Annotated in this window: 49 protein-coding genes, 1 tRNA gene and 1 pseudogene (2 of these 51 running past the window's edge); 29 read left to right on the top strand and 22 right to left on the bottom strand. The window is 71.8% G+C overall.

Going from position 1 to position 57,671, the window contains the following annotated elements:
• Positions 1-19, top strand: the final stretch of a protein-coding gene (locus AB0D66_RS03010; RefSeq protein ID WP_362295703.1) for a hypothetical protein. It extends 104 nt beyond the left edge of the window; only the last 19 of its 123 coding nucleotides appear in the window; its start codon lies beyond the left edge, outside the window; the stop codon is at positions 17-19.
• Between the two features lie 163 nt (positions 20-182).
• Here AB0D66_RS03010 and AB0D66_RS03005 read toward each other — a convergent pair.
• From AB0D66_RS03005 to AB0D66_RS02980, 6 genes are all read right to left on the bottom strand, one after another.
• Positions 183-269 (bottom strand) — tRNA-Ser (locus tag AB0D66_RS03005).
• A gap of 49 nt (positions 270-318) precedes the next feature.
• Positions 319-1,275 (bottom strand): peptidase, encoded by a 957-nt coding sequence (locus AB0D66_RS03000; protein WP_362295700.1) that lies wholly within the window; start codon positions 1,273-1,275, stop codon positions 319-321.
• Between the two features lie 301 nt (positions 1,276-1,576).
• On the bottom strand, positions 1,577-2,623 hold the full coding sequence (locus AB0D66_RS02995) for a putative sulfate exporter family transporter (protein ID WP_362295697.1): 1,047 nt from the start codon (positions 2,621-2,623) through the stop codon (positions 1,577-1,579).
• Positions 2,623-3,171 carry a cysteine dioxygenase family protein gene (locus AB0D66_RS02990; RefSeq protein ID WP_362295694.1) on the bottom strand — a complete coding sequence of 183 codons (549 nt, stop codon included), beginning with the start codon at positions 3,169-3,171 and terminating at the stop codon, positions 2,623-2,625. The genes AB0D66_RS02995 and AB0D66_RS02990 overlap by 1 nt, the downstream gene beginning before the upstream one ends.
• Before the next feature lie 79 nt (positions 3,172-3,250).
• On the bottom strand, positions 3,251-4,156 hold the full coding sequence (locus tag AB0D66_RS02985; protein ID WP_362295691.1) for a LysR substrate-binding domain-containing protein: 906 nt from the start codon (positions 4,154-4,156) through the stop codon (positions 3,251-3,253).
• Between the two features lie 92 nt (positions 4,157-4,248).
• Entirely contained in the window at positions 4,249-5,808 is a 1,560-nt protein-coding gene (locus tag AB0D66_RS02980; protein ID WP_362295688.1) for a trypsin-like peptidase domain-containing protein, read from the bottom strand.
• 227 nt (positions 5,809-6,035) lie between these two features.
• On the opposite strand from AB0D66_RS02980, the gene AB0D66_RS02975 reads away from it, so the two are divergent.
• The 3 genes and pseudogenes from AB0D66_RS02975 (at position 6,036) to AB0D66_RS02965 (ending at position 8,756) form a co-directional block, all read left to right on the top strand.
• Positions 6,036-6,836: a glycerophosphodiester phosphodiesterase gene (locus AB0D66_RS02975; protein ID WP_362295686.1), complete on the top strand. Its 801-nt coding sequence runs from the start codon at positions 6,036-6,038 to the stop codon at positions 6,834-6,836.
• A gap of 85 nt (positions 6,837-6,921) precedes the next feature.
• A pseudogene (locus AB0D66_RS02970) lies at positions 6,922-7,523 on the top strand (ATP-binding protein).
• Positions 7,524-7,781: 258 nt separating this feature from the next.
• Positions 7,782-8,756 carry a DUF5926 family protein gene (locus tag AB0D66_RS02965; protein WP_362295683.1) on the top strand — a complete coding sequence of 325 codons (975 nt, stop codon included), beginning with the start codon at positions 7,782-7,784 and terminating at the stop codon, positions 8,754-8,756.
• 180 nt (positions 8,757-8,936) lie between these two features.
• On the opposite strand, the gene AB0D66_RS02960 is transcribed toward AB0D66_RS02965, so the two are convergent.
• Positions 8,937-9,521, bottom strand: a complete 585-nt coding sequence (locus AB0D66_RS02960) for a hypothetical protein (RefSeq protein WP_362295680.1) — start codon at positions 9,519-9,521, stop codon at positions 8,937-8,939.
• A gap of 135 nt (positions 9,522-9,656) precedes the next feature.
• A complete protein-coding gene (locus AB0D66_RS02955; RefSeq protein ID WP_362295677.1) occupies positions 9,657-10,379 on the bottom strand; it encodes a bifunctional DNA primase/polymerase in 723 nt (240 codons plus the stop codon).
• A gap of 424 nt (positions 10,380-10,803) precedes the next feature.
• Between AB0D66_RS02955 and AB0D66_RS02950 the strand changes: the two genes are divergently transcribed.
• Together AB0D66_RS02950 and AB0D66_RS02945 are read left to right on the top strand one after the other, a co-directional pair.
• On the top strand, positions 10,804-12,333 hold the full coding sequence (locus AB0D66_RS02950) for a PP2C family protein-serine/threonine phosphatase (RefSeq protein ID WP_362295674.1): 1,530 nt from the start codon (positions 10,804-10,806) through the stop codon (positions 12,331-12,333).
• A 215-nt stretch (positions 12,334-12,548) separates the two neighbouring features.
• On the top strand, positions 12,549-14,015 hold the full coding sequence (locus AB0D66_RS02945; protein WP_362295671.1) for an aminopeptidase P family protein: 1,467 nt from the start codon (positions 12,549-12,551) through the stop codon (positions 14,013-14,015).
• 72 nt (positions 14,016-14,087) lie between these two features.
• Here the strand turns inward: AB0D66_RS02945 and AB0D66_RS02940 are convergent, their stop codons facing one another.
• On the bottom strand, positions 14,088-14,531 hold the full coding sequence (locus AB0D66_RS02940; protein ID WP_362295668.1) for an ATP-binding protein: 444 nt from the start codon (positions 14,529-14,531) through the stop codon (positions 14,088-14,090).
• A 223-nt stretch (positions 14,532-14,754) separates the two neighbouring features.
• Between AB0D66_RS02940 and AB0D66_RS02935 the strand changes: the two genes are divergently transcribed.
• The 9 genes from AB0D66_RS02935 to AB0D66_RS02895 all read left to right on the top strand — a co-directional run bounded on the left by AB0D66_RS02935 (position 14,755) and on the right by AB0D66_RS02895 (position 24,558).
• Entirely contained in the window at positions 14,755-15,597 is an 843-nt protein-coding gene (locus AB0D66_RS02935) for a hypothetical protein (RefSeq protein ID WP_362295665.1), read from the top strand.
• Positions 15,598-15,706: 109 nt separating this feature from the next.
• On the top strand, positions 15,707-16,432 hold the full coding sequence (locus AB0D66_RS02930) for a YcnI family protein (protein WP_362295662.1): 726 nt from the start codon (positions 15,707-15,709) through the stop codon (positions 16,430-16,432).
• Between the two features lie 68 nt (positions 16,433-16,500).
• Complete coding sequence (locus tag AB0D66_RS02925; protein ID WP_362295659.1) at positions 16,501-17,154, top strand: SCO family protein; 654 nt, start codon at positions 16,501-16,503, stop codon at positions 17,152-17,154.
• Positions 17,151-17,642 carry a copper chaperone PCu(A)C gene (locus AB0D66_RS02920; protein ID WP_362295656.1) on the top strand — a complete coding sequence of 164 codons (492 nt, stop codon included), beginning with the start codon at positions 17,151-17,153 and terminating at the stop codon, positions 17,640-17,642. The genes AB0D66_RS02925 and AB0D66_RS02920 overlap by 4 nt, the downstream gene beginning before the upstream one ends.
• Before the next feature lie 22 nt (positions 17,643-17,664).
• Positions 17,665-19,683: a copper resistance protein CopC gene (locus AB0D66_RS02915; RefSeq protein ID WP_362295653.1), complete on the top strand. Its 2,019-nt coding sequence runs from the start codon at positions 17,665-17,667 to the stop codon at positions 19,681-19,683.
• 5 nt (positions 19,684-19,688) lie between these two features.
• Positions 19,689-20,966, top strand: coding sequence for an iron uptake transporter deferrochelatase/peroxidase subunit (gene efeB / locus AB0D66_RS02910; protein WP_362295650.1), 1,278 nt, complete (start codon positions 19,689-19,691; stop codon positions 20,964-20,966).
• A 42-nt stretch (positions 20,967-21,008) separates the two neighbouring features.
• A complete protein-coding gene (pheA, locus tag AB0D66_RS02905) occupies positions 21,009-21,944 on the top strand; it encodes a prephenate dehydratase (protein WP_362295647.1) in 936 nt (311 codons plus the stop codon).
• 527 nt (positions 21,945-22,471) lie between these two features.
• Positions 22,472-23,749: a serine--tRNA ligase gene (gene serS, locus AB0D66_RS02900; protein WP_362295644.1), complete on the top strand. Its 1,278-nt coding sequence runs from the start codon at positions 22,472-22,474 to the stop codon at positions 23,747-23,749.
• Entirely contained in the window at positions 23,746-24,558 is an 813-nt protein-coding gene (locus tag AB0D66_RS02895) for an HAD family hydrolase (protein ID WP_362295641.1), read from the top strand. Before serS ends, AB0D66_RS02895 begins: the two co-directional genes overlap by 4 nt.
• Positions 24,559-24,695: 137 nt before the next feature.
• On the opposite strand, the gene AB0D66_RS02890 is transcribed toward AB0D66_RS02895, so the two are convergent.
• Positions 24,696-25,265, bottom strand: a complete 570-nt coding sequence (locus tag AB0D66_RS02890; RefSeq protein ID WP_362295638.1) for a hypothetical protein — start codon at positions 25,263-25,265, stop codon at positions 24,696-24,698.
• 162 nt (positions 25,266-25,427) lie between these two features.
• On the opposite strand from AB0D66_RS02890, the gene AB0D66_RS02885 reads away from it, so the two are divergent.
• Complete coding sequence (locus AB0D66_RS02885) at positions 25,428-26,417, top strand: histidine kinase (protein WP_362295635.1); 990 nt, start codon at positions 25,428-25,430, stop codon at positions 26,415-26,417.
• A gap of 10 nt (positions 26,418-26,427) precedes the next feature.
• Positions 26,428-27,072 (top strand): response regulator transcription factor, encoded by a 645-nt coding sequence (locus AB0D66_RS02880; protein ID WP_362295632.1) that lies wholly within the window; start codon positions 26,428-26,430, stop codon positions 27,070-27,072.
• A 100-nt stretch (positions 27,073-27,172) separates the two neighbouring features.
• Here AB0D66_RS02880 and AB0D66_RS02875 read toward each other — a convergent pair whose 3' ends face one another.
• The 5 genes from AB0D66_RS02875 to AB0D66_RS02855 all read right to left on the bottom strand — a co-directional run bounded on the left by AB0D66_RS02875 (position 27,173) and on the right by AB0D66_RS02855 (position 31,403).
• Positions 27,173-27,817, bottom strand: coding sequence for a rhomboid-like protein (locus tag AB0D66_RS02875; protein WP_362295629.1), 645 nt, complete (start codon positions 27,815-27,817; stop codon positions 27,173-27,175).
• A 77-nt stretch (positions 27,818-27,894) separates the two neighbouring features.
• Entirely contained in the window at positions 27,895-28,614 is a 720-nt protein-coding gene (locus tag AB0D66_RS02870) for an ABC transporter permease (RefSeq protein WP_362295626.1), read from the bottom strand.
• Between the two features lie 14 nt (positions 28,615-28,628).
• Positions 28,629-29,540 (bottom strand): ABC transporter ATP-binding protein, encoded by a 912-nt coding sequence (locus AB0D66_RS02865; protein ID WP_362295623.1) that lies wholly within the window; start codon positions 29,538-29,540, stop codon positions 28,629-28,631.
• Positions 29,537-30,424, bottom strand: coding sequence for an ABC transporter permease subunit (locus AB0D66_RS02860; protein WP_362295620.1), 888 nt, complete (start codon positions 30,422-30,424; stop codon positions 29,537-29,539). Before AB0D66_RS02860 ends, AB0D66_RS02865 begins: the two co-directional genes overlap by 4 nt.
• Positions 30,414-31,403, bottom strand: coding sequence for an ABC transporter ATP-binding protein (locus AB0D66_RS02855; RefSeq protein ID WP_362295617.1), 990 nt, complete (start codon positions 31,401-31,403; stop codon positions 30,414-30,416). Before AB0D66_RS02855 ends, AB0D66_RS02860 begins: the two co-directional genes overlap by 11 nt.
• A 216-nt stretch (positions 31,404-31,619) precedes the next feature.
• Between AB0D66_RS02855 and AB0D66_RS02850 the strand changes: the two genes are divergently transcribed.
• From AB0D66_RS02850 to AB0D66_RS02835, 4 genes are read left to right on the top strand one after another with little or no spacing between them, the layout of a single operon-like run.
• Complete coding sequence (locus AB0D66_RS02850; RefSeq protein WP_362295614.1) at positions 31,620-32,447, top strand: M24 family metallopeptidase; 828 nt, start codon at positions 31,620-31,622, stop codon at positions 32,445-32,447.
• Positions 32,444-34,243 carry an SDR family oxidoreductase gene (locus tag AB0D66_RS02845; protein ID WP_362295611.1) on the top strand — a complete coding sequence of 600 codons (1,800 nt, stop codon included), beginning with the start codon at positions 32,444-32,446 and terminating at the stop codon, positions 34,241-34,243. Before AB0D66_RS02850 ends, AB0D66_RS02845 begins: the two co-directional genes overlap by 4 nt.
• Positions 34,240-35,145, top strand: a complete 906-nt coding sequence (locus AB0D66_RS02840) for a metal-dependent hydrolase (protein ID WP_362295608.1) — start codon at positions 34,240-34,242, stop codon at positions 35,143-35,145. Before AB0D66_RS02845 ends, AB0D66_RS02840 begins: the two co-directional genes overlap by 4 nt.
• Before the next feature lie 10 nt (positions 35,146-35,155).
• A complete protein-coding gene (locus tag AB0D66_RS02835) occupies positions 35,156-36,076 on the top strand; it encodes a MerR family transcriptional regulator (protein ID WP_362295605.1) in 921 nt (306 codons plus the stop codon).
• A gap of 91 nt (positions 36,077-36,167) precedes the next feature.
• Here the strand turns inward: AB0D66_RS02835 and AB0D66_RS02830 are convergent, their stop codons facing one another.
• Positions 36,168-36,944 carry an aquaporin gene (locus tag AB0D66_RS02830; protein ID WP_362295602.1) on the bottom strand — a complete coding sequence of 259 codons (777 nt, stop codon included), beginning with the start codon at positions 36,942-36,944 and terminating at the stop codon, positions 36,168-36,170.
• Between the two features lie 133 nt (positions 36,945-37,077).
• Between AB0D66_RS02830 and AB0D66_RS02825 the strand changes: the two genes are divergently transcribed.
• The 3 genes from AB0D66_RS02825 (at position 37,078) to AB0D66_RS02815 (ending at position 42,578) form a co-directional block, all read left to right on the top strand.
• Complete coding sequence (locus AB0D66_RS02825; RefSeq protein WP_362295599.1) at positions 37,078-37,617, top strand: RNA 2'-phosphotransferase; 540 nt, start codon at positions 37,078-37,080, stop codon at positions 37,615-37,617.
• Between the two features lie 177 nt (positions 37,618-37,794).
• Positions 37,795-39,627 (top strand): HSP90 family protein, encoded by a 1,833-nt coding sequence (locus AB0D66_RS02820; RefSeq protein WP_362295596.1) that lies wholly within the window; start codon positions 37,795-37,797, stop codon positions 39,625-39,627.
• Entirely contained in the window at positions 39,624-42,578 is a 2,955-nt protein-coding gene (locus AB0D66_RS02815; protein WP_362295593.1) for a tetratricopeptide repeat protein, read from the top strand. The genes AB0D66_RS02820 and AB0D66_RS02815 overlap by 4 nt, the downstream gene beginning before the upstream one ends.
• 65 nt (positions 42,579-42,643) lie before the next feature.
• Here the strand turns inward: AB0D66_RS02815 and AB0D66_RS02810 are convergent, their stop codons facing one another.
• Entirely contained in the window at positions 42,644-43,549 is a 906-nt protein-coding gene (locus AB0D66_RS02810) for an LLM class flavin-dependent oxidoreductase (protein WP_362295590.1), read from the bottom strand.
• Positions 43,550-43,674: 125 nt separating this feature from the next.
• Between AB0D66_RS02810 and AB0D66_RS02805 the strand changes: the two genes are divergently transcribed.
• Entirely contained in the window at positions 43,675-44,577 is a 903-nt protein-coding gene (locus tag AB0D66_RS02805) for a Cof-type HAD-IIB family hydrolase (RefSeq protein WP_362295587.1), read from the top strand.
• A 13-nt stretch (positions 44,578-44,590) separates the two neighbouring features.
• On the opposite strand, the gene AB0D66_RS02800 is transcribed toward AB0D66_RS02805, so the two are convergent.
• From AB0D66_RS02800 to AB0D66_RS02785, 4 genes are all read right to left on the bottom strand, one after another.
• A complete protein-coding gene (locus tag AB0D66_RS02800; RefSeq protein WP_362295584.1) occupies positions 44,591-46,327 on the bottom strand; it encodes a GAF domain-containing protein in 1,737 nt (578 codons plus the stop codon).
• A gap of 24 nt (positions 46,328-46,351) precedes the next feature.
• Entirely contained in the window at positions 46,352-49,918 is a 3,567-nt protein-coding gene (cydD, locus tag AB0D66_RS02795) for a thiol reductant ABC exporter subunit CydD (protein WP_362295581.1), read from the bottom strand.
• A 73-nt stretch (positions 49,919-49,991) separates the two neighbouring features.
• Positions 49,992-50,993 carry a cytochrome d ubiquinol oxidase subunit II gene (cydB, locus tag AB0D66_RS02790; RefSeq protein ID WP_362295578.1) on the bottom strand — a complete coding sequence of 334 codons (1,002 nt, stop codon included), beginning with the start codon at positions 50,991-50,993 and terminating at the stop codon, positions 49,992-49,994.
• Between the two features lie 18 nt (positions 50,994-51,011).
• Positions 51,012-52,517: a cytochrome ubiquinol oxidase subunit I gene (locus tag AB0D66_RS02785; RefSeq protein ID WP_362295575.1), complete on the bottom strand. Its 1,506-nt coding sequence runs from the start codon at positions 52,515-52,517 to the stop codon at positions 51,012-51,014.
• 189 nt (positions 52,518-52,706) lie between these two features.
• Here AB0D66_RS02785 and AB0D66_RS02780 point away from each other — a divergent pair, with 189 nt between their 5' ends.
• The gene (locus AB0D66_RS02780; RefSeq protein ID WP_362295572.1) at positions 52,707-53,075 is read left to right on the top strand and encodes a cyclophilin-like fold protein; all 369 of its coding nucleotides are present in this window, start codon (positions 52,707-52,709) and stop codon (positions 53,073-53,075) included.
• Positions 53,076-53,081: 6 nt separating this feature from the next.
• Here AB0D66_RS02780 and hisC read toward each other — a convergent pair whose 3' ends face one another.
• A complete protein-coding gene (gene hisC / locus AB0D66_RS02775) occupies positions 53,082-54,161 on the bottom strand; it encodes a histidinol-phosphate transaminase (protein ID WP_362295569.1) in 1,080 nt (359 codons plus the stop codon).
• Positions 54,162-54,522: 361 nt separating this feature from the next.
• On the opposite strand from hisC, the gene AB0D66_RS02770 reads away from it, so the two are divergent.
• The 3 genes from AB0D66_RS02770 to AB0D66_RS02760 all read left to right on the top strand — a co-directional run.
• Positions 54,523-55,638 carry a LacI family DNA-binding transcriptional regulator gene (locus tag AB0D66_RS02770; RefSeq protein ID WP_362295566.1) on the top strand — a complete coding sequence of 372 codons (1,116 nt, stop codon included), beginning with the start codon at positions 54,523-54,525 and terminating at the stop codon, positions 55,636-55,638.
• 216 nt (positions 55,639-55,854) lie between these two features.
• The gene (locus AB0D66_RS02765) at positions 55,855-57,096 is read left to right on the top strand and encodes a metallophosphoesterase (RefSeq protein ID WP_362295865.1); all 1,242 of its coding nucleotides are present in this window, start codon (positions 55,855-55,857) and stop codon (positions 57,094-57,096) included.
• 150 nt (positions 57,097-57,246) lie between these two features.
• Positions 57,247-57,671 carry the 5' portion of a hypothetical protein gene (locus AB0D66_RS02760; RefSeq protein WP_362295563.1) on the top strand. 382 nt of this gene lie beyond the right edge of the window, so 425 of the gene's 807 nt are visible here — the first part of the coding sequence; its start codon is at positions 57,247-57,249; its stop codon lies beyond the right edge, outside the window.

Raw genomic sequence — 57,671 nt, 5'->3', positions numbered from 1 at the left:
CAACACCAACGGCCGCTGACGTCCCGCGCGCGGCTCGCCGCGCCCCGGGCGCCGCACGACCCATGTGCACTGGTCAGCGCCGGGAAATCGGGGGATCCCGGCGCCGGCCAGGAGAAGGACCAGAGGGCGGGCCCCCGCATCGGGGACCCGCCCTCCGGTCGGTCAGTTCCCTGACCTGGAAGCGGTGGGTGTGGGATTTGAACCCACGGTGACATCGCTGCCACGACGGTTTTCAAGACCGTTCCCTTAGGCCGCTCGGGCAACCCACCTGGCCGGTACAGAGTACCGGCCAGGTGGGGGTGACGGGGCCGCTGCGGGTCAGGCGGTCTGGGCCTTGTCGTAGGCCGCCTTCGCCTCGTTGCCGAAGTACGGGCCGTACATCCGGTTCGGCAGGAAGGTGTAGCCGAAGCTGTTCACCGAGACCTGGGTGCCGAGGCCGGTGGTCTCGTTGAAGTCCTGGAACCAGGGGCCGCCGCTGGAGCCGCCCGTCATGTTGCAGCCCAGGCTGTGGTCCTTGGTCAGCAGGAAGTCCTTGCCGCTGTTGCCGCTGCAGTAGACGAGCTTGGTCCCGTCGTACGGGGCCGCCGCGGGGAAGCCGAAGGAGTACATCCTCTTGTTGTAGCCGCCGTTGAAGAGGAGGCCCTGGGCGCCGACGGCCTGGCTCAGGGTCTGGCCGTTCAGCGGGGCGACGACGGCGAGGCCGACGTCCATGTTCATGTCCTCACTGGCCGCCCACTGGTCGGTGGCGAAGGTCTTGGTGGCCGACCACTGGCCGTAGGGCGCACTGCCGTTGTTGTAGGCGGGGACGAAGACCCAGTTGGTGTGCCAGGCCCCCTGGTACTTCACGCAGTGGCCGGCCGTCATGACCGTGCTGCCGTTGGCGCTGGTGACCGAGTCGCCGGAACAGGAGGCGGTCCGGCCCCCCATGGTGAAGAAGACCCGGCCCGAGGTCTTCACCACCGCTCCGCCGCCCGTCCAGGCCCCGCCCGCCTGCGGGAAGGCGGTGGGCGACGCGGAGGAGGAGGCGGCCGTCGGGGCGATGCGGGTGGGGGCGGCCGCGGTCGCGACCGCTGTACGGGCCGCGCCGGGAACCGCCGTGATGTCGAGCGGGGTCGCGGCGCGCATCCGCTCGGCGGTCCAGAAGCCCTGGGTGTGCTGCTGCCTGAAGGAGGCCGGGGTGTCCGCCGCGGCGGAGGGGGCGGCCGCGGTCAGGACCCCGGCGATCAGGGCGCCTGCCGAGAGGAGAACGGATGCGGCGATGCGATGACGATTCACGCATGACTCCTTCTGCCGTGCCCGGTCCGGTCCTGTCGGTCGGACCAGGGCAGGTGGGGGTGAAGAACGGTCGGTGCGGATCGGCCGTGCGGTGGGTGCGGTGCCTGCGGTGCGGCGCCTGAGGTGCGGCGCCTGAGGTGCGGTGTGTGAACTGCGGTGTGGTGTGTGCGCCGCGGTGTGTGCGCTGTACGGGTTGCGCTTGCCGGGCAGAGTGGCACGGGCGCGCAGCATTGTCAGCGGGCAGTCAGAACGTTCGGTCGGTTCCGGCCATGAAATGGCCAACTACCTTCCCTCTGCGCTGTCATGCGGTGAGCAGCACGCCCGCGTACGAGACGCCCGCCACGACCACCCAGGCCCCCAGCCCGAGCATCGCGGCCCGCCCGCCGGTCCGGGCCAAGGTCGGCAGGTGTACGGCGCTCCCCAGGCCGAACAGGGCCGCCGCGAGCAGGGCCTCCTGCGCCGTGTGCGCCCACTCCAGCGCCAGGTCGGGCAGGGCGCCCGTGGCACGCAGGGCCGCCGCGGCCAGGAACCCGGCCACGAACAGCGGTACCGGGGTCGGCCGACGGCCCGAGGCCGTGCGCACCCCGCGCCGCCTGGCCCGTACGGAGAAGGCGACGGCCGCGACCAGCGGCGCGAGCAGCGCCACCCGCATCAGCTTGACCAGCACCGCTTCGCCCAGGGCGGCCGGGCCCGCGGTCTGGGCGGTGGCCACCACGTGGCCGACGTCGTGGACGCTCGCGCCGATCCACCGGCCGAAGGCCGGGTCGGAGAGCCCCAGGGGCCCTTGCAGGAGGGGGAGCACCGCGATCGCGAGCGTCCCGCACAGGGTCACCAGCGCCACCGAGGCCGCCACGTCCTCCTCGTCGCTCCCGGACACCTCGCTCACCGCACCGATCGCCGAGGCCCCGCAGATCGAGTACCCGGTCGCCACCAACAACGGCTGGTCGCCCGGGAGTCCGAGGCGCCGGCCCAGCCAGAGCGTTCCGAGGAAGGTGGCCGCGACCACCGCGGCGACCATGGCCACCGTCGCCCAGCCGAGCCCCAGGACCTGGTCCAGCCCCAGGCCGAGGCCCAGCAGGACGATGCCGATCCGCATCAGCCGCCGCCCCGCCAGGGAGAGGCCGGGGCGGGCGGCTCCGCGTATGTGACCCCGCAGGCCGGGAAGGTGCGCCACGGCTATGCCCAGCACCACCGACGCGGTCAGCATGGGGACGGCGGGCACCACCCGGTGGATGCACCAGGCCGCCAGAGCTCCCCCCGCGGCCGCCGCCAACCCCCGCCAGACGGTGGATGTTTCACGTGAAACATGCCGGACCGCCACACCTTGGGGGCGGTGGAGGAGCGCCATCAGTCGACGGGGAGCGTGTAGACGCGACGGATGCTGGTGCCAAGCCGGGCGACGTCGGCTCCGTACACGTGCACCGATATCGCTTTCGTACGGCAGGAGTTGCGCACCTTGTGGATGTCCCCGGGCGGGGCGAACCCGCAGACCTCGCCCTGACCGTTGACGACCTCCTCGGTGGCCACGAGCCGGGCCGCGTCCGGCCCGGGCGAGAGCCGGTAGCGGTGTTCGCTCTCCTGGCCCTGGTGCACCCCCGCCACGCACCACGACACGTGGTCGTGGATGCAGGTCTCCTGGCCGGGCAGCCACACCAGCGCCACCACCGAGAAGCTGCCGTCCGACTCGGCGTGCAGCACGTGCTGCCGGTACCGTTCCGGGTCGCCCTCCTGCTGCGTCGGCGTCAGCAGGTCGGGGGCTCCCAGATGGGGGGCGAGACGTTCGCCCACCAGGTACGCGGTGAGGTCCGGAGCCAGCCCCCGGTCCACGACCCTGCGGATCTCACTGACGAGGGCGGCCATCCTCGTGGTCGTACGGGCCGGCGTGGTGGTGGTCATAAGGGCAGCGTCCTGCTGCCGTTCCATCACGTCCAACGACAGTTGTGACCCGAAATCCCAAGCTCTGCTTATGGGTTGGTCAGCAGCCGACCCGGTTCGCGGCCGCGCTCTTCAGTGCGTCGAGTACGACCGCCGTCGCCGGGACGCGCAGGTGGTCGCGGTAGACGTAGGCGGCGATATGGCGGCGGGCCGCGGGCTGGAGCGCCCGCCCGCACACGCGGTTCAGCGACAGGGAGGGCAGCACCAGCGCGGGCATCATGGCCACGCCCAGCCCTTGTCCGACCAGGCTCTGGACCACGAGGTTGTCGTCGGTGGCGAACCGGATGTCGGGGACGAAGCCCAGCTCGGCGCACTCGTGCAGGAGGTTGGCCCGGCAGCGCGGGCAGCCCGCGATCCACTGCTCCTCGGCCAGGTCGGCCAGGTGCACGGCCCGCCGGCGGGCCAGCGGGTGCCCGGTCGGGAGCAGCACCGTCAGCTGGTCCTCCAGCAGCCTGACCTCGGCGACCTCCTCCGGGACCTCCTCGTGCAGCCCGGGATAGGTGAAGGCCAGGGTGATGTCGCACTCCCCGCGCTCCAGCCGGCGCAGCGACTCCGGCGGCTCCCCCTCCAGCAGCTCCACCTGTACGCCCGGGTGCTCCTTGGCCAGCCCGCTCAAGGCCTCGGGGACGAGGGTGACATTGGCGCTGGGAAAGCCGCAGAGCCGTACACGCCCCGTGCGCAGGCGTGCGTACGCCTTGAGCTGGGCCTCGGCGGCGGAGAGGCTGCCGAGGATGGTTTCGGCGTGCCGCGACAGGGACTCACCGGCCTCGGTGAGCTGCATCTTCCTGCCCACCCGGGTGAACAGGGGGGTTCCCACGGCGCGTTCGAGCGCCTTCATCTGCTGGGTGATGGCGGGCTGGGTGTACCCCAGCACGCGGGCGGCCGCCGAGTAGGAGCCTGAGGCGACCACGGTGTGGAACGTCCGTATGTGCCGGGAATCGAACACCCGTGAAGCATAAGCGGACGTTGGGAGGGGCCGTAGGCGGAATCCCGCCTACGGCCCCTCCCAACCAGCCACCGACGCGCGGGACGCGCCCTCTACTTGTCCCCGACCCGCGAGCCCAGGGTGATGTCGACCGTGGTCGGCTTGCCGCCGCGCAGGTAGGTCAGCTTGACCGTGTCGCCGGGCTTGTACGTCCAGATCATGCTGATGAGCGTCGGGCCGCTGTCGACCGGCTTGCCGCCGAACTCGGTGATGATGTCGCCGGGCTTGAGGCCCGCCTTGCCGGCAGGGCCGTTCGGGTCGACCAGGTCGTTGGCGGGCGCGCCCTGCTCGGAGATCTTGGCGCCCTCGGCCTTGGCCTGGAGGTCGACGGAGACCGAGATCACCGGGTAGACCGGCTTGCCCGTCTTGATCAGCGACTCGGCGACGTTCTTCGCCTGGTTGATCGGGATGGCGAAGCCGAGGCCGATCGAACCGGCCTGGCCGCCGCCGAAGCCGCCGTTGCCCGCCGACTGGATGGCGGAGTTGATGCCGATGACGGCGCCGCGCCCGTCGAGGAGGGGGCCGCCGGAGTTGCCCGGGTTGATCGAGGCGTCCGTCTGGAGCGCGCTCATGTACGAGTTCTTGCTGCCGGAGCCGTCCCCGGAGGCGACCGGGCGGTTCTTGGCGCTCACGATGCCGGTGGTGACCGTGTTGGACAGGCCGAAGGGGGCGCCGATCGCAATGGTGGCGTCGCCGACCGCGACCTTCTCGGAGTCGCCGAGCGGCAGCGGCTTGAGGCCCGCCGGCGGCGTCTTCAGCTTGAGGACGGCGACGTCGTAGCCCTGGGCCCGGCCCACGACCTCGGCGTCGTACTTCTTTCCGTCGGAGAAGGTGGCGGTGAGCTTGCCGCCGTTCGCGGCGGAGGCCACGACGTGGTTGTTGGTGAGGATGTGGCCCTGCTGGTCGTAGACGAACCCGGTGCCCGTGCCGCCGTCGCCGTCCCCGGCCGAGGCCTCGATGGTCACCACGCTGGGCAGCGCGCCCGCGGCGAGGCCCGCGATGGATCCGGCGTCCCGCTTGAGGTCCTTCGGGGTGTTGCCCGCGCTGATCGTGGTCGAGCCGGTGGCCTCCTTGCTCCGGTCGGCGGCCCAGTAGCCCACGCCGCCGCCGATGCCGCCGGCCAGGAGCGCAGCCACGAGCACGCCCGCGATCAGGCCGCCCTTGCCCCTCGGCTTGGCCGGCGGGGTGCCGTCCGCGCCGAAGGGGGCTCCCCAGGCACCGCCGCCGTGGCCGCCGCCGGCCCCGTACGCGGGCACCGTGGGCGGCGGGGGCGGCCAGCCCTCGGCTCCGTGGGCGGCCGGGGCGGGGGCGGGCGCCGGGGCCTGGCCGTACGCCGGGGGCACGACCGGGGCGTGGGCCGGCGCCTGGGCCGCCGGGGCGGGAGCAGGCGCCGCGGCCGGAGCCACGGACGGAGCAGCCGCCGGGGGCTCCGGGACGGGCGGGATCTGCTGGGTCGGCTCGCTACCCGGCGCCGCCGTGTGCGGCAGCTGCTGGGTCGCCGGCTCGGCGGCGGGGACCGGTCCGGCCGCCTGCGTCTCGGAGGCCGGAGCAGGGGGTGCGGACGGGGCCGCGGGGGGTGTGGGGGCCGCGGTGCCCTCGTTCTCGGTGCTCACAGCGCTCTCTCCTCGTCACACACGGCTGCAGATTTCTCTGGCGTTATCGGGCCGACTGAACGTTCGACGTGCCGTACAAGTTCCTGGGCAAAGCCTTTCCCATGACCCGTCAGAGCACTGTAAGCCGGACCTGTGCATCTCCTGCCATTCTTTATATCCGGCATTCCGGACGCATCCCCAGGTCCCGGCCCCGACACCGATCGGCCAGTCGGTGGCACCATGACCCAGTGACCCACGCAACGCCGCGCCCCATCCAGGTCGTCGCCCACCGCGGTGCCTCGGAGGACGCTCCCGAGCACACCCTGGCCGCCTACCGCAAGGCCATCGAGGACGGCGCCGACGCCCTCGAATGCGATGTCCGGCTGACGGCAGACGGCCATCTGGTCCTGGTCCACGACCGCCGGGTGAACCGCACCTCCAACGGCCGCGGTGCCGTCTCCGCGCTGGAGCTGGCCGATCTCGCCGCTCTCGACTTCGGCTCCTGGAAGGACCGCGAGGAGTCCCCCGACTGGGACGCGGACCCCGAGCGCACCTCCGTCCTCACGCTGGAGCGGCTGCTGGAGCTGGTCTCCGACGCGGGCCGGCCGGTCGCCCTCGCGATCGAGACCAAGCACCCGACCCGCTGGGCGGGACAGGTGGAGGAGCGCCTGCTCTTCCTGCTCAAGCGGTTCGGCCTGGACGCCCCGGCCACCGAGGGGCCGCACCCCGTGCGGGTGATGAGCTTCTCCGCCCGCTCGCTGCACCGGGTGCGGGCCTCCGCCCCGACGATCCCCACCGTGTACCTGATGCAGTTCATCTCACCCCGGATGCGCGACGGCCGGCTGCCTGCCGGAGTGAAGATCGCCGGCCCCGGGATGCGGATCGTGCGCAACCACCCCGGCTACATCCGCAAACTGCAAGGTGCGGGCCATTCCGTGCACGTCTGGACAGTGAACGATCCCCAAGACGTTCAGCTCTGCGCTGATTTGGGTGTAGAAGCGATCATCACGAACAGACCGCGTCAGGTTCTGTCCCAACTGGGGCGCTGACGTCCCCTTTTGCCCACCTGCCCCTTCCGCCCCGCCGGTAACAGGGTGTGCCCCGGCGCATCCGCTCCGCATCCGATCGGCGCGAATGCGTCAGAGGGCTCCGCCCCGGCGGTTTCCGGTCCAGGCCATTGGGGCATCCAGACCATGCGTGGGGCTAAGGAGGTTCCGGGGGTGGCGTTGGTGGTGGCACAGGAAGTGCCCACGTCGTCGTGCATGGATGTACGCCATGGTCCTGCGGGCGTGGGCGAGGCGAGACACCGGATGCGGGAGCAGTTGCGCATCAGCGGGGTGTCCGAATCGGTCGTGGACGATGCCGTACTGATCCTTTCCGAACTGCTCAGCAACGCTTGCCGTCACGGCAGGCCGCTGGGCGCGCGGGAAGTCGGGGACGGGGAGATACGCGCCGCATGGCGCGTCGACAAGGCGGGACGGCTGACGGTCGAGGTCACGGACGGAGGCGGACCCACCCGCCCGGTCCCGGCCACACCTTCGGTCACCGCACGGGGCGGCCGCGGGCTGAACATCATCAGCGCGCTGGCCCAGGACTGGGGTGTCCGGGATGGAGCGGCGGGTGAGGTCACCGTCTGGGTGATCGTTGCCTGTGGGACCCGGCACGAGGATTTCGCTACGCGCGTTGCGCCCCCGGCGATCGACTTCAGCACGGCCTTCGACGACCTGGATCCGTGAACCAGGATCCGAGGCCGGGATCCGTGACCTGGATCCGCGATCCGTGACCTGGATCCGCGATCCGTCTGCGCAATCCGGATCCGTGCACTAGCGAAGAGCAGCACAGCAACACAGCGGTATCGGACATCGCATCAGGCGGCCGTCCGGGAGCGCACGCCGACCGTGCTCCCGGCCGCACCCCACCGGTTCCGGCGGTACGAACGGCTAGGCTCGCGCCCAGACACGACGCCGTACCGCCGCAACCGGGAGACACGCACGATGGCCAAGAAGCGCCCCGCAGCCAAGACTGCAAAGCCGCAGCTCAACAACGGTGAAATCCCGGTGGTGGGCGCACGCGAGCCCTGTCCCTGCGGATCCGGGCGCCGCTACAAGGCCTGCCACGGCGCAGCCGCCGCGCACGCCGTCACCGAGCACGTACGGCGCCCCTTCGAGGGCCTGCCGGGCGAGTGCGACTGGGTCGCGCTGCGCGAGCTCGTCCCGGCCGCCACGGTTCCGCTGACCCTCAAGGGCGGCCTGCCCGAGGGCGTCCCCTCCGTCACTCTGGTCACCGTGCTCCCCATGGCCTGGCCGGCGCTGCGCCGCGAGGACGGCTCCGTCCTCCTCGGCCTGCAGAACGACTCCTCCAGCGGGGACCTCGGCCGCGACATGGCGGACACCCTCGAGCGTGCGCTCGTGGCGGAGCCCGGTACCCCGGTTCCGGCGCGCCGGGTGCCGGCCGACGGTCCGCGACTTCAGGATCTCCTGGACTCCGACGGCGTTTTCGAGCCGGTTGTGCACACCGGCTTCGAATTCTGGATTCCGGAATCGGAGAGCGCCCAGGGCGCCTCCCCGGAGATCGCCGCCTCGCTGGAGCGGGCCAACGCCGCCGCCATTCCCACCGTCAAGCTGACGGGCGTGGACGCGGCCTACTGGTGCGAGACCCCGGACAAGAACCACCTGCGCTGGGTCATGCCGCACCCCGAGGAGAAGCTGCTCGACGCCCTCGCGCGGCTGCACGCGGCCGGCACCTCCTCGCTCGGCGAGGGCACCAAGCTCGTCGGCTCCTTCCGCGCGCACGGCCTCATGGTTCCCGTCTGGGACCTGCCCACCGGGGTCACGGCCGACGACGTCGAGAAGCCCGCGGCGGCGTTCGCGGAACGGCTGGCCACGGCTCTGGCCTCGGACGCCCCGCTGACCACGGACGAGCGCCGGGCGCGCGGCGGGCTCACCAACCGACAGGTGACCCTCAGCTGACCTGCGCCCTCGCGCAGATCCGGTGACAGGAGTCACAACTCCCGCTAACCGTCTGCAAATCGGTGTCTGAATATCGGAGATCGAATTTGCGTACAGGCGATCTCTTGTTACCGTTCTTGTAGCCCGGTCGCTGGTGCATCCCCCGTCGCCAGCGACCGGGCCTTCACATTTCGACGGTTCTCAACCGTCTGTGGGTGCCGGTGAGTTGCTCCCGGACCTCAGGAGCAGCTTCCCTTCATCATCCGGAACTGCAAATTCCGCTACGGCCGAGTAGCTGTCCGGCGCACCCGCCGAGTTCTCTTTCGGCGTCTCGCACAGCCCCGGCTCGTCGCCCGCGCCGACCGCGCAAAGGATCTGCACCGTGCGCCCCGCGGGTCCCATCACCGTCAGCACGGCGTCCATGGCGCGGCCGCTCGTGTTCCGGTAGTAACTCCGGCCCCACGTCTGGCCCTCACCCGCCAGAACGCACGTCTGCGCCTCAACGCCGTCGGGCGAGGACAGTTCGGGGCCGCACCGGGAATCCGTACGGGGCTGCTCGATGGGGCCCGGCCGTTCGGGCCCGGCCGCCCGGGGCGTCGGCTCCGCCGCACGCGCGGGGGCGGTGGGAGAGGTCCGTGCGGAGTCCGACAGCCCGAGGGTCGAGAACAAGCCGCCGCTTTTTCCGTCATCCTGACCGGCGAAATCCGGCCCGGCGATCGCTCCTGCGAGCGGGAGCGACAAGATGACCAGCACACCGGCGCCGATACCGATCAGGCGGAGATTCATTCGCCGAAGATAGCGATGCGGGAATGGGGCGCGGAGATCCCCGCGCCCAATTCCCTTGGAAACCCGTCCCGCTGGCACCCGTACGAGTGATCCGCACGGATGCCGTCCACCCGGTGGCCATCCGAACCGGGAAGGTCAGTAGGCGAGCCTGCTACCGCCGCCCGGCGCACCGCTGCTCGCCTCGACCAGCGCGTCCACGACCGCCTCCACCTGCGGGAGCCAGAGTTCCGGCGCGCCCCCCGGCCCGGCCGGCTCCGAAGACGGCTCCCGCTCCCACCGGACCCGGCCACCGCTGGACGCGGCGGACGGCGGCAGCAGGAGATATCCGCCCTCGCCGTGGAAACGCAGGGAGGAGGGCACATGATCCTTGGCGTAGAGGATCTCGCCGAGCAGTTCCAGCGAATAGGGCGCCACCAGGAGCGACCACCGCGTGGGGGTGGCCACGACCGGTCCGAGCCGCATGCCCTGGGCGTCCAGTCGCGCGAGGGCGCGCGCGGCCGCGCCCGCCGGCAGGCTCACCGCGCACGGAGCGGTCCCCCCGGTGGCCATCAGGACAGGAGCGGTGGGCCGGTTGGTCCACCACCAGGTCACCATCCGGGGGTCCGTGGTGGCCGCCAGCAGGCCCGGATCGAAGGGGTGCGCGCCGGGGACGACGCAGTCGGGGTCGGGGCAGGCGCAGCGCGAGCCGTCCGCCGCGGACCGCCCGACGCCGGGCAGCACGGGCCACTGCCAGTGGGTGGCGCAGGTGAGCGCCGCTTCGAGGAGAGCCGGCGGCGTGCCGGTCTGTCGCTGGGCGGGGCGCAGGGATTGAAAGCGATCGCGGAGCCGCTGGAGACGCCTTCCGAGGATCTCGCGCATGAGCGCTCGTTCCTTTCCGTTGAACGCCGAGGGCCACATCACACCATGTAAGCGGTCTATCACCACACGTACAGGTTTCGCGTCACTGTCCGCCATATGCAGGTTCACACGGTTCGGGCACTTTGTCATGGAACGTAAGTCCGCACCGGCTGCCGCCGCTAAGGACGACGGCCGTCCCCGGTCGGTTCCCGGCCCCTCGCCGGGAGGTCGCACGGAGCGTCTCAGTGGTGCCGGGATCGTGACGGAACAGGGCCGGCGCCGCACCAACTGGCCCCGGGCACTACCGATTACGTACCCGGACCCCTTGTGGAGCCCGTCCAGTCGACCGCAAAAACCGCCTGCTTCCGGCTTTTTCCGGCCAAGTTCTAGCCTTGGCTGGACAGTGAGTTGCCGTCCCACGGACACCAGGATTCCCACCTGGGCAATGCTGGACATGCATCCGTGTGTGCGTGTAGATGTGGATTCCTTGATGGCGGCGCAGCACGATCTGGGGGTTTGCGATGCTATATGGCGAATCGCACCAGGTGGAAAGGCGGACGCCATGAGCGCCCCGCATCTGCCGAAAGTGGCTGGAATCGATCCAACGGTTACGACGCCACCGCACACTGTGGCGCCCACGCCCGCCCGGACCACCCCCGCCCCGGCCCCGGTGCCCGGCCCGGGCGGTCTCATCCAGGACCGGCTGGCGGGCATGGTCTCGGACCTCACCACCCTCCACGAGCTCACCGAGCGCCTGGCCCGCACGGGCGATCTCGAGTCCGCCCTCCACGAGTTCCTGCGCGCCGGTGCCGCGCTCGTCGGCGCCCGCCGCGGCCTGATCGTCCTGGAGCCCTCCGACGGGCTCGGCCCCACGAACACGATCGGCCTCGGACTCGGCCACGCCGACCTCGGCCACATCGAGACCGTGCCGCGCAGCGCGACCTCGTACGGCCGCATCCTCGACGGCCTGCCCGACGCCCACGGCGGCTCCGAGGTGCTCCCCGAACCCGGCGAGCCTCCCGGCACCGGAGGCTTCGCCGCCCCCGTCGACCCCCGCCACCGCGAGGTGGCCGCCCGCCTGGGCTACGCCGCCAGCTACGCGCTCCCGCTGACCGCCGAGGCCACCGGCCGGCTCGGCGCCGCCGTCTGGCTCTACGACGAGCAGGCCGAGCCCAACGACCGCCAGCGCGACCTCGTCGGGCTGTACGTGCGGCACGCCGCCGAGCACCTCGCCCGGATGCTGGAGGTCGAGCGCTCCCGTTCGCGCCTGGCCACCGTCACCGAGGAACTGCTGCCCAGCCGCCTCCCCCGCGTCCCCGGCGTCGAGCTCGCCGCCCGCCACCACACCGGACCGCTCGGCGGGGGCGACTGGTACGACGCCCTGCCGCTGCCCGAGGGCGCCCTGGGCCTGGCCGTCGGCTCCGTCACCGGATCGGGGCCCAGCGCCGTCGCCGCGATGGGGCGGCTGCGGGCCTCGCTGCGCGCCTACGCCGTCATGGAGGGCGAGGACCCGGTGGCGGTCCTGTCCGACCTGGAACTGCTGCTGCGCCTCACCGAGCCCGCACGCTCGGCCACCGCGCTGTTCGCCTACTGCGAGCCCGCCCTGCGGAAGATCATCCTGGCCGGCGCCGGACACGCCCCGCCGCTGCTCATCGGCGAGCGCCGCACCGAGTACGTGGAGACCTCGCTCTCCGCACCGCTCGGGATGCTGTCCTGCTGGGAGGCGCCGAGCGTGGAGATCGAGCCCGCACCGGGAGAAACGGTGCTGCTGTACACGGACGGGCTGCTGCGCCGCACCGGCGACCAGATGGACCGCGCCTACGCCCGGCTGCACGCGGCGGCCGCCTCGGTCCCCCGTACCGCCCGGGAGAACCCGGCCGCCCTCTGCGACCACATCCTGCGGACCGTGCTGCCCGACGGGGACCCGGCCGACCTCCCCGAGGACATCGTCCTGCTCGCCGCCCGGTTCGAGTGAGCGCGGACGCCGCGGCGGGTGCGACGGTGCGAGCCGTGCGACGGGTGCGCCGGCTCTGACCGGTGCGACCGGTGCGACCGGTGCGACCGGTGCGACCGGTGCGATCAAAACGGTCGTTTGTGCGATAAAGCACACGGGGCCCCGGGTGCTCGCACATACGATGGACAAGGGCCCCACCCCGGTCCGTGCCTGTCGTCGTAGCTGAGGAGAATGACGTGGCTGACGAGCTCACCCCGGAGACCCCGGAAGAAGAGCAGCCCAAGAAGACGCACAAGCAGCGCAAGAACGGTCTGTACCCGGGCGTCAGCGACGAACTCGCCGAGAGCATGCGCACCGGCTGGGCCGACACCGAGCTGCGCGGGCTGGAGCCCATCGCCCAGGCCGCGCACACCGCCGCCCGCCGCGCCGCGCTCTCCGCGCGCTTCCCCGGCGAGCGCCTCGTCGTCCCCGCGGGCCGCCTGAAGACCCGCTCCAACGACACCGAGTACCCCTTCCGCGCCTCGACCGAGTACGCGTACCTCACCGGCGACCAGACCGAGAACGGCGTCCTGGTCCTGGAGCCCACCGGGGAGACCGGCCACAAGGCCGCCGTCTACCTGCTGCCGCGCTCCAACCGCGAGAACGGCGAGTTCTGGCTCTCGGGCCAGGGCGAGCTGTGGGTCGGCCGGCGCCACTCCCTCACCGAGGCCGAGCAGCTCCTGGGCATCCCCGCCAAGGACGTCCGCGAGCTCGCCGAGGCGCTCACCGAGGCCGAGGGCCCGGTGCGCAACGTGCGCGGCCACGACGCCGTCATCGAGTCCGCCCTCACCGACAAGGTGACCAAGGAGCGCGACGAGGAGCTGCGCGTCTACCTCTCCGAGGCCCGCGCGGTGAAGGACGACTTCGAGATCGGCGAGCTGCAGAAGGCCGTCGACTCCACCGTCCGCGGCTTCGAGGACGTCGTGAAGGTCCTCGACAAGGCCGAGGCCACGTCCGAGCGCTACATCGAGGGCACCTTCTTCCTGCGCGCCCGCGTCGAGGGCAACGACGTCGGCTACGGCTCCATCTGCGCCGCCGGCCCGCACGCCTGCACCCTGCACTGGGTCCGCAACGACGGCGACGTCCGCTCCGGCGACCTGCTGCTGCTCGACGCCGGTGTGGAGACCCACTCGCTCTACACCGCCGACGTCACGCGCACGCTGCCCATCAACGGCACCTACAGCGACATCCAGCGCAAGATCTACGACGCGGTGTACGAGTCCCAGGAAGCCGGCATCGCCGCGGTCAAGCCGGGCGCCAAGTTCCGCGACTTCCACGACGCCTCCCAGCACGTGCTGGCCGAGAAGCTCGTCGAGTGGGGTCTGCTGGAGGGCCCGGTGGAGCGGGTCCTGGAACTCGGCCTGCAGCGCCGCTGGACCCTGCACGGCACCGGCCACATGCTCGGCATGGACGTCCACGACTGCGCCGCCGCGCGCACCGAGGCGTACGTCGACGGCACGCTGGAGCCGGGCATGTGCCTCACCGTCGAGCCCGGTCTGTACTTCCAGGCCGACGACCTGACCGTGCCCGAGGAGTACCGCGGCATCGGCGTCCGGATCGAGGACGACATCCTCGTCACGGAGGACGGCAACCGGAACCTGTCGGCCGGGCTGCCCCGCACCTCGGTCGAGGTCGAGGCCTGGATGGCGCGCCTCAAGGGCTGACGAGCGGTCCCGGCGCGTCATCGGCGCCACGGTGGGCGGGATTCCGGCAAGGGGTCCCGCCCACCGGTGTCCCTACGACACCTTGAGCAGTGCGTCCTCGCGCCACTTCAGCATCTTGTCGAAGCTCACGACCGCGCCGCGGCCGGGCCGGTTGCGGAAGCGGACGTGGTCGGCGAGTTCCTCGATCAGGTGCATGCCCCGGCCGTTCTCGGCCAGCGAGGGTCTGCGCCGGGCCACCGCCGACGGCGGGAACCCGGGACCCGAATCGGTCACCTCGATGCGGCAGCAGTCCCCGTCCAGATAGGCCGTGACGTGGTACGCCTCGGTATCGTCCGGGATTCCGCCGCTCCCGCCGTGCTCCACGGCGTTCGCACACGCCTCGCTGAGCGCCACCGAGAGGTCGTAGGAGATGTCCGGGTCCACCCCCGCGGTCTCCATCGTCCCGAGCAGCAGTCGCCTGGCGAGCGGCACGCTCGCGGCTTCGCGCCTCAAGTGGAGAGACCACCAGATGCTCATACGGTTACCTATTGCCGCCCATGGGGGACCGTAAGCGCCCAAAGGGCTCCGAGAGCCCGATTGCCCCCGTTCGGCCGATGCGGCTCTCCCGGGATCCGGTATATGCGGCGATGGCCGCGCGGTCCTGCGGCAACACCGCCGCGGCAGGTCCCATGACGGACTCATGGGACCTTACGGACCTGCCGTATGGAGGGCCTAAGGGCAGTGCGATGATGGCCCGGCCATGACTGCCCCCCACGCGACGCACGCCGGAGCCGGCCTCCGGCTCATCCGGGCCGCGGTGTTCACCGCGGTCTGTGTCGTGCTGTCCGCGGCGGGGCACGCCCTGGCGTCCTGTGCCACGGTGCCGTGGTGGTCCCTGTGCCTCGGGTTCCTCGGCGTCTTCGCGGTCGCCGCGCCGCTCGCCGGACGTCGGCGCTCGCTGCCCGGCATCGCGGCCGGGCTGGCCGCCGGACAGCTCGCGCTGCACACGGTGTTCGGCCTCGGCCAGCACGGCGCCGCTGCGGCGTCGGCGGCCCGGAGCCCCGCCCCCACTGCCGACAGCTCGCTGGCCGAGCTCGCCGCGCGGCTGGTGTGCGGGGGCAATTCCGTACCGCTCAGCCCGGCGGACGCCCGGCAGATCCTGACGACCGCCGGGCTGGACCCGGCCGCCCTGGCCGCGGAGGCCGCACAGGCGGGACAGCTCGCCGCGCAGGGCCACGGGGCGCACGCCCACGTGGCGCAGGCGGTCACCACGGCGCCCGCGACCGGCCTGTTCAGCCCCGCCATGCTGCTCGGCCACCTGCTGGCCGCGCTGGCCGCCGGCTGGCTCCTCGGCCGCGGCGACGCCGCGCTCTTCCGTCTCGTCGAACTGTCCCGGCTGTCCGCCGAAGCCGACCCGGTGCGCCCGCTGCGGGCCGCGCTGGCCTTCGTACGCGCCCTCGGCGCCGGGCTCGCGGGCACGCCGGCCGGTATCCCGCTGGTCCCGCGGACCGCAGCCGGTCCCGCGGCCGCAACCGGCCGTGAGGCGCTCCAGCACGCGGTGATCAGGCGCGGACCGCCCCCGGCGCTCGCCCTCGCAGCCTGACGCGGCACCCTCCTCCCCGGACACACGACGGGAGCACCGGTGCCGCGAACTCCGCGCGCACCCGTGCGCGGAGCCACCGTCACCCCTGCTTCCGTGGAGTGTTTCTGCCATGAAGACCTCTCGCGTCTCCTTCGCCGCCGCCCTCGCCGCCGGCAGCGTCCTCCTGCTGTCCGGCCCCGCCCTCGCACACGTCGGCGTACAGCCCGGCGAAGCCGCCAAGGGCGGCTACGCGACGATCGACTTCAAGGTCCCCAACGAGCGCGACAACGCCTCGACCACGCAGCTGGAGGTCAACTTCCCGGTCGACCAGCCGCTCACGTCCGTCATGCCGCAGGACGTTCCCGGCTGGACCGTGACGGTCGAGAAGAGCAAGCTCGACAAGCCGCTCACCGTCCACGGCAAGCAGATCAACGAGGCCGTCACCAAGGTCACCTGGTCCGGCGGCAAGATCGAGCCCGGCAAGTTCCAGCAGTTCCCCCTCTCCGTGGGCAAGCTCCCCGAGAACGCGGACCAGATGGTCTTCAAGTCCATCCAGACCTACGACAACGGCGAGGTCGTCCGCTGGATCGAAGAGGCCAAGGAAGGCGCCGCGGAACCGCAGAACCCCGCGCCCGTCCTGAAGCTGACCGCCGCCAAGGGCGCCGATCACCACGATGCCGGCGACAAGAACGCCGACAAGGGCACCGGCAAGAACGCCAAGGACGAGCACGGCCACGACCAGGCCGACGCGAAGCACGGCTCCGACACGACCGCGCGCGCCCTCGGCATCGCCGGCATCGTCATCGGGCTCGGCGGTGTCGCCTTCGGCGTCGCCTCGCGTCGCCGCTCCGCCTGACGGCCGCGACCCGTCGCCCCGCCGTTCCCGAACATCCGTCACATCCCCGATCCCAGGGACATCTCTCCATGCGCACCACACGCGTGACGGTCGCCGCACTCCTCGCGGCGGCCGCACTCACCCTGACCGCCTGCGGCGGCGAGACCGCCAAGCCCGGCTCGGTCAACCAGATCTCCGGCGGCCAGAGCAACACCAAGGCCGCGACCGTGCTGGACCGCCCGTTCACCAAGCCGGAGCTGGTCCTCACCGACACCACGGGCAAGCCGTGGAACCTGCGCGAGCAGACCAAGGGCAAGCCGACGCTCATCTACTTCGGCTACACCCACTGCCCCGACGTGTGCCCGCTGACGATGAGCAACATCGCCGTCGCCAAGAAGGCACTCCCGAAGGCCGACCAGGACAACCTCCAGGTCGTCTTCGTCACCACCGACCCCGAACGGGACACTCCCGACTCCCTCGCCTCGTGGCTCAAGAACCAGGACCCGGCCTTCACCGGACTCACCGGGGACTTCGCCACCATCCAGGCCGCCGCGCGCTCGCTCGGCATCGGCATCGAGGCCGCCAAGACGGATGCCAACGGCAACGTCGTCTCCATGCACGGCGCCCAGGTCATCGCGTTCTCGCCCAAGACCGACGAGGGCTACGTCCTCTACGGCGAGGGCACGACCGTCGACGACTACACCAAGGACCTGCCGAAGATCATCAAGGGAGAGAACCCGTGAACGCCCGCACCACCCGCACCCTCGCCGCCGCCCTCTCCCTGACGGCAGCGCTCGCCATATCCGGGTGTTCCGGCTCCGAGGACGGGTCCTCCGATCCCGCGCCGGCGGTCAGCGGCGCCTTCATGCCCCAGCCGGTCAACGACAAGATGGCCGGCGCGTTCATGGTCATCAAGAACGACTCCAAGACCGCCGACAAGCTCACCGGCGTCTCTTCCCCGCTCTCCGACGATCTGCAGATCCACGAGACGAAGAACCAGAAGATGCAGCAGGTCCCGTCCCTGGACCTGCCCGCCAACGGCGAGCTCAAGCTGGAGCGCGGCGGCGACCACATCATGTTCATGGGGCTCAAGAGCACGCCGAAGGTCGGCGACAAGGTCACCGTCGAGCTGCGCTTCGAGAAGGCCGGCCCGGTCAAGGTCGAGCTCGATGTGAAGGAACGGACGTACACCGGGCAGGCTCCGACATCCACCGCCGGCAACGGCCACTGACGGACCGAGGAAGCGACTCGCCATGACGGCCACCGCCCCCGCCCCCTCCACGGTGCACACCCGGGCCGCAGCCCTGCTGCCGCGGCTCGTGCTGGTCCTCGCGGCCCTGCTGGCAGCCCTGTTCACCGCGGCCTCCCCGGCCTCGGCACACGCCGCACTCACCGCGAGCGACCCCGCGGACGGGGCGGTGGTCGCCACGGCCCCCGCCCAGGTCACGCTCTCCTTCTCGGAGCAGGTCGCCCTGGGCGACGACTCCATCCGCGTGCTCGACCCCCAGGGCAAGCGCGTGGACACCGGCGAACTACGCGACATGTGCAGCGGGAACACCATCCGCTACGGCACGGCGCTGCGCCCCGGGCTGCCCAACGGCACGTACACGGTCGCCTGGCAGGCCGTCTCCGCCGACAGCCACCCGATCTCCGGCGCCTTCACCTTCTCCATCGGAGCGCCCTCCGCCACCGAGGTCACCCTGCCCGCAGCCCAGGCGGGCGGCGGGCCGGTAGGCATCGCGTACGGCATCGCCCGCTACGCCGCATACGCCGGCTTCACCGTCCTCGTCGGCGGCGCGGCCTTCATCCTGCTGTGCTGGCGCCGGGGCGCCGCCGAACCTCCGCTCCAGAAGCTCGTCGTACGCGCCTGGGTGACCCTGACGGCCGCCACCCTCGCCATGCTCGTGCTCCGCGCCCCCTACACCGGGTCCGGGAAGTTCGCCGACGTCTTCGACCTCGAAGGCCTGAAGGCCGTCCTGGAGACCAAGACCGGCGCCTCGCTGGTCTCGCGGCTGCTCCTGCTGGGCGCCGCGGCCCTCTTCATCGCGGTCCTCTTCGGCGTCTACGCACGCCGGCAGGGCGCCCCCACCGCCGTGACCGCTGAGGACGGCGCGGTGGAGGGCGCGAAGCGGGACGTGGAGAAGGACCGGGACACCGGGGACCGGGACACCGAGGCCCGGGACACCAACGACCTCACCTTCGGCCTGGGCATCGGCGGGGCCGTCGTATCCGCCGGGATCGCCGCCACCTGGGCCCTGTCCGAGCACGCGTCCACGGGCATCCAGCCGGGCATCGCCATGCCGGCCGACATCCTGCACCTGCTCGCCGTGGCCACCTGGCTCGGCGGGCTCGCCGCCCTGCTCGTGGCCCTGTACAAGGTCCCCGGAATCGAGCGGGCGGCCGTCCGGCACTTCTCCCAGGTCGCCTTCGTCAGCGTGCTGGTGCTCGCGGTCACCGGCGTCTACCAGTCCTGGCGCCAGCTGGGCAGCTGGTCGGCACTGACCGGCACCTCGTACGGGCAGCTGCTGCTCCTGAAGCTCGGCCTGGTGGCCGTCCTCGTCGGCATCGCGTACCTGTCCCGCAAGTGGACCGCACGGCTCGCCGACGCTTCCGCGGACGGCGCCGTTGTTTCACGTGAAACACCGACCGCGTCGGCCGATGTTTCACGTGAAACAGAGCCGGTCGCCGTGCCCGCCGACCCTCGACGGGCAGCCCAGCTCGCCCGGCAGCGCGCCGCCCTCGAGAGCGCACGCGAGAAGCGGGTCCGCGACGCCGATCCGGACCGTGCGGGCCTGCGCCGCTCCGTCCTCGCCGAGGCGGGTGTCGCCGTGGCACTGCTCGCCGTCACCACGGTGCTCACGAGCACCGAGCCCGGTCGCACCGTGGAGCAGGAGTCCTCCCGGGGTTCCGCCGCGACGGCGGTCCCGGACCGCGCCGTGAAGATCACCCTGCCCTTCGACACCGGCGGCCGGAACGGCAAGGGCAACGTCCGCCTCGAGCTCGACCCGGGGCGGGTCGGTGCCAACACCCTGCACCTCTGGGCCGACTCCGCAGAGGGCACGCCGCTGGACCTCCCTGAGGTCAAGGTGTCCTTCACCCTCCCGGCGAAGGACATCGGCCCGCTGCCCCTCCTGCCCGAACGCGCCGCTCCGGGGCACTGGACGGCGTCCGGTGTGCAGCTTCCGCTCGCCGGCGAGTGGCGCATCGACGTGACCGTCCGCACGTCCGACATCGACCAGACGACCGTCCACAAGACCGTGAAGATCGGCTGACCAGCGTGACCGAGAGCACCACCGACATCGAGATCTCCCGCCGCCGGCTGCTGGGCACCGTCGGCGCCGCAGGGGCCGCCGGGCTCGCACTGGGCGCCGCCGGCGGCGCGCTCGCCCATTCCGCGCTCGCCGACTCCGGGAGCGGCTCAGCCTCCGGGGCCGCCGGCAGCCTCTCCTCGCTCGGCGCCACCCAGGTCGCCTTCCACGGCGACCACCAGGCCGGCATCACCACGCCCCTGCATTCCACGGGGCACCTCCTCGCCTTCGACCTCACCGCGGGTGCGGGCCGGACGGAGGCCGCCGCACTGCTGCGGCGCTGGTCCGAGACCGCCCGCCGGCTGATGGCCGGGGAGACCGCGCCGACCGGCGACACCGGGGTCGCCCTCGACGCCGGGCCGTCCTCCCTGACCGTCACCTTCGGCTTCGGCCACTCCTTCTTCGAGCGCACGGGCCTCACCGCCCGCCGTCCCGCCGCCCTGGACCCGCTGCCGGACTTCTCCTCGGACCGCCTCGACGCCCAGCGCAGCAACGGCGACCTGTGGGTCCAGATCGGCGCCAACGACGGACTCGTCGCCTTCCACGCCCTGCGCGCGCTCCAGAAGGACGCCGGGGAGGCGGCCCGCGTCCGCTGGCAGATGAACGGCTTCAACCGCTCCCCCGGCGCCACGGCCTCCCCGATGACCGCCCGCAACCTCATGGGCCAGGTCGACGGAACGGGCAACCCGAAGCCCTCCGAGCCCGACTTCGACAAGCGGATCTTCGTGCCCGCCGCCGGCCCGGGGCCCACCGAGCACGCCTGGATGGCGGGTGGCTCGTACGCCGTCGTCCGGCGCATCCGGATGCTCCTCGACGACTGGGACAAGCAGTCCCTCGCCCAGCAGGAGCAGGTGATAGGCCGTACCAAGGCCACCGGCGCCCCGCTGACCGGCGGCGGCGAGACCACCGAGATGGCACTCGACAAGTTGGGGGCCGACGGCAAGCCGGTCATCGCGTCCAACGCACATGCCCGGATCACCGCCCCCGAGCAGAACGGCGGAGCCGCCATGCTGCGGCGCCCCTTCTCCTTCCATGACGGGATCGGCCCGGACGGTGCGCCCGACGCGGGGCTCCTCTTCGTGTGCTGGCAGGCCGATCCGCTGCGCGGGTTCGTCCCCGTCCAGCGCAAGCTCGACCGCGGTGACGCACTGTCGGCCTTCATCCGCCACGAGTCCAGCGGCCTCTACGCGGTGCCGCCCGGTCCCCGCACCGGCGAGTACGTGGGGCAGCGGCTGCTCGAAGGGTGAACAGCACCCCGGCGGGCAGCACCCCGGCATTAGGCTGACCGCATGTCGGCCACCCGCTTCACGTATCTCGGACCCGAGGGCACTTTCACCGAAGCAGCCCTGCGCACACTGCCGGAAGCAGCCACCCGGGAGCTCGTCCCGATGGTGTCGGTCCCGGCCGCCCTGGACGCCGTGCGCAACGGCGAGGCCGCCGCCGCCCTGGTGCCGATCGAGAACTCGGTGGAGGGCGGGGTCACCGCCACCCTCGACGAGCTGGCCTCCGGCGAACCGCTGATGATCTACCGGGAGGTGCTGCTGCCCATCGCCTTCGCGCTGCTGGTGCGCCCCGGTACCTCCCTGTCGGACGTCAAGACGGTCACCGGCCACCCGGTGGCCCAGCCGCAGGTCCGCAACTGGCTGCGGGCGAACCTGCCCGAGGCGGTGTGGGAGTCGGCCGCCTCGAACGCCGACGGCGCCCGGCTGGTCCAGGAGGGCCGCTTCGACGCGGCCTTCGCCGGCGAGTTCGCCGCCGCCACCTACGGGCTCGTCCCGCTGGTCACCGAGATCCATGACGCCGAGAACGCCGAGACCCGGTTCGTGCTCGTCGGCCGTCCCGCCCGGCCCGCCGCTCCGACCGGCGCCGACAAGACCTCGGTCGTGCTGTGGCTCGGCGACGACCACCCCGGTGCGCTGCTGGAGCTCCTCCAGGAGTTCGCCGTGCGCGGGGTGAACCTGATGCTGATCCAGTCCCGGCCCACGGGTGAGGGCATCGGCAACTACTGCTTCGCGGTCGACGCCGAGGGCCACATCTCCGACCGTCGTGTCAGCGAGGCCCTCATGGGCCTCAAGCGCACCTGCCCCCAGGTCCGCTTCCTCGGGTCCTATCCGCGTGCGGGTGTCGCGCAGGGTGACGTCCGGGCGCCGCGGCCCGGCACCTCCGATGGCGATTTCACGGCCGCCGCCGACTGGCTGACGCGCTGCCTCGACGGCCGGGCCTGAGGCTTCGTCCACTGTCCACAGAGTTATCCACAGGCCGAGATGGGGACCTGGGGACAAGTCGACAGAGCGGCACGACAAGGTCGACAAATCGGTCTCAGGGCGCAGGTTTCGCGCTGGAGAGCGGAAGGTGAACGGCGTCACCCCCGTATCGCAGATCAACTCTTTGGGGCGAGTCATTCCCACCCGAATGAGTGTGTGAGGGTGGTTTGAACCCTGATCGGGCCCGACCGGCCACCGGTTGCTAATGATCTATTCGCGTGTCCACAGATGTGGCACACAGCCTGTGGATAAGATCCGCCGCCGGGTAATTCCTGTGGACAAGGAACCGCTTCCGGCCCTGCTCAGGCACCGCGCACCGGTCGGCGATGTGCCCCTTTTCAGGGAATGGGCCCGGTTTTATTGACCGCCCGAGAAGGATCGCTTCCAGCCAGCAGCCAAGACTTATGCATTCGCGGCAATTAGGACATAGCGACACGCAGCGTGATATCGGTGTGATCCCAGGAACCCCAGCCCGGTAGCCTGGTGGGGTGATTGACCTCCGGCTGCTCCGTGAAGACCCTGACCGTGTCCGCGCCTCGCAGCGCGCCCGTGGAGAGGACGTCGAACTCGTCGACGCACTGCTCTCCGCCGACGAGCGCCGCAGGTCCTCCGGCATGCGCTTCGATGAACTGCGCAACGAGCAGAAGACGCTCGGCAAGCTCATCCCGAAGGCCTCCGCGGAGGAGCGGGCCGAGCTCCTGAAGAAGGCCGAGCAGCTCAAGCAGGACGTCAAGGCGGCCGAGAGCGAGCAGAACGAGGCGGACGAAGCCGCCAAGGGGCTCCTGCTCCAGCTCGGCAACATCGTCCACGAGGACGTCCCGGTCGGCGGCGAGGAGGACTTCACCGTCCTGGAGACGCACGGCACCATCCGCGACTTCGGCGCCGAGGGCTTCGAGCCCAAGGACCACCTGGAGCTCGGTGAATCGCTGGGCGCCATCGACGTCGAGCGCGGCGCCAAGGTGTCGGGCTCGCGCTTCTACTACCTGACCGGTGTGGGCGCGCTGCTCGAGCTGGCGCTGGTCAACGCGGCCATCGCCCAGGCCACCGCGGCCGGCTTCATCCCGATGCTCACCCCGGCGCTGGTCCGTCCGCGCGCCATGGAGGGCACCGGATTCCTCGGCCAGGCCGCGGAGAACGTGTACCACCTGGAGAAGGACGACTACTACCTGGTCGGCACCTCCGAGGTCCCGCTCGCCGCGTACCACATGGACGAGATCATCGACGCCGACAAGCTGCCGCTGCGCTACGCCGGCTTCTCGCCGTGCTTCCGCCGCGAGGCCGGCACCTACGGCAAGGACACCCGGGGCATCTTCCGCGTCCACCAGTTCGACAAGGTCGAGATGTTCTCGTACGTCGCGCCGGAGGAGGCCGAGGCCGAGCACCAGCGCCTCCTCGAATGGGAGAAGCAGTGGCTGACCAGCCTCGAGCTGCCGTTCCAGGTGATCGACGTCGCCACCGGTGACCTGGGCGCCTCCGCCTCGCGCAAGTTCGACTGCGAGGCGTGGATCCCGACCCAGGGCAAGTACCGCGAGCTGACCTCCGCCTCGAACTGCGACGGCTTCCAGGCCCGCCGCCTGTCGATCCGGTACCGCGACGGCAAGAAGACCCAGCCGCTGTCCACGCTGAACGGCACGCTGTGCGCCGTACCGCGCACGATCGTGGCGATCCTGGAGAATCACCAGCAGGCCGACGGTTCGGTGTACGTGCCCCAGGCGCTCCGTCCGTACCTCGGCGGCCGCGAGGTCCTGGAGCCGATCACCAAGTGAGCCCGGTCCCGTTCCCGTACAAGCTCGTCGCGACCGACCTCGACGGCACGCTGCTGCGTGGCGACGACACCGTCTCGGAACGCACCCGTGAAGCGCTCGTCGCGGCCACCGCGGCGGGCGCGGCGCACATCGTCGTCACCGGCCGTGCCGTCCCCTGGACCCGGCACGTCCTGGACGATCTCGGCTACAAGGGCATCGCCGTGTGCGGGCAGGGGGCGCAGGTCTACGACGCGGGCGCGCACCGGCTGCTGACGTCGGTGACCCTGGACCGGCAGCTCGCCGGGCTCGCGCTGGCGAAGCTCGAGGCCGAGATCGGTCCGCTGGCCCTGGCGGCCAGTCGGGACGGGGTGGACGGCGAGGTCCTGTTCGGGCCCGGCTACCAGGTGCAGGAGGGCCTGCCGGCCCTGTACCTGGAGGACACCGCCGCGGTGTGGACGGCCCCGCTGAACAAGCTGTACATCCAGCACCCCGGTCTGGACGACGACGCGCTCGTCAAGGTCGCCCGGGAGACGGTGGGCAGCCTGGTCGACATCGTGATGGCCGGTCCCGGGATCGTGGAGATCCTGCCCCTGGGCCTGACCAAGGCGACGGGCCTCTCCCTGGCCGCGCGCCGGCTCGGGGTGAAGGCGGCGGAGACGATCGCCTTCGGCGACATGCCCAACGACATCCCCATGTTCGGCTGGGCGGCGCACGGGGTGGCCATGGCCAACGCGCACGCGGAGCTCAAGGCGGTGGCCGACGAGGTGACGACCTCCAACGACGAGGACGGCATCGCCGTGGTCCTGGAACGTCTGCTGGGCGCCGCATAGCCCGCACGGCTCACGAGAGGTCCGGGGCAGCCCGCGCCAGACGGCGCGCTCGAAGTGGCTGCCCCGGACCTTTTGTTGCTCCCCGCACGACTCACTCTGCCTCTGCCGAAGGCCCCTTACCAGCGAATTTCCGTACGTCAGCCGTGGATCCGGCGGCGTCGCCAGTAGGCGGCGGTCACGACCGCGAGCAGCGGGCCCCACAGCACCAGCGGTGCGTAGCAGAGGGTCATGAGCCACCAGCCCGCTCCGGTGGGCGCGCCCGGCGCAGCCATGTTGGTGCTCCAGTTGAAAGCGGACGCGACGGTGATCAGGGTGACCGCGGTGGCCCCGAGGGCGGCGGGCACGACGGCCGCGAGGGGAGGTATCCGGCGGCCGCGCAGCCAGGGGATCCAGCTCGGCACCACCTCGCCCCAGCGTTGTACGAGGCCGAGGGTGAGCAGGCCCAGGCTTTCGGCGAAGAGGCTGAGGGCCAGCAGGTAGAAGGACCACCTGCCGGGGAAGAGGTCGGCCTCCAGTCCGCTGCCGGCCCCCCAGCCGACGGGGATGCCGACCGCGATGGCGATCCTCCACAGGCCGCTGGGGAGGAGGGTGAGGGCGGCCGCGTGGGCGGCCCACCGGATCGGGCGGCTGACGACGGGGCCGGCGGGAGCGGCGGCCCGATCGGCCGGTGCGGTCGCGGGAGCGGGAGCAGCGGTGAGCGTGGTCATCGTCCAAGTCCTTTGCAGGGGGCGGTGGGTGATGCCCCAAGCCTGGTCGGGCGGGCGCCGCGGAACCATCCGCCGATCAGCGGGCCCGGGCGGCGCGGGACCCGGCCGGGATCTGCCGAACGGCAGATGGCCGGGCCGCTCAGGGGCTCGTAGGGTCGGGGCGTGACCCTGAAACCGAGCGCGTGGTACGCCCCCGCCCTGACCGGGGCGGCCCTGGTGTCCTTGACCGCTTCGGCCCTGCTCGTGCCCCCCAGCTGGACGCTGGCGGGAATGGGCGTGCTGCTGCCTCTGCTGGCCCTGGTGGCCCGCTGGTCCCCGGCGCGGTCCGGGAGCCTCGCGACCGCTCTGGGCGTGGCGGCGGTGGCCCTGTGGCCGGTCCCGCTGGTGTGGGCGGAGGGATCGTGGCTGGAGGTCTGCGGGGCGGCGGCGTTCTGGGCCCTGCCGGCCCTCGGGGCCCTGGCCGCCGGCGGCTACCTGCGCCGCCAGGCGGGCCGGGTGCGGCGGGCCGTACGGGACGCGCGGCGCGACCAGCAGCTGGAACTGGCCCGGGATCTGCACGACTTCGTGGCGCACGACGTGAGCGCGATCGTGGTGCAGGCCCAAGCGGCGCGGTTCGTCGCCGCGCAGGACCCCGGGCAGGCGGTCCGGGCGCTGGAGCGGATCGAGGCCGCGGGACTGAGCGCGCTGGATTCCATGGACCGCACCGTGCACGCGCTGCATGAGGCGGCGGGCGGGCCGACCGCTCCGCTGCCGGGCCTGGCCGCCCTGGCGGAACTGGTGGAGCGGTTCGAGGGTGGCGAGTTGGAGGCCGATCCCGCGGCGCTGGCGGGGCTGAGCCGGGAGGCGGACACCACGGCCTACCGGGTGGCCGTCGAGGCCCTGACGAACGTGCGCCGGCACGCGCCCGGCGCCGCCGTGGTGCGGGTCTCCGTGCGCCGCGCGGGGGCGGGCATGGAGCTCAGCGTGGTCAACTCCGCCGCGCCCCGGAGCACCGGCGGGCTGCTCGGCCGGCTGCGGCAGGGCGGAACGGGCCTGGCCGGGCTGCGCGGGCGGGTGGAAGCCGCGGGCGGAACCCTGCGGGCCGGGGCCGGCCCGGACGGGGGCTGGCGCGTTTGTGCGGTCTTCCCCGCGCAGAGGGACCCCGTCGGGTGATCATGGCGGAGTGACCACACGGATTCTGATAGCCGACGACCAAGAGGACATCCGCAGCGGCTTCCGGCTGATCCTCGACTCACAGCCGGACATGACCGTCGTGGGAGAAGCGGCCGACGGGGAGAGCGCGGTGGCGCTGGCCCGGGAGCTGCGGCCCGATGTGGTGCTCGCGGACATCCGGATGCCGCGGCTGGACGGGCTGGAGGTGACCCGGCTGCTGGCCCCGCGGACCCGCGTGGTGGTGGTCACCACGTTCGACCTGGACGAGTACGTCCACACCGCGCTGCGCAACGGGGCGTGCGGGTTCCTCCTGAAGCGGTCCGGACCCGCCCTGCTGATCGAGGGGGTGCGCGCCGCGATGGCCGGGGACACGCTGATCAGCCCGCAGATCACGGTGCGGCTGCTCAGCACGCTGACCCAGGCGGGGCCGGTCGCCGCCGCGCCGGCGCATCCGCTCACCGAGCGGGAGGTCGAGATCGTACGGCTGGTGGCGCGCGGGCTGACCAATGCCGAGATCGGGGCGGAGCTTTTCATCACCGCGGGGACGGCGAAGACCCATATCGCGAACGTCCAGGCGAAGCTCGGGGCCCGCAACCGGGTGGGGATCGCCGCGTGGGCGTGGGAGCACGGCGTGGCGAAAGCGGAGGCTGGTTAGTCACGTTTCACGTGAAACAGGGTGGCGCTCCCCCGTTCACGTGAAACAGGGTCGCGGTCCTCCCATGTTTCACGTGAAACAGGGCCTCGTTCCTCCCCTGCTACCGCCGGGAGCCGCCCCTTGAGACAGCCTGGCGGGTGAGTGGCCAGGCGAGCAGGCCGACCGAGAGCGCGATGGCGTGGCCGAGGTCGGTGAAGGTGCCGCCGGTGAGGAGGGGGAGCCCGAAGAAGGCGACGGCGCCCGCCAGGTAGAGCCAGCGCCAGGGACTGGGGAGCCGGTAGGTGAGGACCCCGACGGCGGCCGCGATTCCGTAGCTGACGCCGATGTCCACGACGTGGGTCATGCTGCGCGGGGCGCGGTGGGCCTCGATGGCCATCAGGAGGACCTTCTGGCTGACCAGCGTGGCGACGATGTGGGCGGTCGCGACGATCACCAGCCAGCGCAAGGTGCCGAGCCAGCGTTCGACGGGGGCCTGGAACAGCTCGAAGAGCACCGCGTACAGGGCGAGCGAGGCCGGGTTCTCGATCCAGAAGGCACTGCTCAGGAGGGCCCGGACGGGGTGTTCGACCAGCTGGTGGATGTTGCTGCTGTTGCGGTGGAGCAGGATGTGCTCGACCCGGTCGGGGGCGATCACCACGATGATGCTGGTGATCGCGATGATCAAGAGCCAGATGTGCGTTCCGGGCGAGGAGCGTATCCAGGACCACAAGGGCCTGGACCGCTCGGGCTCGGTGCGCTCGATCATGCCCCGATGATGACGCGCAAAGCTGTGCCCCGCCTGGCCGGTGGGCCGGGCGGGGCACAGCTTCGGGCGGGTGGGGCCTACTCCTCGCCGGCCAGGGTGAGGCGGCGCAGCTTCTGCCCCGCGTAGACGGTGGCGCCGACGGTGACCGCGACGAGCAGGACCGCGGCGGTGGGCAGGCCGACGGTGGCGTCGACGTACCCCTCGCCCGCGACCTTCTCGGCCAGGGACAGGGCCCACTGCTGCACGCTGAGGGTCTTGGCGCCGGAGACCAGGCTGCCGAAGAGCGACTCCCAGATCAGGGCGTAGACCAGGCCGAAGACGACCGCGTGCCGGCTGACGGTGCCCAGGAGCAGGAACAGCGCGCTGTAGGCGATCGAGGCCACCAGGGCGGCGATGGTGTAGGCGACGGCGATCTGCTGCCCGTTGCCGTTGAGGATGAATCCGGCGATCAGGGTGGGGATCGCGGAGAAGGCCATGGTGACGGCGATCGCCACGATCAGCTTGGTCATGATGATCGTCGGCCGCTTCACCGGCTTGGAGAGCAGGTAGACGATCGATCCGTCGTCGATCTCGGGGCCGATGGCGCCCGTGCCGGCGATGACACCGATGAGCGGGACCATCGTCGCGAGGGCGAAACCGCCGAGCAGGTCGGCGGCGACCTTGTCGTCCACCCCCGTGAGGGCGCGGACGGCGATCGCGATCAGGATCAGCAGGGCGGGCAGCAGGAAGAGGATCAGCGCACGGCGGCGGCCGAGCAGGGCCCGGTAGGTGAGCCGGGCAACGGTGGGGTCGTACATGGGTGCCAGCTCCTTCAGGCCGCGACGAGGTAGGAGAAGACCGACTCGAGGGACTCGTCGGAAGGCGAGACCGTCAGCAGCCGGATGCCGTGCGCGCGGGCGACCCACGGCAGCAGCTCGGTGAAGCGCCCGAAGTCGACGGCCTGGATGCGCAGGGCGCCTTCCTTCAGGTCGACCTCGATACCGGCCGTGGACGGGTCGGCGATCAGGGCCGCGGCGAGGGCCCGGTCGTCGGAGGAGCGGACGAGGTAGCGGTGCGGGCGGTCCGTCATCAGGCGGCGGATCTTGCGGAAGTCGCCGGAGGCGGCGTGCCGGCCGGCGACGACCACCTCGATGTGGGAGGCCAGCTGCTCGACCTCCTCCAGGATGTGGGAGGAGAACAGGACGGTGCGCCCGTCGTCGCCCATCCGCCGCAGCAGGTCCATCAGCTGCATGCGCTGGCGCGGGTCCATGCCGTTGAACGGCTCGTCGAGGAGCAGCACGGAGGGGTCGTGGACCAGGGCGGAGGCCATCTTCACGCGCTGGCGCATGCCCTTGGAGTACGTGGAGATCTTGCGGTCCTGGGCGTACTCCATCTCCACCGTGGCCAGCGCCCGCTGGGCGTCGGCGTCGCCGAGCCCGTGCAGTTCGGCATTGGCGATGACGAACTCGCGGCCGGTGAGGAAGTCGTACATGGCCTCGCGCTCGGGCACGACGCCGATCTGCTTGTAGACCTGTTCGTTGCGCCAGATCTGCGTGCCGTCGAGGGTGACGGTGCCCGTGGAGGGGGCCAGGAAGCCGCCCATCATGTTGATGAGGGTGGACTTGCCCGCGCCGTTGGGGCCGAGGAGGCCGGTGACGCCGGGACCGATGCGCATGGTCACGTCGTTGACGGCGACGACGTTCCCGAACCAGCGGGAGGTGTGGTCGATGTCGATGATGGTCACAGCCCGGCCTTCCGGTAGCGGGCCATCAGGGCGGCGTAGGAGCCGGCGATGAGGCCGAGGACGACGAGCAGGTAGACGACGCCGGTGCCGGCCGAGGGGCCGTCGCCACCGGGGAAGGCGGTGGTCGCGCCGAGGAAGGCCGTCTGCACCCCGTCGATCAGGGTGATCGGGGAGAACAGGCCCATCCACTCGATGGCTCCGGTGTTCCCGGTGCTGTAGGCGATCCCCTGGACGGCGGTCACCGCGCCGTACGGGATCAGGAGCACGGCGATGATCGCCGCGACGCCGAACCCGCGGCGGGGGGTGAGCGCGGCCATGACGAGGCCGAGGCCGGCGAAGAGCAGCGACAGCAGCAGTACCGACACCAGTCCCTGCCCGAATCCCTTGGTCTGGTCGGCGAAGTCGAACTTCGCCAGCAGCGAGCCGATCCACATGATCAGCAGTGGGGTGGCGGTGAGGATGAACAGGGCCGAGGCCATGGCCGCGAACTTGCCCACCACGTAGTCGACCCGCTCGATGGGCCGCGAGAAGTAGAGCGGAACGGTCTTGAAGCGCAGGTCCCGGGAGACCGACTGGGGTGCCTGGGAGGCCAGGTAGAGACCGATGATCACCTGGGTGGTCAGGGCGTACGTCGTGTACTTGATCGGCAGGTCGGTGGAGCCGGGGATGTTGATGGCCACCGCGACGAGGATCAGCGCGGGAACGCACATCACCGCGAAGAGGATCATCGGCAGGACCTTGGACTTGGCGGACCGGCCGAGTCCGTAGGCGCCGCGCAGGGACTGCGAGAACAGCGACTTGCGGGCGTAGCCGCGGCCGAGCCGCGGGCCGTCATAGGACCGGTAGCCGATGTTGTGGATCTGGGTCGAGGTGTCAGGCGCCATCGGAACCGGCTCCCTTCTGGTGGATGGACCGCGCGGGCTGTTCGTTCTCGCGGAAGACCTCCGCGATGTGGTGGCGGCGCTGCTCCATGCGGACCAGGCCGATGCCGAGGTCGGCGACGGTGTCGCGGACCAGGTCGTACGTCTCCTCGCCCGTGGCCTCCAGCAGGAGGATGTGGCCGGCACCGGGCAGGCCCTGCTCCTCGCCCGCGTGCAGGACGATGCCCGCCTCGGTGAGCGCCTTGCGCAGGGCGGCCGTGCCGTCGGGGTGCGCGTCGGAGTCGGTCACCTCGACCGCGAGGGTCGTGGTGATCTGGGTGAAGTCGCTGGTGGAGCTGGAGCGAAGCAGCTTGCCGCCGTCGACGACCACGACGTGGTCGCAGGTCCGCTCCAGCTCGCCCAGGAGGTGGGAGGTGACCAGGACGGAGATGCCGAAGTCGGTGTAGACGCGGCGGATCAGGCCGAGCATCTCGTCGCGGCCGACCGGGTCGAGACCGTTGGTGGGCTCGTCGAGGAGGACGAGCTGGGGGTCGTGGACGAGCGCCTGGGCCAGTTTGACGCGCTGCTTCATACCCGTGGAGTAGCCGCCGATGGGGCGGTAGCGCTCCTCGTAGAGCCCCACGTGACGCAGGGTGTCGGCGGTGCGTTCCCGCGCCGCGGTGGGCGGGAGCCCGGACATGCGGGCCATGTGGACGACGAACTCGGTGGCCGAGACGTCGGGTGGCAGGCAGTCGTGCTCGGGCATGTAGCCGACGCGTTCACGGATGGCACTGCCATGCGTGGTGACGTCGAGGCCGAGCACGGCGGCGCTGCCCTCGGTGGCGGGGGACAGTCCCAGCAGGATCTTGATCAGCGTGGACTTGCCGGCTCCGTTGGCACCCACGAGCCCGGTCACACCAGGCCCGATGTCCAGGGAGAGCCGGTCGAGGGCGGTCACTCGGGGGTACCGCTTGCTCAGGCTTTCGGTCGCGATGACAGTCACGGCTCCGACGTTAGTGGCGCAGCCCGCGCGAATCGTCAGACCTTGAGCTGGATCCCGTCTCAGCCTTCAGGCGTACATGCCCGTACTGGAGGCTGATGTGGACCGGACAACTTTGTCCACAGGTCTGTGCACGACCCTTGACGTGATCTCCGGTCATTGTCACATTCATCAGTGTCAACTTACGGGCACGTACGGCGACCGAGACGGGTGCTGATCATGGCAGGGGACGATTTTCGCGGGTTCAGGGAAGTGCAGCGCCTCTCCTACGAGTGCGCGGAGTCCGTCGCCGCACAGCTGCGCCCCGGAATGACCGAGCGCGAGGCGGCGCGGATGCAGCGGGAGTGGCTGCGCGAGCGCGGCGTGCGCGACTGGTTCCACCTGCCCTTCGCCTGGTTCGGCGACCGCACCGCCTTCGCGGACTTCAAGATCCCGCTGCAGTTCTTCCCGACGAACCGGAAGCTGGAGCCGGGGATGCCCTTCATCCTCGACATGGCCCCGGTCTACAGGGGATACGCGGCGGACATCGGATACTCGGGCAGCCTCGGCCTCAACCCGGTGCAGGACCGGCTCATGTCGGATCTGCAGGTGCACCGCACCCTGATCCTGCAACAGGTCCGGGAGCGCCGCTCCCTGCGCGAGATCTACGAGAACGTCGAGCGGCTGATGACCCGGCAGGGGTACGCCAACCGGCACCGGGCCTACCCCTTCGGCGTGATCGCGCACAAGATCGACCGGGTCAAGGAGAGGCGCTGGTCCCCGACCGCGTTCGGTTTCGGCACCCAGTCCCTCAAGGGGCTGGCCTCCGACGCCCTGCACGGGCACCGTGAGGGATGGTCCCCGCTGTGGAGCCCGTACCACTTCTCCGATCACGCGCCGCAGCCCGGCCTGTGGGCGGTGGAGCCGCATCTGGGCTTCCGGGGCACCGGTGCGAAGTTCGAGGAGATCCTGGTCGTCACCGACTCCCGGGACCCCGAGGAGAGCGCGTTCTGGCTGGACGACGATCTGCCGCACGTGCGGCGCTGGGCTGAGGAGAAGGCGGCATGAGCGGCATGAACGGCAGCAACGGGACCGGCGCGGCAGGACCGGCGGGCGCGCGCGAGCGCTGGGTGAGCACCGGCGGGGTGGAGCTGTGCGTGGCCGAACTCGGCGACGCCGAACAGCCCACGGTGGTGCTGGTCCACGGCTACCCGGACAGCAAGGAAGTCTGGTCGGAGGTCGCCGAGCGGCTGGCCGCGCGCTTCCACGTGGTGCTCTACGACGTACGCGGCCACGGGCGCTCGACCGCGCCGCAGCCGCTGCGCGGGGGGTTCACCCTGGAGAAGCTGACCGACGACTTCCTGGCGGTGGCCGACGCGGTCAGCCCGGACCGGCCGGTCCACCTGGTCGGCCACGACTGGGGCTCCGTCCAGGGCTGGGAGTTCGCCACCGTCGCCCGCACCGAGGGGCGGATCGCCTCCTTCACCTCGATGTCGGGCCCCTCCCTCGACCACTTCGGTCACTGGATCAAGAAGCGGATGGCCCGGCCCACCCCGCGCCGGGCGGCGCAGCTGCTGGGTCAGGGCGCCAAGTCCTGGTACGTGTACATGCTGCACACGCCCGTACTGCCGGAGCTCGCCTGGCGCGGGCCGCTCGGCAAGCGCTGGCCGGCGATCCTCGAGCGCGTGGAGAAGGTGCCGGCCGGCTCCTACCCGACGGCCTCGCTGCCCTCGGACGCGGCGCACGGCGCCTGGCTCTACCGCGACAACGTGCGCCCGCGGCTGCGCCGGCCCCGCCCGGACGCGTACGCCCACGTGCCCGTGCAGCTGATCACCCCGACCGGGGACGCCTTCCTGTCCGAGCGGCTCTACGACGACCTGGAGGGCTGGGCCCCGGACCTGGTGCGCCGCACCCTGCCCGCCAAGCACTGGGTGCCCCGGACCCGGCCCGACCAGCTGGCGGCGTGGATCACCGAATTCGTCACGGCCCGGGAGGAGCCCGCCACCCGGGCCCCGGAGCAGAAGGCGCCGGGGAAGCACGCCGACCGCTTCGGCGGCCAGCTGGTCCTGGTCACCGGCGCGGCCAGCGGCATCGGCCGGGCCACCGCCTTCGCCTTCGCCGAGGCCGGAGCGCGGGTGGTGGCCGTGGACCGGGACGCCGAGGGCGCGGCGCGCACCGCGGACATGGCCCGCCTGGTCGGCGCCCCCGAAGCCTGGGGCGAGTGCGCGGACGTCAGCGACGAGCAGGCCATGGAGAAGCTCGCGGCGAAGGTGGCCGCGGAGTACGGGATCGTGGACGTGCTGGTCAACAACGCCGGGATCGGCCTGTCCGGGGCCTTCCTCGACACCAGCGCCGAAGACTGGAAGAAGGTCCTCGACGTCAACCTGTGGGGCGTGATCCACGGCTGCCGGATCTTCGGCAAGCAGATGGCCGAGCGCGGCCAGGGCGGACACATCGTCAACACCGCCTCCGCCGCCGCCTACCTGCCCTCCAGGACCCTGCCCGCCTACAGCACCTCCAAGGCCGCGGTGCTGATGCTGTCGGAATGCCTGCGCGCCGAGCTGGCCTCGAAGTCGATCGGCGTCTCCGCGATCTGCCCCGGCATCGTCAACACCAACATCACCGCCACCTCGCGCTTCGCCGGGGTGGACGAGGCCGAGGAGAAGCGCCGCCAGGAACGCTCCTCGCGGCTGTACGGGCTGCGCAACTTCCCTCCGGAGAAGGTCGCCGACGCGATCCTGCGGGCCGTGGTGCGCAACGAGGCCGTGGTGCCGGTGACTCCCGAGTCCAAGGGCGCCCTGTGGATGTCCCGCTTCGCCCCGCGCACCCTGCGGCGCATCGCGAGGCTGGAGCCCCGGCTGTGACCGGGGCCCGGTATCCGATCAGCCCGCGCCGGGTGGCCTTCGACTGGAAGGCCACACCGCTGCACTGGATACCCGACGAGCCCACCGCCACCCATGTGATCAACGTGCTGCACCTGCTGCTGCCCGCCGGGGAGCGGTGGTTCGTCAAGGTCTTCAAGGAGGGCCTGCCCCTGGTCACCGACCCCGAGCTGCGCAAGGACGTCAAGGGCTTCATGGGCCAGGAGGCCACGCACAGCGTGCAGCACGCCTTCGTACTGGACCACCTCGCCGAGCAGCGGCTGGCGACCGGGGCGTACACGCGGCACGTGGACTTCCTCTTCGAGAAGCTGCTGGGGGAGACCCCGCCGTTCGGGGCGCCGATCACGGCGCGGGAGTGGCTGCGCTTCCGGCTCGCGCTGGTCGCCGCCATCGAGCAGTTCACCGCGGTCCTCGGGGACTGGGTGCTGCGCGCCGAGGGCCTGGACCGGGCGGGTGCGGACGAGATCATGCTGGACCTGCTGCGCTGGCACGGCGCGGAGGAGGTGGAGCACCGCTCGGTCGCCTTCGACATGTACCAGCACTGTGGGGGAGCCGGCCTGCCCCGCTACGCACGGCGCGTCGAGGGGATGGTCGTGGTCGCGCCCGTCCTGGCGTACCTGTGGGTGTGGGGGGCCTCGTACCTCATGCGCAACGACCCCGAACTCGGCGGCCGGCAGCGCTATTCGCTGCGCGGACACAACCGGGCGGTGGCCAAGGGCCTGCTGCCCACGTGGAGAGAGCTCGGCACGGCCATACCCCGCTACTTCCGGCGGTCGTACCATCCCTCGCAGGAGGGCTCGCTGCGCAGGGCGGTCGAGTACCTCGCGGCGTCACCCGCCGCCCGGGCCGCGGCGGGTGCGGTCGGCAGAGCCGCGATGTCGTAGGGAGCCGGGATTGTCCGATCAGGCGGTGGCCGAATACCGGATCGAGGATCTGGCGCACCACAGCGGAGCGACGGTGCGCACGATCCGCGCGTACCAGGACCGGGGTCTGCTGCCGAAACCGGAGCGGCGGGGCCGCTCCAACGTCTACCGGGACACGCATCTGGCGCGGCTGCGGCAGATCGCGGACCTGCTCGACCGCGGCTACACGCTGGCCTCCATCAAGGAGCTGTTGGAGGCCTGGGACGCCGGGCGCGGGCTGGGGGGCGTGCTCGGCCTGGTCGCCGAGGTGCACGGGCCGTGGACCGACGAGGAGGCGGCCCGCATCAGCCGGGAGGAGCTGAACGAGCGCTTCGGCGGCAAGCCGGACGACGAGGCGGTGGACGAGGCCTGCGAACTGGGAGTGCTGGAGCGGATCCCGGAGCGCCCGGACCAGTTCCTGGTGCCCTCGCCGCAGGAGCTGGCGGTGGCCGCCGAGCTGTACGCGGCCGGCGTGCCGCTGTCCGCGATCACCGGCCACCTGCGGGAGCTGCGCGGGCAGGTGGAGCACATCGCCTCGCGGTTCCTGGAGTTCACCACCGAGCACGTCTTCGCCCGCTACCTCGGGCAGGTGCCCCCGACCGACACGGACGCGGCGGAGGCGGCGACGATGGTGCGCCGGCTGCGGCCGCTGGCGCAGCAGACCGTGGACGCGGAGCTGGCGCGGGCGATGCGGCTGTTCGCGACCCGGCATCTGCAGCGGCACCTGGGGGCGGGCGGGTCACCGCAGCCGGCGGGTCCCTCTCCGGTGGCGCTGCCGGCGGGGACGGTACGTGCGGTGCAGGAGCTCGTCGGCCCCGATCACGTGGCGGAGTTCGTCCGGGCCGCGACGGAGCGGGAGCTCCAGGCCCGGACGATGAACGATCTGGCACGCCGGGCGGAGCCCGGACAGTAGTCCACAGGGCGGATCACGCGTTTGCCGTCAAAACCCGCCCAAACGGCTGTGGACAAGTCCCGTTTTCCTGTGGGCAACACAGGCCGGGCGGTCAGCCGATGGTCTCGTACGCGGCCTTGGTGGGGGTCGTCCCGTCCACCGGGCCGGGCTCGGCCAGGGTCTCCACGGGCACCGGCTTCGCGGACCGGGAGGTTCCGTACAGGAGCCCGGCGAGCGCCAGGCCGAGGATCCCGCCGATCAGCTGGGCCGCGACGAATCCGGGAAGCGACTGCGGGGCGATGCCGGTGAAGGAGTCGCTGAAGCTGCGCCCGATGGTGCCGGCCGGGTTGGCGAACGAACCGGACGAGGTGAACCAGATGGCGGCTGCGATGTACGCGGCGACTGCGGCCGGAATGAGCCGGGGGCGCCCGATGCGGCCGAGCCCCTGGATGACGAGGACGAGCCCGGCGGTGGCGACGACCTCGCCTATGAGCAGGTGGCCTCCGTCGCGGACCTGGGTGGCGAAGGCTCCGGGGGTCCGGCCGAACATGGCTTCCGCCAGGACCGCTCCGCCGACGGCTCCGGCCGTCTGCGCGGCGGCGTAGGCCAGGGCCTCCCGGCCGGCGAGCCCCTCCCCGCCGGTGCGCCGGGACCACCAGGCGGTGAGGGTGACCACCGGGTTGAGGTGGGCGCCGGACAGCGGCCCGAAGAGCGTGATGATCAGCCCGAGCCCGATGGCGGACGCGGCCGAGTTGGCGAGGAGGGCGACACCGGTGTCGCGGCTGAGCTCAGCCGCCTGGATTCCGGAGCCGATCACGACCACGAGCAGGCCTGCCGTGCCGATCAGTTCGGCGGCCGCACGGCGTGGCAGAGAGGTATGGGCTGTCATGGTTTCTCCCCCTGGGCAGAAGTGGCAGCGGAAAATGTATTCCGTATCTTGGAATAGCGATAGAGGGTGTCCATACCGTCGGCGCCCCGGAAAATCCCTGCCGGAGGGGCGCCCGACCCGGCACGCTGGGGCCATGGACGACAGACGCACCGTGAAGGTGTCCAAATACGTCTCGAAACACCTGCGGCATCAGCCGGAACGGATCGGACTGGTGCTCGACCCCCACGGCTGGGTGGAGATCGAGGACCTGCTGCGCGCCGCCGCCGCCCACGGTTTCGCCTTCAGCCGCGCCGAGCTCGATCACGTCGTGGCCGCCAACGACAAGCAGCGGTTCGCCGTCGACGGCACCCGGATCCGGGCCAGCCAGGGCCACACGGTGGCCGTGGACCTCGGGCTCCCGGAAGCCGAACCGCCCGCGTACCTCTACCACGGCACCGTCGCCACCGCCCTGGACGCGATCCGCGCCGAGGGCCTGCGCCCGATGGCCCGCCACCACGTGCACCTGTCCCCCGACCGGGAGACCGCGACCCGGGTCGGCGCGCGGCGCGGCCGGCCCGTGGTGCTCAGCGTGGACGCGGGGGCGATGCGCGCGGCCGGCCACCTCTTCCGGATCAGCGCCAACGGGGTGTGGCTGGTGGACGCCGTACCGCCGCAGTTCCTGCGCTTCCAGTAGCGCGCCCCGCACGCGTCCCCGGGCCCGTCCCGGGACGCGCCCGCACGCGACCGCCGGGACGGGAATTCGCGCGGAGATTGTCGGACCATCCCCCTAATGTGTTGCCCACTCCGGGATCTGTGAGGGGGGGACCTCGCGATCGCCGAACCATCCCGTACGCACGCGAGGTGACGCCCCATGACGTCCACACCCCACAACTTCCAGGTCGACCTGCGCGGTCTGGTGGACCTGCTCTCCCACCACCTCTACTCCAGCCCGCGCGTCTATGTCCGCGAGCTCCTGCAGAACGCCGTGGACGCCGTCACCGCACGTCAAACACTCGACCCGCAGGCCGGGACCCACATCCGGCTGGCCGCCTCCGGCAGCCGGGTCACCATCGAGGACAGCGGCATCGGCCTGACCGCCGCCGAGGCCCACTCGCTCCTCGCCACCATCGGCCGCAGTTCCAAGCGGGGCGGCGAGCACGGACTGGAAGCGGCCCGGCGGGAGTTCCTCGGCCAGTTCGGCATCGGCCTGCTCGCCTGCTTCGTCGTGGCCCGCCAGATCCGCGTCGTCACCCGCTCCGCCCGCGACCCCCGGGCCCTGCCCGTCGAATGGCTGGCCGCCGACGACGGCTCGTACACCGTGCGCGAACTGCCTCACGAGGCGCGCCCGGAGCCCGGTACCACCGTCGTCCTCGAGGCACGCGCCGGAGCCGAGGAGTGGACCGAACCGGCCAAGGTCGAGCAACTGGCCCGCGACTACGGCTCCCTGCTGCCGTACGACATCACCTTCGACGACGGCGAGGGCGGCGGGCCGCGTCCCGTCACCGACCGTCCCGCCGTCTGGGACCGGCCCTTCCCCGCCCCCGCCGCCCGGCGCGTCGCACTCGCCGGGCACTGCGCTGAGCTCTTCGGCTTCACCCCGCTCGACAGCATCGACCTCGACCTCCCGGTCGCCGGCGTGCGCGGCGTGGCGTACGTCCTGCCCGAGCCGACCAGCCCCGCCCACCGGGCCGGACACCGCGTCCACCTCAAGGGCATGCTGCTCACCGACCGGGCCGACAACCTCCTGCCGGACTGGGCGTTCTTCGTCCGGGCCGTCCTCGACACGGACACGCTGCGGCCCACCGCCTCCCGGGAGAACCTGTACGACGACGAGACCCTGGCCGCCGTACGGGACGCCCTCGGCGGCCGGGTCCGCGGCTGGCTCGCCGAGCTGGCCGCGAGTGACCCCGAGCGGCTGGCCGCCTTCCTGAGCGTCCACCACCTCGGTGTGAAGTCCATGGCCCGGCACGACCCCGAGCTGCTCGGCCTGATGCTGCCCTGGCTGCCGTTCGAGACCAGTGACGGACCGATGAGCCTGGAGCAGTTCGCGGCCGCCCACACCGATCTGCACTTCACGCGCACGGTCGAGGAGTTCCGCCAGATCGCGCCGATCGCCGCGGCCCACGGACTCGGCGTCATCAACGCCGGCTACACCTACGACGCGGACCTGCTGGCCCTGCTGCCTTCCGTGCGGCCCGGGCTGAAGGTCACCGAGCTGGACGCCGGAGCCGTCACCGAGCGGCTCGACCCGGTGCCCACCGCCGCCGAACTGGCACTCGCGCCCTTCCTCGCCACCGCCCGCACCCGTCTGGAGCCGCAGGGCTGCGACGTGGTGCTGCGCGCCTTCCAGCCCGTCTCCGTCCCGGCGCTCTACCTCGACGACCGGCAGGCACGGCAGGAGCGGGACCGGACCGCCGCCCTGGAGAGCGCCGACTCCCTGTGGACCGGCATCCTGGGCGCGCTGCGCGGCTCCGCACCCCGCGCCCGCCTGGTCCTCAACCACAACAACCCGCTGATCCGCCGGATCTCCGCGCTGCCCCAGGAGGCGCTGACGGGCACCGCCGTCGAATCGCTCTACGGACAGGCCCTGCTCATGTCCCAGCGGCCGCTGCGTCCCACCGACTCCACCCTGCTCAACCGGGCCTTCCTCGGGCTCCTGGAATGGGCGACCCACCCCACCGAGGCCCAGGAGGACGAGAAGTGACGAGCCTGACGCGCCAGGAGATCGAGCAGGGCTTGGCGGAGAACCGCGAATCCCCGGGCGGCACCGCGCGCAATACGCACGCGGAAGCCCTGGTCGCCGCCGCCGAGGCGAGCGGCGACCGCGCGCTGTTCCGGGAGACCCTGGACAACCTGATCAACGCCTATCTGTGGAGCTCCGAGTCCTCGAAGCTGCTCGTGCCCTTCGCCCGGCTGCTCCAGGAGTACGACAACGATCCCGGCGCCTTCTCCGAATGGGACGCCCACTCGCTGTTCTGGCAGTTCAAGTGGGTGGCCGCGGCCATCGCCGACTCCCCCGGGGTACCGCTGGAGTCGGCCACCGGCTGGCTGGACGAGATGGAGCGCCGGTACAGGATCGCGGGGTACAGCGAGCGGCCCGTGCGCGAGGCCGAACTGTGGCTCGCCGACGCGACGGGCGACGACGCGCGGGCACGGCAGGCCTTCGAGCGCTGGATGGCGGCCGAGCGCGACGACATGAGCGACTGCCGCGCCTGCGAGCTCAACGGGCAGGGGCAGTACGCCGTCCTGCGCGGGGAGGACGCCCAGGCGCTGGAGATCTGGGCACCGGTGCTGACCGGTGAGGAGACCTGCGCCGAGGAGCCGCACCGGGTGCTGGCCTCCTCCCTGCTCCCGCTGCTGCGGCTCGGCCGGACCGACGAGGCCCGCTCGCACCACGTACGCGGCTACCGGCTGGCGCGCGGAAACGAGAGCCTGCTGCCGTCGGTCGCCAAGCACATCGAGTTCTGCGCACTGACCGGGAACGAGTCGCGCGGCCTGGAGATCCTCGCCGAACACGCCTCCCATGCCGGCCCGCTCGCCAATGCCGACGACCAGCTGGCCTTCCACGGCGGCGTCCTCGTGCTGCTGCGCCGGCTGCGGGAGCTGGGGCACGGGCAGAGCCCGGCCGTACCGTACGACGGCGCCCCGCACACCGTGTCCGAGCTGTACGAGGTGCTGCGCACGGGCGCGCTCGGCATCGCCCGGCAGTTCGACGCGCGCAACGGGACCACCCGGGCCTCGGACCGCTTCCTGGCGCGGATCGGGCGGCAGCCGCTGGTCCCGCAGCTGCCGCTCGGGGTGCGCAGCGCGGCCCTCGCCCGGCCGGCCGGTTCCGCCGCTCCCGCCGCGCCCTCGCCGCCGGCGGAGTCCACCGGGTTCGCCGAGCTGGTGGAGCGGGCCCGGCAGGCGCGTGACCTGGGCCATCCGGGGGCCGACGCGCTGTGGGCCGAAGTGGCCGTACGAGCCGGCGCGGAGCCGGAGCCCGACCCGCTGGTCGCGGCCGACCTGGCCGACCACCGGGCACTGGCCGCGGCGAAGCGGGGCGCCGCGGAGGCGCCGGAGCTGCTGACGGCGGTGCGCGACGGCTACCGGGCGCTCGGCCGGGCGGACCGGGCGGCGCTGGCCGACCTGCGGCTCGCGAGTGTGGCCGCGCAGTCCGGGGCCGCACCCGCGGAGGTCCGCAGGCTGCTCGCGGTGGCCTTGCGGGCCGCGGAATCGCTGGACGCGAGGGAGCCGCTGCGGGCCCGGCGGATCGCCCTCGCGGAACTGGCCGCGATCCGGGTGGAGTCGTACCTGCGCTCGGCCGAGGCCACCGGGGACGAGGAGCACGGGCACGGCCATGCCGCGCTGGCGGCCGAGCTGACCTGCTTCGCCGCCGCCTACGGGGACTCGCTCGCGGATCTCGCGGCGGAGGCCGAGGAGATGCTGGGGCGGATCGCGCTGTCACAGGGCGATCCGGAGCAGGCCGTGGCCCTGCTGGCCGCCGCCGCGGTTCGGGCGGCCGGGGCGGGCCGCCCGTGGCAGGCCGTGGACGCTCTGGTGCTGCGGGCCGGAGTGCTCACGCAGCTGGACCGGCCCGAGGAGGCGGAGCAGGCGGCGCGTTCCGCGCTGGAGCACGCCGACGAGGTGACGGATGCCGAGGCGCAGGGCGTCCTGCGGCTGACCCTCGCGGACGTCCTGCTGCGGCGGGGAGAGGCGGCGCAGGCCGCGGGACACGCGCTGACCGGTGTCCACTGGTTCGACCAGGCCGGTCTCACCGCCGACGGCGGGGCCCAGGCCCGGCTACTGCTGGCCCGGGCGTACGCGCAGGACGGGCGGGCCGCCGAGGCGGCGGAGGTGCTGCAGTCGGCGCTGCCGGATCTGCTGGAGCACGGCGAGGAGCAGGCCGTGTCCGCCCGGGAGTTCCTGGGGGGCCTGCTGCGGCGGCTGACCGAGTTCCGGGCGGCGGCGGAGCAGTTCCTGCTGGCGGCGGAGACGGCCAAGGAGTGGGAGGACCCCCGGCCGCAGGCCGGACTCGCCCAGTCCGCGGCCGACACCCTGTCCGACGCCGGGCTCGGCGCGGAGGCGGTCGCCGCCTACGAGCGGGCGCTGGAGCTGCACCGTCTGACGGGGGAGGCGCCGGTCTCCGAGGCCCGGGTCCTGCGCTCCCTGGCCTGGCTCGGCCTGCGCGAAGCGGTCACCGACCAGGCCGTGTCGCGGGCCCGGACCCTGATGGCGGAGGCGGCGGATGTGCTGGAGGCCGCCTTGGCGGCGGATCCCGGAGCCGCGCCCCTGCGGTCCGAACTGGCTCAGACCTGGCACCAGCTGGCGCAGGTCCTGGACCGGCGGGTCAGCGCGCAGACGGAGCGCTTCGACGAGGACGAGGACGCGTCGGCGTCGCTGAGCGAAGCGGAGGTCGAGGCGCTGCGCCTGGAGGAGATCGACCTCTGGGACCGGGCCGCCTCGGTCTATGCGGAGCTCGGCCCGGACCATGTGCGGGACCGGTTCCAGTGCCTGAACAACGCCGCTTGGACAGAGCAGGAACGGGGCCGGCCGGATGCGGGGGCCGCACGGGTCGCCGCGCTGATCGACGAGGTCAAGGCGCTGCCCGAGAGCGCGGTACCCGAGTGGCTCCTGCCGTCCGCCGAACGTCTGCTCGCCCAGCTGACCGGCTGAGCCGGCCGTCGACGACCTCTGCGGTCGTCGCCGCCCCGCCGAGGGGTGGCGACGACCGCAGGGGCTCAGCCGTTCAGCTGGGCCGACGCCTCGATGGCGATCTTCTCGAAGACCGACTCGTCGGCGGCGAAGTCGGAGTCCGGGATCGGCGTGTGGATCACCAGCTCGGTGAAGCCCAGCTCGAGGTGACGGCCCGCGAAGTCGACGAACGCGTCCACGGACTCCAGCATCGTGTTCCGCTCGGGCGTGAAGCCGGTCAGGAGGATCTTCTCCATCGGCTCGAACTCCCGCCCGATCTCCTCGAACGCCGCTTCCAGCCGGCCGACCTGGCCGCGCAGCGCCTCCAGCGACTGCTCGGGGGTGCCCGCCTCGAAGAGCTTCGGGTCGCCCGTCGTCACCCAGGCCTGCCCGTGCCGCGCGGCCAGCCGCAGTCCCCGCGGGCCCGTGGCGGCGACCGCGAACGGCAGGCGCGGCCGCTGCACGCAGCCGGGGATGTTGCGGGCCTCCACCGCGGAGTAGAAGGTGCCCAGCGAGCTCACCGCGCCCTCGGTCAGCAGCGAGTCCAGCAGCGGTACGAACTCGCCGAACCGGTCGGCCCGCTCGCGGGGGCTCCACGGCTCCTGTCCCAGCGTGGTCGCGTCGAAGCCGTTGCCGCCCGCGCCGATACCGAGGGTGACGCGCCCGCCGGAGACGTCGTCCAGGGTGATGAGCTCCTTGGCGAGGGTCACGGGGTGGCGGAAGTTCGGCGAGGTGACCAGCGTTCCCAGGCGCAGCCGCTCGGTGGCACCGGCCGCCGCGGTCAGGGTGGGCACCGCTCCGAACCACGGCCCTTCGCGGAAGGCCCGCCAGGACAGGTGGTCATAGGTGTAGGCGGTGTGGAACCCGAGCTGCTCCGCCCGGACCCACTGGTCGCGCCCCCCTTCGTGCCATCGACGAATCGGAAGGATCACCGTGCTCAGACGCAGACTCATGCGTTCGAGCCTACGACCGTCCCGATGTTTCACGTGAAACACGGCAGTCGAACCTACGTGTTTCACGTGAAACATCCGGGCTCCGCGACGGTACGGACCCACCGTGGTCCGGCCGGTCCCGGGCGATGGGCGAAGATGGGTCGGTGACCTCGGCTCCCCACTGCCCGGACGGGCCCCTCCCCGCCCCCCGGCTCATCGCCACCGACCTCGACGGCACCCTGCTGCACGATGACAAGTCCGTCTCACCGCGCACCGTCGCCGCTCTCGCCGCCGCCGAGGAGGTGGGCATCGAGGTCTTCTTCGTCACCGGACGCCCCGCCCGCTGGATGGACGTGGTCAGCGACCATGTCCACGGTCACGGCCTGGCGATCTGCGCGAATGGCGCGGCAGTCGTCGATCTCCATGCCGGACGGGAATTCGTCCAGGTCAGAGCGCTTCCCCGGGCCGCCGCCCTGGCTGTGGTGACCGCCCTGCGCAGGGCCGCGCCGGGCGCCTCCTTCGCGGTGGAGCTGACCACCGGCATCAACTACGAGCCGGCGTACCCGCCGTTCTTCAAGGATCCCGGCGCCCACGTCGCCGTCGCCGAGAAGCTGCTCGCCGAGGGCACGGACGAGAGCGCCGCGCCGGTGCTCAAGCTGCTCGCGCACCACGCCGAACTGGCCCCCGACGAGTTCCTCGCCCTGGCCCGCGAGGCCGCGGGCGAATACGCCTCCATCACCCGCTCGAGCCCGACCGCCCTGCTGGAGATCAGCGGGCAGGGTGTCTCCAAGGCCAGCACCCTGGCGCTGTGCTGCGCCGAGCGGGGCATTTCCCCCGCCGAGGTCGTCGCCTTCGGGGACATGCCGAACGATGTGGAAATGCTCAGCTGGGCCGGCACCTCCTACGCGATGGGCAACGCCCATCCGGACGTGATCGCCGCCGCGTCGGGCCGCACGACGGCCAACAACGAGGACGGTGTCGCCGTCGTCATCGAGCGCATCGTGGCCGACCGGATCGCGCGGCACCAGCACGGCGCGAGCCCGGCCTGAGCGTCGGGGCACCCTAGAGCGGGGCCTCCCACACCACGGTGGTCCCGCCGCCGTCCTCGCCGATGCCCGGACCGTAGGAGCTCGCCCCGCCCAGGGACTCGGCCCGCCGGCGCAGGTTCCGCAGGCCGCTGCGCCGCCCGCCCTCGGGGATGCCCACCCCGTCGTCGGCGACCTCCAGCCGCACGCCGGGGCGTCCGTCCGCCAGCGTGATGGTGGAGTCCAGGACCACCTCGATCCGGGCGGCGTCGGCGTGCCGGAAGGCGTTGGACAGGGCCTCGCGCAGCGCGGCGATCAGATTCTTGCCCACCAGCTCTCCGACGACCGCGTCGATCGGGCCGAGGAAGCGGTGCGCGGGCTTGAAGCCGAGCGGTACGGCCGCCATGTTGATCTCCCGGAGCACCCGGGTGCGCAGCCCGGAGGGGGCCTCCGCCGGGCCCTGCTGGAGGGCGAAGATCGCCGTCCGGATCTCCTGGATCGTCACGTCCAGCTCGTCCACCGCCTTGCCGACCCCGTCGCGGACCTCGGGGACGATGGACCGTCGCTGGGCGCCCTCCAGCATCATCCCGGTGGCGAACAGCCGCTGGATGACCAGGTCGTGCAGGTCCCGGGCGATGCGGTCGCGGTCCTCGAACACGGCGAGCCGCTCCCGGTCGCGCTGTGCCTCGGCCATCATCAGCGCGAGCGCCGCCTGCGAGGCGAACTGCGTGGCCAAGGTCCGCTCGGCCTCGCTGAACGGGCGCTTGCCGCGGGCCCTGGGCGTGACCAGGGCTCCCAGCACCCGGCCGCCGCTGTGCAGCGGCAGCATCATGCAGGGGCCGTACTGGCTGGTCAGCTTGCTGATCATGCGCGGGTCGGAGGCCGCGTCGTCCACGAAGACGGGCTCGCCCTGCAGAAGGCTGTGCACGACCGGGCTCTCCGCGGGGATCACCACGCCGAGCGAGGTCGCCGGGTTCTCGGCGGAGACGGCGACGATCTCCATCCCGCCTTCCTCGGCCGGCAGCATGACGATCCCGGCGGAGGAGTCGGCCAGGCGGCGGGCCTGCTCGGCCACCACCGCGAGGGCGTCGTCCGCGTCCCCGCCGGACAGCAGGGCGGTGGTGACGGCCACCGAGCCGTCGATCCAGCGCTCCCGCTGGGTGGCGGCCTCGTACAGCCGGGCGTTGCCGATGGCGATGCCCGCCTCGGTGGCCAGCACCCGGACCATGTGGACGTCGTAGTCGTTGAACGGGCCGCCGCCGTTCTTCTCGGCAAGGTACAGATTGCCGAAGATCTCACCCTGCACGCGGATCGGGACACCGAGGAACGTCTTCATGGTCGGATGGTGCGGCGGGAAGCCCGCCGAGCGCGGATCCTTCGTCAGATCCTCGAGCTGGACCGTGTCGGGATGCGAGATCAGCGCTCCGAGCAGACCCCGTTTCCCGTCCGGACGGTGCCCGATCTTCCGGGCCAGCTCGGAGCTGACCCCGAAGGTGACGAAGTCCGAAAGTCCGCGGCCCTCGATGTCGACGACGCCGATCGCCGCGTAGCGGGCGTCGGCGAGCTCGGCCGCGGTCTCGCAGATCCTGTCCAGTGTGGAGTGCAGTTCGAGCCCGGTACCGACCGACCTCATGGCCTCCAGCAGTTGCGGCACCCGGGCCGTGAGCTCGGTGGACAGGCCTTGCAGACTCCTGGTGGCCTGGGTGGCGGCCTCCAGGGGGTCCGGTGTACCCGGTGATGGTTCCGGCGGTTCCTGGGACTCCTGCACTGACATGCCCTTGAGCCTAGTTAGTCCGGATTAGTGGGGAAAGTCGGCATGGTGAAAGTCGGCCACCGTCCCGTCGGCCGTTGTCCCATCGGCCTCCCTCTCCCGCTCCAGCAGCCGCCGCAGCGGCCCCTCGGCGGCGGCCAGCTCCGCGTAGGTGCCGCGCTGCACGACCTCGCCGCCGTCGAGCACGAGCACCTCGTCGACAGCCTCCAGCCCGGCCATCCGGTGCGTGATCAGGACGGTGGTACGGCCCTCGGTCGCCGCCAGCAGGTCCGCCGTCAGCGCGTCCGCCGTGGCCAGGTCCAGATGCTCGGCCGGCTCGTCCAGCACCAGTACGGGGAAGTCCGCCAGGAGCGCCCGGGCCAGGGCCAGGCGCTGGCGCTGGCCGCCCGAGATGCGCTCACCGTGCTCGCCGACCAGGGTGTCGATCCCCTCCGGAAGCCCGTCGGCCCACTCCAGGAGCCGCGCCGCGGCGAGCGCCTCCCGCAGTTCCTCCTCGCTCGCTCCGGTCCGGGCCAGCCGCAGGTTCTCCCGTACCGAGCTGTCGAAGAGGTGCGCGTCCTGGGCGCAGAGCCCCACGAGGGTCCGGACGTCGTCGCCGTCGAGCGCGCACGCGTCGGTCCCGCCCAGGGTGTACGTGCCCGCGCGCGGGTCCAGGAAGCGCAGCAGGACCTGCGCCAGGGTGGTCTTTCCCGAGCCCGAAGGACCGACGACGGCGATGCGCCGGCCGGATTCCAGCGTCAGGTCCACGTCCCGCAGCGCGTCCCGCTCCTGGCCCGGGTGCCGGGCGGAGAGCCCCGTCAGCCGCAGCGGGAAGGGCGAGCCGGGCGCGGCGGCGGCCTGCCGCGGCTCGGCGACCGGCGCCGGTGCGTCGATGACCTCGTAGACCCGCTCGGCGCTGCGGCGCACCCGCTGGCGGTACTGGACCGCGAGCGGAAGGCCGTTGACCGCCTCGAACGCCGCGAGGGGGGTCAGCACGGCGACGGCCATGGCCACCCCGGACAGCCTCCCGTCGTGCACCGCGTTCGCTGCCACGCCCGCGGCGGCCACGACGGTCAGGCCGCAGACGAGCGCGGACAGCCCGCCGCCCAGCCCGGCGGCGGCCGCTCCGCGCGCGGCGATCCGCGTCAGCACCCCGTCGCTCTCCCGGGCCCGGTCCTTGCGGTCCTCCAGCGCCCCGGCGACCGCCAGCTCCGCGGTGCCGGTCAGCAGATCCGCCACGCGGGTGGCGAGCTCACCCCGTGCGGGGGAGAGCCGGCGTTCCGCACGCCGTGCGCAGGCACCGCTGACGAGCGGTACGCCGACTCCGGCGGCGAGCAGTCCGACGGCGAGCGCGGCTCCGGCCTCCGGCAGCAGCCAGGTGGTGAAGGCGACCGAGCCGGATCCGACGAGGACCGCGGTCCCGACCGGCAGCAGCCAGCGCAGCCAGTAGTCCTGCAGGGCGTCGGCGTCGGCCACCAGCCGGGTCAGCAGGTCACCGCGCCGGTGCTCGCGCAGCCCGGCGGGGGCGATGCGCTCCAGCCTGCGGTACACGGAGACCCGCAGGTCGGCGAGCATCCGCAGCACGGCGTCGTGCGATACGAGGCGCTCCGCGTACCGGAAGACGGCCCGGCCCATTCCGAAGGCGCGGGTGGCGGTCACGGCCACCATCAGATAGAGCACGGGAGGCTGCTCGGAGGCCCGCGAGATCAACCAGCCGGACACCGCCATCAGCCCCACGCTGCACCCCACGGCCAGCGCTCCGAGCAGCAGCCCGAGCCGGAAGCGGCCCTGCCACGCCTGGGCAGCGGCCCGTACCCGGCGCAGCGGATCACCTCCGCCCGAGTCGCTCCCGCCCACGGCGCGCTCCCGCTCGGCCGCGGCGCCGAGGATCCACTCCCCGGCGTCGGGCGAGGACGGGCCGGGAACCCCGGTGCGGGGGGCGGCGGGCCGGGGGAGCGCCCCGGGGGCGGCTGCCGCCGCGGCCAGCGGCACCACGCGGTCGGCCACGGCCAGCAGCGCCGGCCGGTGCACGACCAGCAGGACGGTCCGGCCCACGGCCAGCCGCCGGACGGCGTCCACCACCCCGGCCTCCGTCTCGCCGTCCAGTGCCGCGGTCGGCTCGTCCAGCAGCAGCACCGGCCGGTCCGCCAGGAACGCCCTGGCCAGCGCCAGGCGCTGGCGCTGGCCGGCGGACAGCCCCACACCGCCCTCGCCCAGTGCGGTCTCGATCCCGCGCGGCAGGGCGGCCACGAACTCCCAGGCCCCCGCGTCCTCCAGGGCCCGGACCACCTCCTGGGCACTGGCCTCGGGACGGGCCAGCCGTACGTTCTCGCCGATGGTCCCGGCGAACAGGTGCGGGCGCTGCGGAACCCACGCCACCCGCTGCCGCCACTGCTCCGGCGAGAGCGCTGCGAGGTCCGCTCCGGCGATCCGGACCCGGCCCGCGGTCGGTGCGACGAACCCCAGCAGGACCTGGAGCAGGGTGGACTTCCCGACCCCGCTCGGTCCGGTGAGCGCCACGCACTCGCCCGGTTCGACGGTCAGCGAGAGGGGCCCGGGCGAGTCCTGGCCCCGGCCTTCGTACCGGACGGCCACCCCGTCGATCTCGATGCGCAGGGGAGCTCCGGCCGGCAGGACGGCCCCGCCGGCCGGACGCGCGACGGGGGTCTCGAGGACCTCGAAGATCTCCTCCGCGGCCGCCAGGCCCTCGGCGGCCGCGTGGTACTGCGCGCCGACCTGCCGCAACGGCAGGTACGCCTCGGGCGCCAGGATCAGGATGACCAGTCCGGTGTAGAGGTCCAGCTCGCCGTGGACCAGGCGCATGCCGATGGTGACCGCCACCAGCGCCACCGACAGGGTCGCCAGCAGCTCCAGCGCGAAGGAGGAGAGGAAGGCGATGCGCAGGGTCCGCATCGTCGCGCGACGGTAGTCGTCGGTGATCTTGCGGATCGACTCGGCCTGCGCCTTGGCCCGCCCGAAGACCTTCAGGGTGGGGAGTCCGGCCACCACGTCGAGAAAGTGCCCCGACAGGCGTGACAGCAGCCTCCACTGACGGTCCATCCGGGACTGGGTGGCCATGCCGATGAGCACCATGAACAGCGGGATCAGGGGAAGCGTGACGACGATGATGGCCGCTGACACCCAGTCCTCGGTGACGATCCGGGCGAGCACCGCCATCGGTACGACCACCGCGAGCCCCAGCTGGGGCAGGTAGCGGGAGAAGTAGTCGTCGAGCGCGTCCACGCCCCGGGTGGCCAGCGCGACCAGCGACCCGGTCCGCTGGCCGTTCAGCCAGCCGGGTCCCAGATCCGCGGCCCGGTCCAGCAGCCGGCCCCGAAGTTCGGACTTGACCGCCGCACCGGCCCGGTGCGCGGCCAGCTCCGTCAGCCAGGCGATGAGGCCGCGGCCCAGCGCCACCGCCGCGAGCAGCAGAAGCGGCGTCCGCAGCGCGGCGCCGCCCAGACCCTCCTCGAACGCGCCGACCACGATCTCGGCGATCAGCATGGCCTGGCCGACGACCAGCCCCGCCCCGGCAAGGCCGAGGGCCACCACCGCGCCCAGGAAGAGGCGGGTGGAGCGGGCGTACCGAAGCAGGCGCGGGTCGATCGGTTTCACGTGAAACATCCCCCAGGCAGGGTCGGTCGGTCAGGCAGGAGGGTCCGGGCGGCGGGCGGCGGCGCGACGCGACTCAGTGGGCGTCGACGATGTGCTGCGTCCCGATCCGCTTGCGGAACACCCAGTAGGTCCAGCCCTGGTACAGCAGGACCAGCGGCGTGGCCACTCCCGCGCACCAGGTCATGATCTTCAGGGTGTACGGGCTGGACGAGGCGTTGGTGACCGTGAGGCTCCAGGCATCGTCCAGGGAGGACGGCATGACGTTGGGGAACAGCGTCATGAACAGCATCGTGAAGGCCGCCGCGATGGTGACCCCGGACAGGGCGAACGCCCAGCCCTCACGGCCCGCCCGGGTGTACCCGAGTGCCCCGACCAGTGCGAGCACCGCGACCGCCATGGCGACCAGGCTCTTGGCGTCGCCGCGCGTGAACTGGGTCCAGGTCAGGAAGACCACGGCCAGCACCGCGGTGGCCGTACCCAGCCGGGTCGCCAGCCTGCGCGAGCGGTCCCGGATGTCACCGACCGTCTTGAGCGAGGTGAAGACCGCGCCGTGGAAGGTGAACAGGGTCAGCGTGACCAGGCCGCCGAGGAGCGCGTAGCCGTTGAGGAGGTCGAGCAGGCTGCCGACGTACTCCTTGCTCTGGTCGATCTTCACACCGCGGACGATGTTGGCGAAGGCCACGCCCCACAGGAACGCGGGGATCAGCGAGGTCCAGAAGATCGCGTGTTCCCAGTTGGTCTGCCACTTGTCCTCGGGGCGCTTGTGCCGGTACTCGAACGCCACCCCCCGGATGATCAGGCAGACCAGGATGAGCAGCAGGGGCAGGTAGAACCCGGAGAAGAGGGTGGCGTACCAGTCGGGGAAGGCGGCGAAGGTCGCGCCGCCCGCGGTGAGCAGCCATACCTCGTTGCCGTCCCAGACGGGCCCGATCGTGTTGATCAGGACCCGCTTCTCCGTACGGTCGCGGGCGAGCAGCTTGGTCAGGACGCCGACTCCGAAGTCGAAGCCCTCGAGGAAGAAGTAGCCGATCCACAGAACGGCGATGAGTACGAACCAGACGTCGTGGAGTTGCATCGTGCGGTCTCCTCAGCCTCAGTACGAGAAGGCCATCGGCCGGTCGGGGTTCTTGTCGTCCCCGCCGATCTTGGTGGGGGGGTTGAGGTCGGCCTCGGTGAGCTCGGGGGGCCCGAGCTTGACGTACTTCACGAGCAGCTTGACCTCGATCACCGCGAGCACCGCGTAGAGGGCGGTGAAGCCGATCATGGATGTCAGGACCTCGCCCTGGGAGACGCCCGGCGAGACGGCGTCCCGGGTGCGCAGCACGCCGTAGACCACCCAGGGCTGGCGGCCCATCTCGGTGAATATCCAGCCCCAGGAGCTGGCGATGAGCGGGAAGCCCATGGTCCACAGGGCGACGATCCAGTACAGCTGTCCCCACTTGGGGCTGAGCGCCCGCTTGAAGAGGACCAGGTTCGGGACCTCGTCCTCTGAGGTCCGCAGCCCCGGCGGCAGCATGAACTTCTTGCGGGTCAGCCACAGCCCCAGCACGCCTATGCCGAGCGAGGCCATGCCGAAGCCGATCATCCAGCGGAAGCCCCAGTAGGCGACGGGGATGTTGGGCCGGTAGTCGCCGGGCCCGAACTTCTCCTGCTCGGCCTTGTTGACGTCGTTGATGCCCGGGACGAAGGAGGTGAAGTCGTCGTTCGCCAGGAAGGACAGCAGGCCCGGGATCTCTATCGCGACCTTGTTGTGGCCCTTGTCGACATCGCCGTAGGCGAAGATCGAGAAGGGGGCCGGCGCCTCGCCGTCCCACAGCGCCTCGGCGGCGGCCATCTTCATCGGCTGCTGCTTGAACATGACCTTGCCGAGCAGGTCGCCGCTGATGGCGGTGCCCAGGCCGGCGATGATCAAGGTGACCAGGCCCAGCCGCAGCGAGGTCCGCATCACGGGGATGTGCTTCTTGCGCGCCAGGTGGAAGGCGGCGATGCCGACCATGAACGCGCCGCCGACCAGGAAGGCGGCCGTGATGGTGTGGAAGAACTGGGTGAGCGCGGTGTTCTGGGTGAGCACGAGCCAGAAGTCGGTGAGCTCGGCCCGGCCCCGCTCCTCGTTGATGCGGTAGCCGACCGGGTGCTGCATCCAGGAATTGGCCGCCAGGATGAAGTAGGCGGACAGGATGGTGCCGATGGACACCATCCAGATGCAGGCCAGGTGGATCTTCTTCGGCAGCTTGTCCCAGCCGAAGATCCACAGGCCGATGAAGGTCGACTCGAAGAAGAAGGCGATCAGCGCCTCGAAGGCGAGGGGCGCCCCGAAGATGTCACCGACGAATCGCGAGTAGTCGGACCAGTTCATGCCGAACTGGAACTCCTGGACGATGCCGGTGACGACACCCATCGCGATATTGATCAAGAAGAGCTTTCCCCAGAACTTCGTGGCCCTGAGGTACTTCTCCTTCTCGGAACGCACCCACGCCGTCTGCAGGCCGGCCGTGAGGGCGGCGAGTGAGATCGTCAGGGGGACGAAGAGGAAGTGATAGACGGTGGTAATACCGAACTGCCATCGCGCCAGTGTCTCTGGCGCCAAAGCTAGGTCCACGTCGTCATCTCCTTCGGGTCGCCGTGGTCACAGCCGCAGTCTGCCTGGTGTGCCCCACTCAAACTGGGAGAAAGCGGGACACGCTTGTGAACGCGTTCACATTCACAAGCATTATGTCGCACCGACTTTCGGATCCTTCAAGCGGGGTCCCTCTAGCCAACACATTCAACAGATTGTTGAATGCGGCTCATGAAGATTCGAATCTCCTGGCCTGCGGGTCAGCTCACCGCAACCCTCGACGAGACCCCGACCAGCAAGGCGCTGGCCGAGGCCCTTCCGATCTCCGCCTCCGCGAACACCTGGGGCGAGGAGGTCTACTTCGACACCGGCGTCTGCGTCACCCTGGAACACGACGCCCAGCAGGTCGTCGAACCGGGCACGGTCGCCTTCTGGACCGAGGGGGACGCGCTCGCCCTGCCCTACGGCCCCACTCCCCTCTCGCGCGGAGGCGAGAGCCGCCTGGCGAGCCCGTGCAACGTGCTCGGCTCCTTCGACGGCGACCCCCGCCTGCTGTCCACCGTCCGCGACGGCGACCCCATCCGCGTGGAACTGGCCTGACCAGGCCTACAGCTCCTTGAAGAACGCCTCCGCCGTGTGCAGGAAGAGGTCGTTCGCCTCGGTCTCACCGATCGTGACCCGCAGGCCCTCGCCCGCGAAGGGCCGGACCACCACACCGGCCTTCTCGCAGGCAGCCGCGAAGTCCGCGGTCCGCTCCCCCAGCCGCATCCACACGAAGTTCGCCTGGGTGTCCGGGACCGTCCAGCCCTGCGCCAGCAGCGTCTCGTGGACGCGCTTGCGCTCGCACACCAGCGCCCCGACGCGGCCCATCAGCTCGTCCTCGGCGCGCAGCGAGGCCACCGCCGCGTCCTGGGCGAGCTGGCTGACACCGAAGGGCACCGCGGTCTTGCGCAGCGCCGCGGCCACCGGCTCGTGCGCCACCGCGAAGCCGACGCGCAGGCCGGCCAGCCCGTACGCCTTGGAGAACGTACGCAGCACGGCGACGTTCGGGCGGTCCCGGTACAGCTCGATGCCGTCCGGCACGTCGGTGTCGCGCACGAACTCCCGGTAGGCCTCGTCGAGCACCACCAGGATGTCGGAGGGCACCCGGTCGAGGAAGCGCTCCAGCTCGGCACGGCGCACGGCGGTGCCGGTGGGGTTGTTGGGGTTGCAGACGAAGATCAGCCGGGTCCGCTCGGTGATCGCCTCGGCCATCGCGTCCAGGTCGTGCACATCGCCCTCGGTCAGCGGCACGCGCACCGAGGTCGCACCCGAGATCTGCGTGATGATCGGGTACGCCTCGAAGGAGCGCCAGGCGTAGATGACCTCGTCGCCCGGGCCGGCCGTCGACTGGATCAGCGACTGGGCCACGCCCACCGAGCCGGTGCCGGTGGCGACGTGCTCGACCGGCACCCCGAACCGCTCCGCGATCTCGTTCACCAGGCCGGTGCAGGCCATGTCCGGGTACCGGTTGAAGTTCCCGGCGGCCGCGACCGCGCTCTCCAGCACCCCGGTCAGCGGCGGGTACGGATTCTCGTTCGACGACAGCTTGTACGCGACGGGCCCGCCCGCGGCCGCCGGCTTGCCCGGCTTGTACGTGGGAATGCCGTCCAGCTCGGCGCGCAGCCTCGGGCTCTTCTCGCTCACCGCAGGTCCTCCTCGACCATCCCGTCCGACGTCGCCGTCGACTCAATACTGCTCACCTTATGAGGATTCCGCTCTCCCGAGAATGGGGGCGCCTGGAATGCGGGGGAGCGCGCGCATATATGCGCGCGCTGGTGGCCTGCGCCGTGGCGCGCGTCCCTCGTGCAGGTGAGTTGAGAACGGCCCGGGGGCCCACCGTTTTGGCATGCCCGTGGCCGCCGACAAGCTCCACCCCAGAACACGGGGGTCAAAAGCCTTCAGTTCCAAGGTCATTGGGGGTGGCGAACCATGCAGAAACGTGCCTGTCAACGCGTGCATATGCACACGGACCACCCACCCCACCGAGCCCTACTATCGGCTCGCCATGACAGCAGCAGGGAAGCATCAGGTGAGCCGGACCGAGACCACCCGGCGGGCCGCCGGCCGACAGGGCCGGGCAGGCATCAGGGACGTGGCCGCCGCGGCGGGCGTCTCCATCACAACCGTCTCCGACGCGCTCAATGGCAAGGGACGGCTGCCGGACGCCACCCGCCGCCACGTTCGCGAGGTGGCCGACCGGCTGGGCTACCGCCCGTCCGCCGCCGCCCGCACCCTCCGTACCGGCAAGTCGGGCCTCATCGGCCTGACCGTGACGACGTACGGGGATGAACCTTTCACCTTCACCGAATTCGCCTACTTCGCCGAGATGGCCAGGGCCGCCACCTCCGCCGCGCTCGCCCGCGGCTACGCCCTCGTCATCCTCCCCGCCACCTCCCGACACGACGTGTGGTCCAACGTCGCCCTCGACGGCACCGTCGTCATCGACCCCTCCGACCACGATCCCGTCGTCACCGAACTCGTCCGCCAAGGCCTGCCCGTGGTCTCCGACGGCCGCCCGGCAGGCTCCCTCCCCGTCACCGCCTGGGTCGACAACGACCACGAAGCCGCCGTACTGGGCCTGCTCGACCACCTCGCCGCAGCCGGCGCCCGCAGAATCGGGCTGCTGACCGGCACCACCACCGACACCTACACCCGGCTCTCCACCACCGCCTACATCAACTGGTGCGAGCGCGTCGGCCAGGACCCCGTCTACGAGTCCTACCCCGCCCACGACCCCTGCGCGGGCGCCGTGGCCGCCGACCGGCTCCTCGCCCGCCCCGACCGGCCCGACGCCGTGTACGGGCTCTTCGACCCCAACGGCACCGACCTGCTCGCCGCCGCCCGGCGCTACGGCCTGCGCGTGCCGGAGGACCTGCTGCTCGTGTGCTGCAGCGAGTCCACCGTGTACGCGAACACCGAACCGCCCATCACCACGCTCTCCCTCAAACCGCGCCGCATCGGCACCGCCGTCGTGCAGCTGCTGATCGACGCGATCGAGGGAGTGGACACCGGACGCCCCGTCGAACAGGTCGTCCCGACCGAGCTCATCATCCGTACCTCTTCGCAGCGCAGGCAGACCCGAACGACCGTCAGTCCGCCCCGCTCCCCGGCCCAGGACTGACCCGCCCCACACTTCCTGGACGGGACCTTTGGCCCCGTCCAGGATTTCAGGAACACAGATATCGGGATGAAACGGTAGGAACGATCGGCTCCGGACAGGATTCACCACCCCTGGTGCGTCACACAGCGCGAGCCGCATTCCTATGATGGGCGCACGACATCACGGACCCTCCTCCCTGGAGGTCAGGAGGGTCCGCAGGTGTACGGCAGCGCGACGGTGGTGGAGGGGTCGATGACTCAGGGGGCCGGTCAGGGACCCGCGATGCGGACGGAAACGCTGCGGGACTTCCGGGTGCCGGTCACCGAGCCCGCTCCGTACGCCGTATCCGCCGGGCTGCCCGATGAAGCCCCCGTCTACGGCGAGTACCCGGCGTACTACGAGGACGGGGCGCTCAGCGTGCCCCCGCAGCCGGGCTACACCCCGCAGCCGGCCACCCCGCCCGCCGCGCCACCCGTCCCGCACTACGCGGCTCACGAGGTGCCCGAGGTCGCGGAACCGGAACCCGAGGACGACGACCTCGGGGGGTACACCCCGACCCACCGCGACCTGCCCGTCATCGGGCGCGGCGCGCTCGGCGGCCCGGGTGACACCGTGCAGGTCCAGTACGTGCCCCAGGACCCCGCGGTCGCCGGCCCCGGCCCGCTCTACGTGGTCGGCGACGTCCACGGCTACCTCGACGAGCTCGTCACCGAACTCCACGCCCAGGGCCTCATCGACGCGGAGCGCCGCTGGTCCGCCGGCAACGCCCGGCTGTGGTTCCTCGGCGACTTCACCGACCGCGGCCCGGACGGCATCGGCGTGATCGACCTCGTCATGCGCCTGTCCGCCGAGGCGGCGGCCGCCGGCGGCTACTGCAAGGCCCTCATGGGCAACCACGAGCTGCTGCTCATCGGCGCCAAGCGGTTCGGAGACACCCCCGTCTCCTCCGGAGCCGGCACCGCCACCTTCCAGGCCGCCTGGCTGCTCAACGGCGGCCAGCGCACCGACATGGAACGCCTGCAGGACGTGCACCTGCAGTGGATGTCCCGGCTGGACGCGGCCGTCCTGGAGGAAGGGCACCTGCTCCTGCACTCCGACACCACGGCCTACCTGGACTACGGCGACTCGATCGAAGACGTCAACGACACCATCCACGAGCTGCTCAACCGCAACGACGCCGACATCACCTGGGACCTCTTCCGCAAGTTCACCAAGCGGTTCGCCTTCCGCGACGAGGAGACCGGCCCCGGAGCCGTACGCGAGCTGCTCGGTACCTACGGCGGCAGCCGCGTCGTGCACGGGCACAGCCCGATCCCCTACCTGCTCGGCGAGGTGGGCACCGAGGACGGCGACGCGTCCCGCGGACCGGAGGCCGTGGACGGCCCCCACGTGTACGCGGACGGGCTCGCCATCGCGATGGACGGCGGCGTCACCATGGCGGGCAAACTGCTGGTCGTGCAACTTCCCTTGAGCGACTGAGCCTTTGTCACGCAGGGGGTATTTCTGGAAAGCCCCTGTCAACCTGGTGTGTGGGCCCTCTACCATCGCTCTATCCGTAGCAGGCTCTCCTCCGTTTGTGCCGGCGCCCGGGTCTACGCGGGCAAACCGGCCTCCACGGAGCATCGGGGGATGCACATGACCAGCGCTCCGCACCTGCTGACCGAAGACCGGCCGGAGTTCGATCGGCTCCTCGACGAGGCGCTGCGCACCGCCCATGAACGGCCCGAGCTCGCCGCCCTCGGCGAACGCCTGAACGCCGAACAGCTGCGCACCATGGCCCTGGGGGCCAGCGCCCTGCTGACCGCAGCGGCCGCAACCGAGTACGACCACTACGTGAAGGTCCGCGAGGAACGGCGCGACGAGGTCCTCTCCACCCCCGGGACCGCGGGGGAGGAAGCCGACGGGCAGGGCGGCGCGGGCCTCGGCGCGGTGATCGCGGTCCTCGCACCCGTCCTGGCGGGCACCGCCATGCTGATCTTCCTGCTGGTGGGCTACATCCTGAAACTGATCGAGCCCGAACCGGCCTTCGCCGACACCATGCTGACGGCGGGCTC

The sequence above is a fragment of the Streptomyces sp. NPDC048270 genome, assembly GCF_040652335.1.
Lineage (GTDB): Bacteria > Actinomycetota > Actinomycetes > Streptomycetales > Streptomycetaceae > Streptomyces.
Note: the sequence above shows the minus strand (reverse complement) of the source record. Positions and strands in the feature narration are given on the sequence as shown.

Coding starts and splice junctions, on each gene's coding strand:
- AB0D66_RS02770 (WP_362295566.1), top strand. CDS start 54,523: ATGACAGCAGCAGGGAAGCATCAGGTGAGCCGGACCGAGACCACCCGG.
- AB0D66_RS02965 (WP_362295683.1), top strand. CDS start 7,782: ATGGCCAAGAAGCGCCCCGCAGCCAAGACTGCAAAGCCGCAGCTCAAC.
- AB0D66_RS02935 (WP_362295665.1), top strand. CDS start 14,755: ATGACTGCCCCCCACGCGACGCACGCCGGAGCCGGCCTCCGGCTCATC.
- AB0D66_RS02940 (WP_362295668.1), bottom strand. CDS start 14,531: ATGAGCATCTGGTGGTCTCTCCACTTGAGGCGCGAAGCCGCGAGCGTG.
- AB0D66_RS02960 (WP_362295680.1), bottom strand. CDS start 9,521: ATGAATCTCCGCCTGATCGGTATCGGCGCCGGTGTGCTGGTCATCTTG.
- AB0D66_RS02825 (WP_362295599.1), top strand. CDS start 37,078: ATGGACGACAGACGCACCGTGAAGGTGTCCAAATACGTCTCGAAACAC.
- AB0D66_RS02875 (WP_362295629.1), bottom strand. CDS start 27,817: ATGATCGAGCGCACCGAGCCCGAGCGGTCCAGGCCCTTGTGGTCCTGG.
- AB0D66_RS02810 (WP_362295590.1), bottom strand. CDS start 43,549: ATGAGTCTGCGTCTGAGCACGGTGATCCTTCCGATTCGTCGATGGCAC.
- pheA (WP_362295647.1), top strand. CDS start 21,009: ATGTCGGCCACCCGCTTCACGTATCTCGGACCCGAGGGCACTTTCACC.
- AB0D66_RS02850 (WP_362295614.1), top strand. CDS start 31,620: ATGGCAGGGGACGATTTTCGCGGGTTCAGGGAAGTGCAGCGCCTCTCC.
- AB0D66_RS02805 (WP_362295587.1), top strand. CDS start 43,675: ATGGGCGAAGATGGGTCGGTGACCTCGGCTCCCCACTGCCCGGACGGG.
- AB0D66_RS02890 (WP_362295638.1), bottom strand. CDS start 25,265: ATGACCACGCTCACCGCTGCTCCCGCTCCCGCGACCGCACCGGCCGAT.
- AB0D66_RS02950 (WP_362295674.1), top strand. CDS start 10,804: ATGCTGGACATGCATCCGTGTGTGCGTGTAGATGTGGATTCCTTGATG.
- AB0D66_RS02860 (WP_362295620.1), bottom strand. CDS start 30,424: ATGGCGCCTGACACCTCGACCCAGATCCACAACATCGGCTACCGGTCC.
- AB0D66_RS02995 (WP_362295697.1), bottom strand. CDS start 2,623: ATGGCGCTCCTCCACCGCCCCCAAGGTGTGGCGGTCCGGCATGTTTCA.
- AB0D66_RS02820 (WP_362295596.1), top strand. CDS start 37,795: ATGACGTCCACACCCCACAACTTCCAGGTCGACCTGCGCGGTCTGGTG.
- AB0D66_RS02780 (WP_362295572.1), top strand. CDS start 52,707: ATGAAGATTCGAATCTCCTGGCCTGCGGGTCAGCTCACCGCAACCCTC.
- AB0D66_RS02955 (WP_362295677.1), bottom strand. CDS start 10,379: ATGCGCGAGATCCTCGGAAGGCGTCTCCAGCGGCTCCGCGATCGCTTT.
- AB0D66_RS02830 (WP_362295602.1), bottom strand. CDS start 36,944: ATGACAGCCCATACCTCTCTGCCACGCCGTGCGGCCGCCGAACTGATC.
- AB0D66_RS02925 (WP_362295659.1), top strand. CDS start 16,501: ATGCGCACCACACGCGTGACGGTCGCCGCACTCCTCGCGGCGGCCGCA.
- cydB (WP_362295578.1), bottom strand. CDS start 50,993: ATGCAACTCCACGACGTCTGGTTCGTACTCATCGCCGTTCTGTGGATC.
- AB0D66_RS02915 (WP_362295653.1), top strand. CDS start 17,665: ATGACGGCCACCGCCCCCGCCCCCTCCACGGTGCACACCCGGGCCGCA.
- AB0D66_RS02870 (WP_362295626.1), bottom strand. CDS start 28,614: ATGTACGACCCCACCGTTGCCCGGCTCACCTACCGGGCCCTGCTCGGC.
- AB0D66_RS02930 (WP_362295662.1), top strand. CDS start 15,707: ATGAAGACCTCTCGCGTCTCCTTCGCCGCCGCCCTCGCCGCCGGCAGC.
- AB0D66_RS02845 (WP_362295611.1), top strand. CDS start 32,444: ATGAGCGGCATGAACGGCAGCAACGGGACCGGCGCGGCAGGACCGGCG.
- AB0D66_RS02800 (WP_362295584.1), bottom strand. CDS start 46,327: ATGTCAGTGCAGGAGTCCCAGGAACCGCCGGAACCATCACCGGGTACA.
- AB0D66_RS02990 (WP_362295694.1), bottom strand. CDS start 3,171: ATGACCACCACCACGCCGGCCCGTACGACCACGAGGATGGCCGCCCTC.